The sequence below is a fragment of the Dolichospermum sp. DET69 genome (assembly GCA_017355425.1).
Classification (GTDB): domain Bacteria; phylum Cyanobacteriota; class Cyanobacteriia; order Cyanobacteriales; family Nostocaceae; genus Dolichospermum.
Window position 1 is genome coordinate 3,428,334 of the sequence record CP070233.1, and the last position, 57,671, is coordinate 3,486,004.

General features: G+C 36.8%; 48 protein-coding genes and 2 pseudogenes (1 of these 50 only partly in view). 20 read left to right on the plus strand and 30 right to left on the minus strand.

Going from position 1 to position 57,671, the window contains the following annotated elements; genetic code table 11:
- Together EZY12_15690 and EZY12_15695 are read right to left on the minus strand one after the other, a co-directional pair.
- Positions 1-156: the 5' end (the start) of a ferrochelatase gene (locus EZY12_15690; GenBank protein QSX66269.1), read on the minus strand. 966 nt of this gene lie to the left of the window's left edge; 156 of the gene's 1,122 nt are visible here — the first part of the coding sequence; its start codon is at positions 154-156; the stop codon falls past the left edge of the window.
- A 204-nt stretch (positions 157-360) separates the two neighbouring features.
- The gene (locus tag EZY12_15695) at positions 361-840 is read right to left on the minus strand and encodes a hypothetical protein (protein QSX66270.1); all 480 of its coding nucleotides are present in this window, start codon (positions 838-840) and stop codon (positions 361-363) included.
- A gap of 334 nt (positions 841-1,174) precedes the next feature.
- Here EZY12_15695 and EZY12_15700 point away from each other — a divergent pair, with 334 nt between their 5' ends.
- The 4 genes from EZY12_15700 (at position 1,175) to EZY12_15715 (ending at position 4,264) form a co-directional block, all read left to right on the plus strand.
- Positions 1,175-1,615, plus strand: coding sequence for a DUF2127 domain-containing protein (locus tag EZY12_15700; protein ID QSX66271.1), 441 nt, complete (start codon positions 1,175-1,177; stop codon positions 1,613-1,615).
- A gap of 83 nt (positions 1,616-1,698) precedes the next feature.
- Positions 1,699-2,583, plus strand: coding sequence for a YihY/virulence factor BrkB family protein (locus EZY12_15705; GenBank protein ID QSX66272.1), 885 nt, complete (start codon positions 1,699-1,701; stop codon positions 2,581-2,583).
- A 225-nt stretch (positions 2,584-2,808) separates the two neighbouring features.
- The gene (locus EZY12_15710; protein QSX66273.1) at positions 2,809-3,312 is read left to right on the plus strand and encodes a DUF4112 domain-containing protein; all 504 of its coding nucleotides are present in this window, start codon (positions 2,809-2,811) and stop codon (positions 3,310-3,312) included.
- A gap of 19 nt (positions 3,313-3,331) precedes the next feature.
- Positions 3,332-4,264, plus strand: coding sequence for an alpha/beta hydrolase (locus EZY12_15715; protein ID QSX66274.1), 933 nt, complete (start codon positions 3,332-3,334; stop codon positions 4,262-4,264).
- 1,146 nt (positions 4,265-5,410) lie between these two features.
- Here the strand turns inward: EZY12_15715 and EZY12_15720 are convergent.
- Together EZY12_15720 and EZY12_15725 are read right to left on the minus strand one after the other, a co-directional pair.
- Positions 5,411-5,968: a hypothetical protein gene (locus tag EZY12_15720; GenBank protein ID QSX66275.1), complete on the minus strand. Its 558-nt coding sequence runs from the start codon at positions 5,966-5,968 to the stop codon at positions 5,411-5,413.
- Positions 5,969-6,058: 90 nt separating this feature from the next.
- Entirely contained in the window at positions 6,059-7,120 is a 1,062-nt protein-coding gene (locus EZY12_15725) for a D-alanine--D-alanine ligase (GenBank protein ID QSX66276.1), read from the minus strand.
- Between the two features lie 405 nt (positions 7,121-7,525).
- Here EZY12_15725 and EZY12_15730 point away from each other — a divergent pair.
- Both EZY12_15730 and EZY12_15735 read left to right on the plus strand, forming a co-directional pair.
- Positions 7,526-7,817, plus strand: a pseudogene (locus tag EZY12_15730) (type II toxin-antitoxin system mRNA interferase toxin, RelE/StbE family).
- Positions 7,818-7,940: 123 nt separating this feature from the next.
- Positions 7,941-9,209, plus strand: a complete 1,269-nt coding sequence (locus EZY12_15735) for a 6-carboxytetrahydropterin synthase (protein ID QSX66277.1) — start codon at positions 7,941-7,943, stop codon at positions 9,207-9,209.
- A 191-nt stretch (positions 9,210-9,400) separates the two neighbouring features.
- On the opposite strand, the gene EZY12_15740 is transcribed toward EZY12_15735, so the two are convergent.
- The 6 genes from EZY12_15740 to EZY12_15765 form a co-directional block, all read right to left on the minus strand.
- Complete coding sequence (locus EZY12_15740) at positions 9,401-10,378, minus strand: PrsW family intramembrane metalloprotease (protein QSX66278.1); 978 nt, start codon at positions 10,376-10,378, stop codon at positions 9,401-9,403.
- Entirely contained in the window at positions 10,371-11,291 is a 921-nt protein-coding gene (locus tag EZY12_15745) for a class I SAM-dependent methyltransferase (GenBank protein ID QSX66279.1), read from the minus strand. The genes EZY12_15740 and EZY12_15745 overlap by 8 nt, the downstream gene beginning before the upstream one ends.
- Positions 11,292-11,402: 111 nt before the next feature.
- Positions 11,403-12,086: a Crp/Fnr family transcriptional regulator gene (locus EZY12_15750; protein QSX66280.1), complete on the minus strand. Its 684-nt coding sequence runs from the start codon at positions 12,084-12,086 to the stop codon at positions 11,403-11,405.
- 182 nt (positions 12,087-12,268) lie between these two features.
- Complete coding sequence (locus tag EZY12_15755) at positions 12,269-13,456, minus strand: HetZ-related protein 2 (protein QSX66281.1); 1,188 nt, start codon at positions 13,454-13,456, stop codon at positions 12,269-12,271.
- A gap of 1,004 nt (positions 13,457-14,460) precedes the next feature.
- Positions 14,461-14,811 carry a carbon dioxide-concentrating mechanism protein CcmK gene (locus EZY12_15760; protein QSX66282.1) on the minus strand — a complete coding sequence of 117 codons (351 nt, stop codon included), beginning with the start codon at positions 14,809-14,811 and terminating at the stop codon, positions 14,461-14,463.
- An 88-nt stretch (positions 14,812-14,899) separates the two neighbouring features.
- On the minus strand, positions 14,900-15,211 hold the full coding sequence (locus EZY12_15765; GenBank protein QSX66283.1) for a carbon dioxide-concentrating mechanism protein CcmK: 312 nt from the start codon (positions 15,209-15,211) through the stop codon (positions 14,900-14,902).
- 114 nt (positions 15,212-15,325) lie between these two features.
- Here EZY12_15765 and EZY12_15770 point away from each other — a divergent pair, with 114 nt between their 5' ends.
- On the plus strand, positions 15,326-16,213 hold the full coding sequence (locus EZY12_15770; protein QSX66284.1) for an alpha/beta hydrolase: 888 nt from the start codon (positions 15,326-15,328) through the stop codon (positions 16,211-16,213).
- A 55-nt stretch (positions 16,214-16,268) separates the two neighbouring features.
- On the opposite strand, the gene EZY12_15775 is transcribed toward EZY12_15770, so the two are convergent.
- A complete protein-coding gene (locus EZY12_15775) occupies positions 16,269-16,802 on the minus strand; it encodes a hypothetical protein (GenBank protein QSX66285.1) in 534 nt (177 codons plus the stop codon).
- 285 nt (positions 16,803-17,087) lie between these two features.
- On the opposite strand from EZY12_15775, the gene EZY12_15780 reads away from it, so the two are divergent.
- Positions 17,088-17,459: a zinc ribbon domain-containing protein gene (locus tag EZY12_15780; protein ID QSX66286.1), complete on the plus strand. Its 372-nt coding sequence runs from the start codon at positions 17,088-17,090 to the stop codon at positions 17,457-17,459.
- A gap of 43 nt (positions 17,460-17,502) precedes the next feature.
- Here the strand turns inward: EZY12_15780 and EZY12_15785 are convergent, their stop codons facing one another.
- Entirely contained in the window at positions 17,503-19,413 is a 1,911-nt protein-coding gene (locus tag EZY12_15785; protein QSX70691.1) for a HAMP domain-containing protein, read from the minus strand.
- 364 nt (positions 19,414-19,777) lie between these two features.
- Here EZY12_15785 and EZY12_15790 point away from each other — a divergent pair, with 364 nt between their 5' ends.
- Together EZY12_15790 and EZY12_15795 are read left to right on the plus strand one after the other, a co-directional pair.
- Positions 19,778-20,371, plus strand: a complete 594-nt coding sequence (locus EZY12_15790; protein ID QSX66287.1) for a cytochrome b/b6 domain-containing protein — start codon at positions 19,778-19,780, stop codon at positions 20,369-20,371.
- A gap of 24 nt (positions 20,372-20,395) precedes the next feature.
- Positions 20,396-21,103 carry a molybdopterin-dependent oxidoreductase gene (locus EZY12_15795; GenBank protein QSX66288.1) on the plus strand — a complete coding sequence of 236 codons (708 nt, stop codon included), beginning with the start codon at positions 20,396-20,398 and terminating at the stop codon, positions 21,101-21,103.
- Between the two features lie 190 nt (positions 21,104-21,293).
- Here EZY12_15795 and EZY12_15800 read toward each other — a convergent pair whose 3' ends face one another.
- The 10 genes from EZY12_15800 to EZY12_15845 form a co-directional block, all read right to left on the minus strand.
- Positions 21,294-22,544: a hypothetical protein gene (locus EZY12_15800; protein ID QSX66289.1), complete on the minus strand. Its 1,251-nt coding sequence runs from the start codon at positions 22,542-22,544 to the stop codon at positions 21,294-21,296.
- Positions 22,545-22,628: 84 nt separating this feature from the next.
- Positions 22,629-23,492, minus strand: coding sequence for a CemA family protein (locus EZY12_15805; GenBank protein QSX70692.1), 864 nt, complete (start codon positions 23,490-23,492; stop codon positions 22,629-22,631).
- A 59-nt stretch (positions 23,493-23,551) separates the two neighbouring features.
- Positions 23,552-25,270, minus strand: coding sequence for a ShlB/FhaC/HecB family hemolysin secretion/activation protein (locus EZY12_15810; protein QSX70693.1), 1,719 nt, complete (start codon positions 25,268-25,270; stop codon positions 23,552-23,554).
- Between the two features lie 129 nt (positions 25,271-25,399).
- Positions 25,400-27,940 carry a CHAT domain-containing protein gene (locus EZY12_15815; GenBank protein ID QSX66290.1) on the minus strand — a complete coding sequence of 847 codons (2,541 nt, stop codon included), beginning with the start codon at positions 27,938-27,940 and terminating at the stop codon, positions 25,400-25,402.
- A gap of 42 nt (positions 27,941-27,982) precedes the next feature.
- Positions 27,983-33,064 (minus strand): filamentous hemagglutinin N-terminal domain-containing protein, encoded by a 5,082-nt coding sequence (locus EZY12_15820; protein QSX70694.1) that lies wholly within the window; start codon positions 33,062-33,064, stop codon positions 27,983-27,985.
- Between the two features lie 159 nt (positions 33,065-33,223).
- Positions 33,224-36,589, minus strand: a complete 3,366-nt coding sequence (locus EZY12_15825; protein ID QSX70695.1) for a filamentous hemagglutinin N-terminal domain-containing protein — start codon at positions 36,587-36,589, stop codon at positions 33,224-33,226.
- A 162-nt stretch (positions 36,590-36,751) separates the two neighbouring features.
- Positions 36,752-41,899 (minus strand): filamentous hemagglutinin N-terminal domain-containing protein, encoded by a 5,148-nt coding sequence (locus tag EZY12_15830; protein QSX66291.1) that lies wholly within the window; start codon positions 41,897-41,899, stop codon positions 36,752-36,754.
- Positions 41,889-42,095 carry a hypothetical protein gene (locus EZY12_15835; protein QSX66292.1) on the minus strand — a complete coding sequence of 69 codons (207 nt, stop codon included), beginning with the start codon at positions 42,093-42,095 and terminating at the stop codon, positions 41,889-41,891. The genes EZY12_15830 and EZY12_15835 overlap by 11 nt, the downstream gene beginning before the upstream one ends.
- Positions 42,067-42,726, minus strand: coding sequence for a hypothetical protein (locus EZY12_15840; GenBank protein QSX66293.1), 660 nt, complete (start codon positions 42,724-42,726; stop codon positions 42,067-42,069). The genes EZY12_15835 and EZY12_15840 overlap by 29 nt, the downstream gene beginning before the upstream one ends.
- A gap of 182 nt (positions 42,727-42,908) precedes the next feature.
- Entirely contained in the window at positions 42,909-43,067 is a 159-nt protein-coding gene (locus EZY12_15845; GenBank protein ID QSX66294.1) for a hypothetical protein, read from the minus strand.
- A gap of 425 nt (positions 43,068-43,492) precedes the next feature.
- Between EZY12_15845 and EZY12_15850 the strand changes: the two genes are divergently transcribed.
- On the plus strand, positions 43,493-44,239 hold the full coding sequence (locus EZY12_15850; protein QSX66295.1) for a DUF561 domain-containing protein: 747 nt from the start codon (positions 43,493-43,495) through the stop codon (positions 44,237-44,239).
- 132 nt (positions 44,240-44,371) lie between these two features.
- Here EZY12_15850 and EZY12_15855 read toward each other — a convergent pair whose 3' ends face one another.
- Positions 44,372-45,520: a DegT/DnrJ/EryC1/StrS family aminotransferase gene (locus EZY12_15855; GenBank protein ID QSX66296.1), complete on the minus strand. Its 1,149-nt coding sequence runs from the start codon at positions 45,518-45,520 to the stop codon at positions 44,372-44,374.
- Between the two features lie 137 nt (positions 45,521-45,657).
- Here EZY12_15855 and fetB point away from each other — a divergent pair, with 137 nt between their 5' ends.
- The 3 genes and pseudogenes from fetB (at position 45,658) to EZY12_15870 (ending at position 46,996) form a co-directional block, all read left to right on the plus strand.
- Positions 45,658-46,434 carry an iron export ABC transporter permease subunit FetB gene (gene fetB / locus EZY12_15860; GenBank protein ID QSX66297.1) on the plus strand — a complete coding sequence of 259 codons (777 nt, stop codon included), beginning with the start codon at positions 45,658-45,660 and terminating at the stop codon, positions 46,432-46,434.
- Positions 46,435-46,604: 170 nt separating this feature from the next.
- The gene (locus EZY12_15865; protein QSX66298.1) at positions 46,605-46,829 is read left to right on the plus strand and encodes a DUF433 domain-containing protein; all 225 of its coding nucleotides are present in this window, start codon (positions 46,605-46,607) and stop codon (positions 46,827-46,829) included.
- Positions 46,830-46,837: 8 nt separating this feature from the next.
- Positions 46,838-46,996, plus strand: a pseudogene (locus EZY12_15870) (DUF5615 family PIN-like protein).
- A 208-nt stretch (positions 46,997-47,204) separates the two neighbouring features.
- Here EZY12_15870 and EZY12_15875 read toward each other — a convergent pair.
- The 3 genes from EZY12_15875 to EZY12_15885 all read right to left on the minus strand — a co-directional run bounded on the left by EZY12_15875 (position 47,205) and on the right by EZY12_15885 (position 48,136).
- On the minus strand, positions 47,205-47,498 hold the full coding sequence (locus EZY12_15875) for a PIN domain-containing protein (protein ID QSX66299.1): 294 nt from the start codon (positions 47,496-47,498) through the stop codon (positions 47,205-47,207).
- A complete protein-coding gene (locus tag EZY12_15880; protein ID QSX66300.1) occupies positions 47,495-47,755 on the minus strand; it encodes a hypothetical protein in 261 nt (86 codons plus the stop codon). The genes EZY12_15875 and EZY12_15880 overlap by 4 nt, the downstream gene beginning before the upstream one ends.
- Positions 47,756-47,902: 147 nt before the next feature.
- Positions 47,903-48,136 (minus strand): YgiT-type zinc finger protein, encoded by a 234-nt coding sequence (locus tag EZY12_15885; GenBank protein QSX66301.1) that lies wholly within the window; start codon positions 48,134-48,136, stop codon positions 47,903-47,905.
- A gap of 206 nt (positions 48,137-48,342) precedes the next feature.
- On the opposite strand from EZY12_15885, the gene EZY12_15890 reads away from it, so the two are divergent.
- Positions 48,343-48,564, plus strand: a complete 222-nt coding sequence (locus EZY12_15890; protein QSX66302.1) for a hypothetical protein — start codon at positions 48,343-48,345, stop codon at positions 48,562-48,564.
- A 40-nt stretch (positions 48,565-48,604) separates the two neighbouring features.
- On the opposite strand, the gene EZY12_15895 is transcribed toward EZY12_15890, so the two are convergent.
- Both EZY12_15895 and EZY12_15900 read right to left on the minus strand, forming a co-directional pair.
- Positions 48,605-48,895: a hypothetical protein gene (locus EZY12_15895; protein ID QSX66303.1), complete on the minus strand. Its 291-nt coding sequence runs from the start codon at positions 48,893-48,895 to the stop codon at positions 48,605-48,607.
- Positions 48,888-49,199, minus strand: coding sequence for a type II toxin-antitoxin system RelE/ParE family toxin (locus tag EZY12_15900; GenBank protein ID QSX70696.1), 312 nt, complete (start codon positions 49,197-49,199; stop codon positions 48,888-48,890). Before EZY12_15900 ends, EZY12_15895 begins: the two co-directional genes overlap by 8 nt.
- 108 nt (positions 49,200-49,307) lie before the next feature.
- Between EZY12_15900 and EZY12_15905 the strand changes: the two genes are divergently transcribed.
- Entirely contained in the window at positions 49,308-49,955 is a 648-nt protein-coding gene (locus tag EZY12_15905; GenBank protein ID QSX66304.1) for an IS607 family transposase, read from the plus strand.
- Positions 49,956-50,016: 61 nt separating this feature from the next.
- Entirely contained in the window at positions 50,017-51,135 is a 1,119-nt protein-coding gene (locus EZY12_15910) for a transposase (GenBank protein ID QSX66305.1), read from the plus strand.
- Positions 51,136-51,465: 330 nt separating this feature from the next.
- Here EZY12_15910 and aroA read toward each other — a convergent pair whose 3' ends face one another.
- Positions 51,466-52,815 (minus strand): 3-phosphoshikimate 1-carboxyvinyltransferase, encoded by a 1,350-nt coding sequence (aroA, locus tag EZY12_15915; GenBank protein QSX66306.1) that lies wholly within the window; start codon positions 52,813-52,815, stop codon positions 51,466-51,468.
- 300 nt (positions 52,816-53,115) lie between these two features.
- On the opposite strand from aroA, the gene EZY12_15920 reads away from it, so the two are divergent.
- A complete protein-coding gene (locus tag EZY12_15920; protein QSX70697.1) occupies positions 53,116-53,628 on the plus strand; it encodes a hypothetical protein in 513 nt (170 codons plus the stop codon).
- Between the two features lie 203 nt (positions 53,629-53,831).
- Here the strand turns inward: EZY12_15920 and EZY12_15925 are convergent, their stop codons facing one another.
- Positions 53,832-54,407, minus strand: coding sequence for a thioredoxin family protein (locus tag EZY12_15925; GenBank protein QSX66307.1), 576 nt, complete (start codon positions 54,405-54,407; stop codon positions 53,832-53,834).
- A gap of 214 nt (positions 54,408-54,621) precedes the next feature.
- Here EZY12_15925 and EZY12_15930 point away from each other — a divergent pair, with 214 nt between their 5' ends.
- Both EZY12_15930 and EZY12_15935 read left to right on the plus strand, forming a co-directional pair.
- Positions 54,622-56,253, plus strand: a complete 1,632-nt coding sequence (locus tag EZY12_15930; protein QSX66308.1) for a peptide ABC transporter substrate-binding protein — start codon at positions 54,622-54,624, stop codon at positions 56,251-56,253.
- Positions 56,254-56,433: 180 nt separating this feature from the next.
- The gene (locus tag EZY12_15935; protein QSX66309.1) at positions 56,434-57,459 is read left to right on the plus strand and encodes an ABC transporter permease; all 1,026 of its coding nucleotides are present in this window, start codon (positions 56,434-56,436) and stop codon (positions 57,457-57,459) included.
- Positions 57,460-57,671 lie beyond the last annotated feature (212 nt).

Genomic DNA, 57,671 nt, shown 5'->3' on the forward strand with positions numbered 1-57,671 from the left:
AGCCGTGAGTAAATTTAAAGCTTGTTCGTTATAGTTAGCAAAATCTTCGTAGCTTTCGACTTCGCCATAGCCCATAAGCAACACGGCTACACGGTCTTTACTGGGTAGATGTTCGTGACTATGGGTAGCGTGCAGTTTTTCGGGGGTTGCAACCACAATAAGTTCCTCAAGATAACCAAAACAGAGAGACAAGCCTAGACAATTGCTAGATTATCTCTTTTAATTTGTAGCATAATATCCTATCCAGGGGGATAGGATAAAAATAAAAATAAAAATCTACATCAATACTTGACACTCTCAGGGCTGAAATTAACTTTAAAAGGATATTTATCAAGTTAAATTTGCTACCGTTAATTAACTCTATGCGCCCTCTGCATCCTTACTCTCTGCCCTTGAACGTGCTAAACTATCAATAGCATCACCTAAAGCTGTAGTCAGACTCTTACGAGTTTGAGTGTGGTTTTCTTGTTCAAGTTTCAAAGCTTGTAATAGACAATCACGTTCTTGAATAACTTCTAATAATTGAGTTTGCAACTCTTCTATAGAATTAAATTGGGCAATTTGTTGCTGAATAACCGTAGTTTTATCAGTTCCTGTTTCAGCGTTGATACCTGAAAATTTTTGGACTTCAGCTTTTACAGATGCTATAATTTCCTGGTGTATTTTGGTATCTGCACGCCGTTGTTCTGCTTCAGTATTATAAAGTTGCCGCCATTTTTGCGAACTTGCCCAGGATTCATCTCGTTCACGCTGAAATTGTGTCATCTGTTGTGTCAGAGACTGGATTTCAGCTAACCACTTTTGTGTTAAATAGGCAGGTTGATCAAGATTTTCAGTCATTATTTTAGTTAAGTGTGGTTAATATAGCAATACCTGCGCCATTTTTTTGTAGGTTGGGTTAAACGAAGGGAAACCCAACTTATTTGTTGGGTTATGCCTTACAGCACACTGCGTGTTCGCGGAGCGTCTCGTAGAGATACGTACCTCAAACCAACCTACGCATCAAGGAATTTTTTGATTTGGCTAAGGTATTGATATAGGAATCTGGTTTGATGTTGTTTTTAATTTTACAAGTATAAAATATAGTATAAACTAAATTGTTAACGTAAACTAAAAAGAAGGAAATAATTTTCAATTCCTTATTGTTGTATTGACAAATAAGTATAATAAAAATATGAATAAACATCCTCCCGGTTTAGTAGCAATCGTGATCTATAAAGGTTTCGTTGCTTTACTACTTACAGCCACATCTATTGTTTTACTTTTAGCATTAAAAAAACATGATGCCCTTGTGACATTTTCTGACTCTTATGTATTGGAAGGTAAACTTACAATTATTGAATGGTTAATAGAAGAAATTATTAATATCAAACCACAAACATTAAAATTTAGTGGTATTGCTATGGCGATATATGCCATAGTAACTGCAATCGAAGCAGTGGGTTTATGGTATGAAAAAACCTGGGCAAAAATATTAGTGATCGGATTAGTTGGTATTAGTATCCCTCCCGAAATATTTGAACTAATTAAAGGTTTTACAACTTTGAAAGTTTTAGTTTTCATAGCTAATATAGCTGTATTATGGTACTTAATCAGACATTTATCTAAACATTAATTTAGTAAAAATACTATCAATACAGCCGTAATTTTAACCAGTTAGTAATGTAAGTTTTTATTAAAATTGGGGTACTGAAAATTATGCTTCAGCCTAGTTTTTTCCGCTTTTTTCGTCACCTGACATGGCGCACATTAAAAAAAACTTTTGCAAAGACAATCGAGACAAGATTGTTAGGACTAGCTGCTGAAATAGCCTTTAATGCTATGTTATCACTATTTCCGGCAATTCTAGCTTTGTTAACAGCAATTGGCTTATTTGCAGAATCTTTACGGAATACATTTATTCAACTAGCAACAGAACTGAGTAGAATTGTTCCTCAAGAAGCTTGGATATTAATCCGTGATTTTGCTACTCACGAAATTGCCAACTCTAAAAATAGTAGTTTATTTTCTCTGAGTTTTGTACTTACCCTTTGGGCAGCTTCTGGGGCAATTAGTACAGCCATGACAGCTTTAGATAGAATTCAGCAACTTCACCCTAAAAAAATGCGTTCTTTTTGGCACGCAAAATTGATATCTATAGGTTTAACTATCGGGACTATATTATTATTAGTTGTGGCTTCTTTTTTAGTATTCATAAGTGATTTACTCTTAGGAATTGTTGTAAAAGGCAATACTTATTTCCTATTTCTATTACATATTTGGCAATTTTTACGTTGGCCTTTAGCGTTGGGTACAGTTGCCACTGCTTTTGCTTTTGTCTATCGCTATGGACCGAGTAAATGGAAAGCAAATACACCAATTATCCCAGGGGCAATTTTAGCAGCAATTCTTTGGGCAATTGTTTCGGCGTTATTTCGTCTTTACGTTAGTAATTTCGGTAATTATAATAAAGTCTATGGTGCAGTAGGGGCTGTGATTGTTTTAATGTTATGGTTATGGATGAGTTCTTTTGTTCTTCTCCTGGGACAGCAATTAAATGTAACTGTCGGTGAAGACATGAAGAATTTAGAATTTAGAATTTAGAATTTAGAATTTAGAATTTAGAATTAGTTATCACATTTTTAACTCTAGTCCATCTAGTACAATACGGCGTAAGTTAATGAACACATTCCGAATCTGTGAAAAGCTTATGCTGTATTTATTCTAAATTCTAAATTTTGAAAAAGCGTTACTAGCTACAAATTTACCAAATAGATATAAATAAAACAATATACAAGTTGAACATTCAAAAATCGGAACCTATTAACAATGACTAATTCTCCTGAAAAAATTGCTATTACACCTGATGGTTATGCACCTCGATTAAAGCGTCTACGTCAATTTAGTGGAGTATTAGATAATATAATTACCATTCCTGGAACACAAGTAGGCATTGGTTTAGATCCAATTATCGGATTATTGCCCATAGGTGGTGATGCTTTAGGACTAATCTTTTCATTTTATATTATCATTGAAGCTGCACAACTAGGCGTATCTACAGCCACATTAGGACGTATGGTAATGAATGTGATTGTTGATTCCTTAGTTGGGGCTATTCCCATGTTAGGAGATTTGTTTGATTTTGCCTGGAAAGCTAATAATTATAATATTATTTTATTGGAAGAAGCTTTAAAATCTCCGCACCAAAATAAAAAAGCAGATAAATCATTTATTCTGGTTTTTAGTATTGGTTTATTTTTGCTGGCTATTGTCTTAGTATCCATACCTGTGATATTAATAAGAACATTATGGCAAATCTTCACTGGTAGTTAAATTATTTATTTGTAAAATCATGAAAGATTGGTGGCAAGATCATTTTCCTCAAGGACGGCAAAATCTGGTTATTCCTGATTCTCAAGGCTATCCAATTCAAATAGCTTATGGTGAAAAAGGCAAAGGTAAACCGCTATTTTTATTACATGGTTTAGGCAGTTGGAGTTATAATTGGCGGCATAGTATCGAACCATTATCACAACATTTTCGGGTAATTTGTTGTGATTTCAAAGGTTTTGGTTTTTCAGAAAAACCTGTATCTCGTCGAGAAGAAAATGGACATCAAATTATTGAATTAAAACGCATTATTCAAGCTTTATGTAATGAACCACCGATAATTGTTGCCGAATCTATAGGTGCATTAATTTCTCTGGGATTAGCTGGTGAAAATCCTGATTTAATTGGATGTTTAGTAGTAATTAATGCCCCTATTTTTACAGAAACCTTACCTCATTGGTCTATGGGTTTACTTGCCCAAACACCAATAGAGATTATCCATGCAATTGATGATTTACGTCTTGCATATTGGTTTGCACCTTTAGTTAGGGAAATTATGGGAACAGAAAGACGTAAGGTATTATATGATCCTTCATTGTTAACGGAGGAAGATATTTACTGGATTACTTATCCGTTTATTCAAATTCCTGGAACTTTGGTAAAAGTTGCCGAAGATTTACAAATTGCTGCTAAAGAAATTGAGAATTTGCGAACAAATCAGCCAAGTATGCTGAGAAATATTCAAAAAAATCTCAAAAATATTGAATGTCCAACTTTGGTATTATGGGGTGATCAAGATAATTGGTTTCCTGCTAGTCATGGGGAAAAATTACATCAACATCTTCCCAATTCTCGCTTACAAATTTTACAGAATTGCTATCATGACGCTTCAACAGGTTCTGCTGATGTGGTGAATGCAGCTATTTTAGAGTTTTTAAAAGATACTAATTACTAATTCCCAAACATAAAAAGAATTGTCAGTTGGGTTATTAGCGTTACGAAGCAATGGAACGAAACCAAACACAACCTCAGAAATGTTGGGTTTTGCAAAGCCTCAACCCAACCTACGCGGGTTGAGGTTTTTGGTACTAACTGAACTGTATTGATTGATAATTACCAATTACCATACAGCACTTCCTGCTGTTATGAGGTACATCATAGCCCCTTCTCGAAGAGCCTACGGTGTACACACAGGTCTTACCTGTCTTTGTTTCGGCCTATTTCGCCCCCTAAATCCCCCAATGCTGGGGGACTTTGAAAATTCTTGTTCCCCCAATTTTGGGGGGTAGGGGGCGATTCAATCACTTGTGTGTACACGGTAGCCTCACTTGCGGGGAGCTACGGTGTACACACAAGTCTTCTAGAGTTGCCCCACAACGTTTAGATCCCCCCAACCCCCCTTAAAAAGGGGGGCTAAATTCTTCAAAGTCCCCCTTTTTAAGGGGGATTTAGGGGGATCGGATCACGTTTAGCATCCTGTCTAGAGATGTGTGTACACCGTAGCTTAAAAAGGGGGGCTAAATTCTTCAAAGTCCCCCTTTTTAAGGGGGATTTAGGGGGATCGGATCACGTTTAGCATCCTGTCTAGAGATGTGTGTACACCATAGCCCCTTTAGAAGGGGAGGGTTAGGGTGGGGTAATTTGAGAAGTAATGCTGTCTTCCCTGAGAGTGTCAATCCATCAAGAACTGCTGTAAATAAAAAGAGAATGGGAGAAGGCATACCAAAAGCCTAAAATCTCCCACTCTACATTTACTGCTGTAGCGTTTGGGAATATATATAAATACTGCTAGTTATTTTGGGGGTTCATTTAACAAAAACAGTATTTATATGCGGTTAATATTCCCTTCGCAGCAAATGTCAAACCTAATTATTGTTATTATTTTTGACTAAATAAATCAGCAATCAATTATTTGTAAATCATTGTTATTTATGCTCGAAAATTATTAGCACAAACTATAGTGTTCCATTAAAGAATCAATATTTAGTAGACCCTAAAAATCACATCCTTAAAGTTGTTTATCTTGAATCAATGTAACTTAGGTAATTAAAACTTGGTTGCCAAGTTGGCATTTTTTTGAAACTCTTGTATCTTCAAGTTTTCAGGGAAATTGTGAATCTTGTTGTTGCGAACTGTGTTTACATAAGTTCCGCAAGTTGCCAACAGATGATGTATTGGTATTGAGCGGATAGATTTTCTCAGGTGGTAAAATTATGAGCAAATTTTTTCTGTCAGCCGGTGAGGATGGAAAATTTGTGGATTTATAACGTTTCTGGGAAGACAATTTTTGACTGTTGCGAGCGCGTTGACTGGTTTTTGTGCTTTCTCTTGAATTTTGCAGTAGGTAGAAAATTACAAACGAACCTGTAGAACAGCAGAAGATTACCGCCATTATTAACCACAGAGGTAGAGGATTACTAGTATCGGAAAATGTAGAAATAGTTGATTGTACAGGGATAAATGGGGTTTCTTCTGGTTCTTTCTGTGGTACATAGCCAGTATAAATCAGTTGGTTATAGGCAAGAATTGTAACTCCTATAGGCGTTAGAAACAAACCCAAAAACCATATCCCACGGTAATTTCTCAATAGACTTACTAGAAATTTTCTAGTATTTTGATTTTTTTTTAACTCTTTTTCATTATCCATCACGTTAATCATATCAATCACGCAAATCATAGTTATGGCAAGAGGAAAAATCCATATTTTTCCCCTTTTAACTTAATCCATTATATCCTCTCCCTAATCCCCTTAATTCACTGGAGAATGTCTTTCAATTGCTAGTTGAATTAAATGATCTACTAATTGAGCAAAGGGTATCCCAGTATTAGCCCAGAGTTGAGGATACATACTTGTAGAGGTAAACCCTGGTAAGGTATTAATTTCATTGATGAAAATTTCTCCCGTAGCTTCGACATAGAAAAAGTCTACTCTAGATAACCCAGCCGCATCAACAGCCGCAAAAGCTTGTAAAGCCATGTCTTGAATTTGCCGTGCTACCACATCTGGTAGGTTGGCAGGAATAAATAAATCGGCTTTTCCTGGGGTATATTTAGTTTCATAATCGTAAAAATCACTATCAAAAGTAATTTCACCAATAACGGAAGCTTTGGGGTTGTCGTTACCTAAAACTGCACATTCCACTTCTCTAGCTACAACTCCAGCTTCGACAATAATTCGTCTGTCATGAGTAGCTGCGTTATCTAAAGCTGCTTCTAATTCTGGACGCGATCTCACTTTGGTAATTCCCACCGATGAACCTAGATTAGCAGGTTTGACAAAACAGGGATAGCCCAATGTGGCTTCAATTTCATCACATAGTTGAGGAAATACACAAGCATTTGACCAAACTTGCGCCCTCGTCACAGCTATATATTTTACTTGAGGTAATCCCACTTGGGCAAAGGCCATTTTCATGGCAATTTTATCCATTCCCACAGATGAACCCAATACCCCAGATCCAACAAAGGGAACTTGCATTAAAGTTAGTAAACCTTGAATTGTGCCATCTTCTCCATTGGGTCCGTGAAGAATGGGAAACCAAAGATCAACTTTTGCTGTTTCTGTGGGAAATTGCCATAAATTAGGGGTTGTGGTGACGGGTTCTTGGGAAACACTAGATGTTAAAACTTGTTGCGCAACTTCTCCTGCTTGCCAAACACCATCTTTTTGAATATAGAAAGGTAAAACTTCGTATTTATCAGCATTATCTTCTAAACTGAGGGCATTAGCGATCGCCCGCGCAGAAATTATTGAAACTTCGTGTTCTCCAGAACGCCCACCAAACAGCAAACCCACCCGTAGCTTTGTCATTATCTTCTCTATCTCCACAGATTCGCAATTTCCATTATCACCACAGAAAGGGAATAGGCAGCAGAGTAGAGAGGGAATTTTTGTCAATACCTTAGCCAAATCAAAAAAATCATTGATTCCTAGTAGTCTGTCAAATAAATTTTGACGGATAAGAAACGAACCACGTATCTCTGACGAGACCGGAGGGATATAGGCACGAAGGACACGAAGGAAGAAGGAAGAAGGAAGAATCAAAATGGCAACGAATGAACCCGTCAATTAGTTCTTGACAGACTACTAGGTTGGGTTGTGGAACGTGAACGTTGGCGAAGCAATGGGACGAAACCCAACAAATACGTCGGGTTTCTCTTCGCTCAACCCGACCTACACAAAAATGGCTAAGGTATTGACAAAAAAAGGTAATTTCTGTTGACAAACTTAAACAAAAATATTAATTATCCAGTCGTAATATTGATGCACAGGAGTTTTTGGAATCTGCTTCTGGTGCTTTACAAAAAAATTCGATAAATGTTTTGAACGTTTAAAAATTGATGCTCATAAGTATTTTAATATAAAATCCCTCAAAGGTGAGTTATTAAGTTGTTATTATTGTCGCGTAGGTAACTATAGAGTTATTTACGAAATTAATGATCATTTAAAACTGGTAACAATTATTTTGATTGCCCAGAGGAGTAAAGTTTATAAGACCTCGCGGTAAGCGTAAAACTCAGCGGCTTTAGCCCTGAGAGTGTCAAGAGTAGATTGTGACATTGTAACAAATTGGTTTATGCTGTAAACAGTGAAACGTTAAGAAACATTAAATTCTCTTCCCAGTATACTTATGCAATGTATTGTTAATCGCCGCGACCAGTTTTCAGCAGTTAGTCGGTATTGGTTCCCAGAACTGAGTGAAAGCGAGAATTTAGAGAAATTTGGACTTTACTCGAAATTTCCCGGACACGGACACAACTATGTTTTATTCATCTCCATGATTGGGGAATTAGATGAATATGGTATGGTGCTGAACTTGTCTGATGTGAAACACGTTATTAAAGGGGAAATTACCGGACAACTAGATTTCTCCTATCTCAATGATGTCTGGACAGAATTTCAAGAAACTCTCCCCACCACGGAAAATATCGCGCGGGTGATTTGGCAACGTTTAGCACCCCATTTACCCTTGGTTCGCGTCCAGTTATTTGAACACCCTCAACTGTGGGCAGATTATCAGGGGGAAGGAAAACAAGCTGATTTAACTATTAGAACTCATTTTAGTGCTGCTCACCGTCTTGCGCCTAATCTCAGTGTTGACAAGTATGGTAGATGTACGCAAACACACGGACATAACTATCATTTAGAAGTGACTGTATCAGGAGAAATAAACTCACGCACTGGTATGGTTGTGGATGTCGCTGCTTTAAATCGAGTGATAGAAGATTATGTGGTGAAAATATTTGATCACTCTTGTGTAAATGAAGATATTCCTTATTTTGCCGATATTGTACCAACCACAGAAAATATTGTCCGTTACATTAATCATCTCCTAGAATCACCTATTGATGACTTAGGGGTGAAACTATCCAATGTTAAGTTGTTTGAAAGTCATCAACTCTGGGCAGACTATACTAGCAATGGGATGGAATCCTATCTCAATATTAGCACTCACTTTAGCGCGGCTCACAGATTAGCTCACCCTGATTTGAGTTTGGAAAAAAATACGGAAATTTATGGTAAATGCGCTCGTGTAAATGGCCATGGACATAATTATCAACTAGAAGTAACTGTGAAGGGCGAAATTGATGCCGCTTCGGGAATGATTATTGATTTAGGGGCTTTAAATCAGGTAATTACAGATTATGTACTTGAGCCATTTGATCACACTTTTCTCAATAAAGATGTTGCTTTCTTTGGTAGGGTTGTACCAACAGCGGAAAATATTGCTCTTTATATTAGTAATACATTGCGATCGCCTATTCAAGAATTAGGAGCAACACTTTATAAAGTTAAACTCGTTGAAAGTCCTAATAACGCTTGTGAAATCTACACTACTGATTCTGAATCAACATCTGTTAATGCAGAAGTAATTCAACCAGTATTAGCAAGAGTTTAAAATCCTTCCTTCATGACGTAGGGTGCGTTACGCTGGCGCTAACGCACCCTTGATAGAGCCTAGGGTGCGTTACGGCTATGGCTAACACACCCTACAAATACTATAAATACTTAAAGGTTTCAAAATTCACATACTATTACTATATGTATATCTTCTTGTTTAGTGACTAGACATATAAAGGACTAATCAATTTATGATCTAAAAGAATACCGACGACGAGCTAAATTGCGTAAATAGCGATAAATTAACCAAGCAAAAATTCCTAACCAGAAATTTAGCAATATTTTCTCTAGTATAAACCAGAAAATTGTCCGCTCAAACAAAAGTTCCCACCGCAAAGGACTAATTTTTCTAGCGAGAATCAATAACCCAAATGCGGCATTTCCACCCAATAACAGCATTAATAACACTAATCCCCTTTGCCAAGTCCGAGCTAAGGATGTGTAGCCAGAAATTAACAGTAAAGGACGTTTTCTCTGGAGTTTTCGCAGAAGTTGTTCCAACCGCCAAAATAGCCATAATAGTAAGGGGAAAAAACAGTAAGTAAGTAAATATATGGGCTGAGAAAATCTCCCAGACATAGATAAAATATTGACTAAAGCATGGAAAAAAACTGAATTTAACCAAGCTGTGAAAATCAAATTCCGAGATCGATTGGATCTTCTACTAGCAGAAATATAAATGGCTAAAGCGTATCCCCAAGGGGCAGAAAACATAGCATGAACTGGCGTACCAATGCTACGTTCTAGAATTGAAGATGTGCCATGAAATAGATAAATCCAAGTTTCTTCCGCAGTAAACCCTAAAGCTACAGCTATGGTAAATAAAAAAACAGTTGTAGCTCGCAAATAATAATGACGTTGTAGATAGTAAATGGGGACAATAACTGCTACTAATTTACAACCTTCTTCAATGGGAGCGATCGCTAATATCTGTCGAAAAACGACACCAAAAAAATGACGCTGTATCTGTTGCCAGTCTAAAACCCAGTTAGCGACAGTTTCCATGCGCCATTCCAGTCCAAGAGCCACAAAACCAGATATAGCCCCAATAATGAATAAAACTAGTAGACTTAACAGAGGTGGAGCAGTAGGAGTTCTGCGGTAGTAAAACCACAACAACAGCAGCGGGGGAATAACTGCCCATAGGACTAAAGATAAATTAGCCACTTACCTGAGCTATAACTGTCCGGTGACGCGGACTATTGCTAGTAATAGTAGGAGTTTGGAAACCTGCCCCAATCAGGGCCTGTTCGATATCCAAACTGAAATATTCATCTAAATAAGGTTCGGTGCTTTTGAGCAGCGTGAATACATAGGTTGGCATTTTTTTATAAATTTCCGATTTGGGATTCATGTCCATAATTGCTAAGTGGCCACCGGGACGCAAGATACGTCTAGCTTCAGCAAAAATTTGATGAGCTGCTGACTGGGGTAATTCATGACACATCAGAAAAATCGAAACCAAATCAAATGTTGCATCTGCTAGGCCTGTAGATTCAGCTTGGGCATGAACCCAGTTGATATTTGCTTGACGTTCTTGGCTGCGATAGTTAGCTACGGCTAAGAAGTAAGGAGATAAGTCTAAACCTGTAATTTGGGCTTGGGGGTACACTTCCTGGAGGGCAAAGGTACTCATACCCACACTACACCCTAAATCTATAATATCTTGTGGCTGCTCAAAAATAGAATTTTTCAGGATATCGTGAAAGCTTTGGCGGAGTTTAGCATCTCCTTGGCTTTCAGTTTCCTGCCAAATTTTAGCATGGACAGCACGAGCCGCAGATTCTACTTCACAAGCCGCTTGCCAACTAAGATTTCCGGTTTCGTAGGCGTGGAATGAAGTAACGTAGTAATCTGGATAGTTGAGGTCAGGATTTTGGACTTGAGCGAAATCGCTAGACCAATCACGAGCCTGGAGTTTCTCTGCTTCCTTTGTCCAAAACACACCAATTTCTTCAGCCCGTTTAATCATCATTTGTCTAGCTTGATGTTTAGCAAAATTGGCTAAGGGTTTAATAGCCAAAATACCATTGACAAAGCGGGAAGCTAAATCAGTCTCAGTCTTGATAGTAGTAGTCATAAATCAATTTTCTTGTGGACACTCTTTTTAACTTATGACATTTTTACGGGATTTGAGTTGATATCTGGTTTAATTTAGCATTTTTTTCAATGTTTCTACTCTGTCAAAAGATTAGAGTTTGGTCGCTAAAACCACGAGTTGTTTATAGTTAATTAGATCAATGGTGTTGTTAGCAGTATCAATGTTAATCCATCCTTTTTCGGAGAGTTTTTCCATGATTTTAGTGGTTTCTTCCCAGGTGATTTCTGTCACTTCTGCCAAATCTTTCCGGGAAATATGAAAAATTTGCTTGCCTTGCTCTGATTCTTGACCATAACTATCGGCTAAACTAACTAGAGTATGGGCGAGTTTAACCGCAGGTGGTGACAAACGCATTTGTAACCGGAGGTTAATTTGCCGGACTCGTCGAACCATCATTTGTAACATCCGATGATGTAACTGTGGATCTTTAAACAAGATTTGAATAAAACGCTCTCGAGAAACACTGAGTAATTTTACTTCTGAAAGAGAAATAACGTCTGTTGACCGTGGAGATTCATCTAAAACGGCCATTTCTCCAAAGAAATCACCAGCGCCTAGAATTGCTATGGCAATAGATTCATCCCCTTTGTTCCATCGGACTTTTACCCAACCAGAAACAATCAAGTAAACTGCATTACCCCAAGCATCTTCCATTAAAACAACCCGTTCCGAGGGGTAATCATGTTCAGTTGCTATGTTGAATAGCCATTCTATAGTTTGTGGACTGGCTGTACTTAGCAATGGAAAGGTATCACTAACAATATCTATTTTCATGGATATACGTATGAAATGATTGCAAGTAGGGAACAGGTGACAATTAAACAATGACAATTATCAATGACCCATTACCAGCCTAAACTAGATCACTAGCAATTTGGGGGAATTCCAAGTTTTTACTGATATAAAGCTATTTTTATACTTTGTATTGTGGGTGTGAGAAAAAAATATTGTTACAGTTAATTCTCAATTCTCAGAGTTTGGGCTGCAAGATAAACTTTTGTCCATTCACCTAGAACTTGATGGGTTTTGAGTTGTAGCTGTTGGGCGATCGCTTCTATGGAGTTACCGGCTTTGCGGAGGTTGAGGATTTGTTGTCCTAAAGGGGTGATTTTTTCTGGAAGTTCCTGCCACTTGGTTTCTGTTAGTCCTAGATTATGTTCTTCTAAGGAGGTGGATAGCCAGTTATCAATTAGTTCTGATTGGCCTTTGATGGCAAAGACTCGCACGGCATGATAACTGAGTTTTTCCCGCAGACGATATACTTCTTTGATAGGTTTGTTGAGTTGTTTGGCAATTTCTTCTTGGGATTTGCCTTGGAGATATAAGCGCAACCAATCTACTGCTAGTTGTCCAATATTTTCTAATAAATATTTTTCAAATTCTTGCTGTACGCGTTGACGGTTAGCTTGTTGTTCTTCTAGCTGTTGGGTTTCTTGATATTTAGCGATCGCTTGATTATCAACTAAGTTAATCGGACTATCGTTATTTTCTGCCAGAATTTCTTCAGAAACAAGTCTAACTAATTCACTGCTAGGTACTTGTGTTAAACCTCCTCGCTGAATTCGCCGCAGGTAGTTAACAAAGCGGTACATTAATATTGGTTGATTACGAACTGGGCGTAAACAATATTCTTCGACGCTGGCAAATAACAACGTATCCCGCAATCTTTTGTCCGTTGTCAATGCGGCAATCTGCTTCATTTGTTGTTGAATATAGGAATCACTTTGGAGTAGTTCTTGGAGGACTTCTTGGAGGACATCAATTACACTCCGTTGGCGATCGCGGCTGAGAGATATCCAAGTCTGAATTTTATTTCTAATAGCAACAACACTAGCCAACCGGCTAATAAGTTGACGATAAGCCCTTTCTCTGCCCATACTTAAATAGCGTTTATGCAGAATTCGCCAGCGATATTCCATTGCTTGTTCAGCAATTGCGAGTTCTTTCGGGTTAAGTAAATCAAATCGTTCTAAATCTACGCCCAAAAGCCAGGTAACAATACTTTGTCTAGTAGCCTGACTTTGTTCTGGACATTCTGTGGTTAGTCGCTGTTGCCAATATTCAGCTAAATTTGCCCCATATTCTGTCATAGCGATATTGCGCTCCTCGAAACTCTGTTGTAAAGTTGGCATCACAATCGCCATTTTTATTAATATATGGAACTGGTCATTTATCTAGGATAAATATCTTTTCCTGACAAAAAGAATCATTATTTAAGACGTAGTTTTCTATTGATAAGTTGCCAATTTTCGGGAAATTGTCTGAAAATCTGAATTAATTGATAAATTTGGCAACTATAAGAGGATGTTTTAAAAGTCCCTGATGATGTATCAAATATTTATTACCCCCCCTTAATCCCCCTGACAAGTGTAGGTTTTTTACATTGTTTTGAGGATAAGACTTGGTGGACAAGGTAGACAAGGTGACAAGGGAGGAAAACCGCACAAATGAATGTATAATTAGTAACAAAACAATCCATGAATTGAGTATTTTGTGGATAAAATCCTCCTTGTCTACTATCCTTCCTTGTCTTCCCGGTCTTGCCTTTACAGAGAATATTAAAAACCTACACCTGTCAGCCTTAATCCCCCCGATGTATTGGGGGGAAACAAGAAAATCTAGTCCCCTCCCCAACACATCGGGGAGGGTTAGGGTGGGGTATAACTGTGATAAAAATTACAGAATAATACTTTTAAAACAACCTCTAAGACTAATATATAAATTCCTGACTTTAATTTCTACAAATCAAAAACCTGACATAATTAGCTTTAAGCCTACTTTGAATGGTAAATATTTATTGTCGTTTATCTGTACTTCAATATTAAATTTAGTGATTTACTAGAATAGAACAACTCCTAATTGATTCGTTATTTCAGATAATACTATAAATCAATACAGTGCAGTTAAGAATTTTTTCTTCCCTGGTGCGTCCTCTGCGTCTAGAGCGTTATGCCTACGGCTCCCGTAAGGGATAGGTTAAAAAAAATGAATTTCACAAAGAATTTGAAACTTAACTGAACCGTATTGGATCAGAAGGATACCATGACGGAGATCACTAAACCTCAGTTAACTTCCAGTTGTAATATCCGTGATCAGAATTTAGGAGACAGTAGCCCAGGAATAAATTCTTACCAATCACTAATTGAAATTAACCTCTATTAGAGGGAGCAATAATGGGATTTTCTACCGAGTCTCGATACTGTTGAACGTCTGCTGTGTAAGCAATTGGCAAGACAGCTTCTACGTTTTCATGAGGACGCGCAATAATTACCCAAGATTCGAGAGTACCACCGTGAACCTTTTCCACAGCGTCTATACCGGCAGCCATAGCGGCTTTGACTTCGGAAACGTCACCACGAATATTGACTGTAAAGCGGGCGCTACCAACTCGGATATAACCAACGAGGGTAACTCGACCGGCTTTTACCATTGCGTCTGCTGCTGCGAGGACAGCGGGAAAACCCTTGGTTTCTAATGATCCAACAGCCTGTAGTGACATTTTTAATCTCCTGTTATGAATATAAAGTTATAGGTTGCTACAAATTATGTTTATGAAGGGATGCTTCAATTTTTGATAGCGAACTTACTTAGAAAATACGGAAAGGTTCAGATTTGGAGGTGAAGTGAATAGGTAAGATGGTTTCCACATTTTCCGGAGGATTGGGAATAATGTAGTGGGTAATAACCTCACCACCATAAACTTCTTCACCAGCAGCAATTCCAGCGGCTACGGCTGTTTGCACTTCGGCAACGTGGCCTCTGACAGCAACTATCATGCGGCCACTTTCTGCGATACCGTAATAAACAATCGTGACCCCAGCAGCTTTAACCATTGCGTCTGCTGATGCTAAAACCGCGGGAAAACCTAATGTTTCAATTGCGCCAACTGCCATTGGCATGGCTTTAATCTCCTACGTTAGGGATAAGTGATTCTTATTTTACAAGAAAATGGGCAATTTTCTTTTTTAATGAGTATTGCTTGAGATGATCCGCTGTGATGTAAACTGAGAGTTATGTTTCCAAGTTTTCTTCCTACCGCAGTTGGGCAATTAACAGAACCAACATCCATCGCTTTGGCTCAACATATCCAACGTCAGGCGATTCCTACTTCTTTAAGCAATGAACCCATTAATACCACTTATATCCATCAAGGTCAGGGTGGGACACCGATTTTATTAATTCATGGTTTTGATAGTTCGATACTTGAATATCGGCGACTTTTGCCGTTACTTGCGGAAAAAAATGCAGTTTGGGCAGTAGATTTACTGGGTTTTGGCTTTACAGATAGATTACCGGGAATTGCTTACAGTGCGGAAGCGATTAAAACCCATCTTTACTCTTTTTGGCAAAGCCTAATTAATCAGCCCGTGATTTTGGTGGGTGCGTCCATGGGTGGGGCTGCGGCTATAGATTTTACCCTCACTTATCCAGACGCGGTAAAACAATTAGTATTAATGGATAGCGCCGGGTTAAAGGGAAATTCGCCGTTAGCTAAATATATTTTTCCACCTTTGGATTATTGGGCGACGGAATTTTTGCGAAATCCCAAGGTGCGCGATCGCATTTGTCGAACCGCATATAAAAACCCTAATCTAATTAATGATGATGCTTTGTGCTGCGGAGAATTACACCTGCAAATGCCTAATTGGACTCAAGCTTTAATTGCTTTTACCAAAAGTGGCGGTTATGGTGCTTTTAAATTCCCGCAACTTGCCACAATTAAACAACCAACATTAATTTTATGGGGCGATAGTGATAGAATTTTAGGAACTGGGGATGCTCCAAAATTTGCCAAAGCTATTGAGCAGAGTAAGCTAATTTGGATTAAAGATTGTGGTCATATTCCCCATTTGGAACAATCATTACCTGTCGCCCGACATATATTGGGATTTTGTAATTAATCGAGCAAAAAGATTCCCAACTTCTTAAATAAATTGGGGATATAAATTATTGAATTCAATCATATAACCAAGTATTAGCTGAAAAATCCTCACTATCTTGATTGGGCTTTTCCTGAAGTCGTTCAATTGATCTATGGGATTTTTTATATTGAATGGATTTGGCAATTTGACTAGCTTGTTCACTAGGTTGGTGACTAGATTGTTCACTAGGTTGTTTTAAAACTTTGATTTGTTCTAGTAACTGCGAGTTAGAATCTGCTAGTTGTAAAGCTGTTTGTTTTGTTTGAGAAAGTTCTTTTGTTAAACGTTCTGCTAATACTTCCTTTTCAGAAACAGCTATTTGTAAATCACTAATTTGCTTAATCAGAGTAGATTCTTTTTGTTTTAATCTAGAAACTGTTTGTTGTAGTTCTTTAATACTAGCTTCTAGTTCTAAATGATTATCAATTGGAACTATAGCAGTATCAGTGGTTTGTATTGGTGTTTCCAATACTGCTTCAGCAGTAATTTCAATTACAGGTTCACCTTGCAGAGGTATAAATTTTGTGTTTTCTTCCTGTATTAAGTTAGAGAGATTTTTTTTAGGCATTATATTATGAACTCCAATTACGTCGTCATTATTCAAGTATACGTCGTCAAGTAACAACAAAATATCAGATATTTTATTATTTTAGGTATTGTAGGGTGTGTTAGAACGAAGTTCGTAACGCACCATGATCAAATGCACCACCATTAATAATTTGGTGCGTTACGCTGTCGCTAACACACCCTACGTATTTTTTCTACAAAAATTTAGCGCAACCTCACATAGAATTGGCAGGAGGACAGATAATAGATAAAATCAAGATGTTTCCTTACTTATTCTTTTCCAATTTTGGCTACTATATCTTGTCCTCGTTGCCAGCAAATTATTGATAATCAAGCAATTACTTGTCCTCAATGTCGGCTATCGCTGAAAGCTTACGGACATCCTGGTATTCCCCTGTACCGCGCTCCAGAAAATGAGCATTTATGTGACAGTTGTACTTATCACTTTGATCATACCTGTAATTTTCCTCAATATCCCTATGCTCAAAACTGTACTCTCTATCAAAATATGGAAGAAAGTAAATTAAAACTGCAAAAGCAAAATTCTCATCATAGCCTGAGTGCAAGGTTTAATAGTTGGATAAAACGCCATCAAACTTTGTTATTAATACTAGCTTTATTATTAGTTTGTTTATTAATAACTTTGTTTACCTCCTAAAATAACATGGAAATTTTAATTCTAAATTCTAAATTCTAAATTCTTAATTCCTTGATGAAACTTCTTCCTCAAATACTTCTAAATCAAACCAAAAAGTAGTACCAACACTAACTTCACTCACCAAATTAACTTGACTATGATGTCTGTCAATAATGTTTCTGACAATTGATAAACCTAAACCTGTTCCTTCGAGAGTATGAACTCTGTTTTCTACCCGAAAGAAGCGGTCAAAAATTGCCTGTTGATCCTCTGGTGCTATACCAATTCCTGTATCACTAATTTCAATTCTAACTTTACCAGCATGATGATGAGAATTAGAATTAGCATCTAGTTGATAAGCACGGATAACTACCTTACCACCTGCTAGAGTAAATTTTAGAGAATTACCAATTAAATTACCAAAAACTTGCAGCAATAAATCATAATTTCCTAGGACTAAAGGTAAATCAGGAGTCATTTCCTGGAAGAGTTCAATACCTTTGTCTCTAGCATTAAGCTGGTAGGTACGTAACGTCTGTTCCAGTGCTTGTGGTAAATCTACTTTATCAAAACTGTAATTACGACCTGATTCAAGTTTGGATAAATCTAAAACATCATTAACTAAGCGAGTAAGTCTATCAGTTTCATTATTAACTGTTTGCAAAAATTCCTGGCGTTCATCAATACCTAAATCTTCGCCATAATCATGTAAAGTTTCAATATAGGTTTTGATGTTAAATAGAGGTGTTCTTAATTCATGAGAAATATTGCTGATAAATTGGCTTTTTGCTTCATTTAATTCTACTTCGCGGCTAATATCTTGAACGGTGATAGCTATACCTTTAATACTTTCCCTTTGCAGGTTAAGAACTGTGGTTAAAACAATGCGAATTGTGCGTTGAACGGGTTGTTTTAATAAGATACGAAATTCGGCACTTTCACATTCACCTGCTGCCATTTCATACAAAGTCCGGGATATTTCCATTTGGACAGTATGGGGTAGGTGATGCAGGATATTGCTACCAACAACATCCAGACTTTCCCAACTAAAAATCCTTCTGGCTGCGGGATTGACTAATATTACTTGCATATTATTATCAATCAAGACTGCACCATCAGCAATCGTGGAAACTAAAGTTTCTAATTTAGATTTTTCGGCAGTTAATTCTTCAATATTTTGCTCTTCATAACGCTCTAGTCGTTCTGCCATTTCATTAAAGCCGAAAATTAACTCTCCTAGTTCACCACCTAAGGGGATATCTATCCGTTGTTTGAAATTTCCAGTCGCAATTTGTTTAACACCAACTAGCAATTCTTTGATAGGTTTAGTAATAGTTAAAGCGTTAATTACTCCTGCCAAAATCACCATGACCCAAATTGTGATAAAAACCGCAATAGTAACATCACGGGTGAAATTAGTGGATATAACCGCGGTTTGGTTAGGATTTATGCCGACTGCTAACACACCTAAGTATTTTTTATCTACTATCAGAGGCACAAATACATCCGTAACTGCACCATCGGGGGTGTTATGTTGCCTAACCATTAACTGATCTTGATTACCAGCGTAATCTTCTGGTAGTTGGATATGTCGCTTAATGGTGAGGGAGTTTTCCACTTCTGGTTCCCAAAAAGGAATACCAAAAAAGATTTGTCCAGTCTCATCAGCGTATAGCATATAACGCACGCTAGAAGTAGCACTGTAGAAACGTTGGGAAAATTGGGCAACTTCAGTCAGATTGTTATCAGCAATTAAGGGAGCCACATTAGCCGCCAGCAGTAATCCTAGATCCCGACCAAAGCGGGTATCATTGAGACTTGCATCTTGCTGAATTGTGTTGACAGCCCAGAACGTCAAACCACTCATTACCAGGGAAACCATCAAGGTAGCGACGGCTAAAAGTTTAGTCTGAAGGGTGAATTCTGACCACCAATTGGCGATGCTTTCCGCCAGGGAAGCTATCGCTTTTGACACACTAGAGACGAATTCATCTCGGAAATTTATGAAAATAGCCAGCATCTTAAAATATAGGTGTTAGTAAGTAGTTAGACAAAATTAACTTCATGAGTGAAGTCAGGCAACAGGGAACACAAAGACAATGTGGTAATTAATTTTGTCCGATTATCGCTTCTTTCTTAATTTAACTATGTTTTTGGATTAATCGTGAAAACTCAGTTGAAACGGAGGTTATGTGATGTGACTATTACAATGTAAAATAGGTAATAATCTTAAATCCAACAACAGGAATGTTTTGACTTTCCTAGTTAAACCAACATTCTAACTCAGTAAATTATTTCCAAAGTACTTATAACCAGACTAAATTCTTTCTATTCTATTTATGACTAATCCTGAAATACCCCGCAAACTACCCAGTCAAGCAATCGCTGCCAAAATTTTTCACACTGGCAATATCATTAGTTTATTTATTATGATCACCAGTGGGTTGCAAATTTACAATGCTAACCCTGTCTTTGGTGGGCGTGGAGGATTACCTATTTTTCCCCTTTTTACTTTAGGTGGTTGGTTGGCTGGAGGTAGAGATTGGCATTTTGCAGCTATGTGGCTATTTTCTATCAATCTGTTCTGCTATGGAATTTATATTTTTGTTACCCAACGCTGGAAAAAGAGATTTGTTGGTGTGAATGATATCAAGGCATTACAAAAAAGTCAGAATAGCCAACGTTTAAACTATGCTTGGCATCGAATTATTTATACAGCAATCATTCCTATTTTATTATTAGCAATATTTACAGGCATAGGAATGTACAAACCTGCTCAATTTTCTTGGATAGTGGATATTTTTGGCAGTTGGCAAGCATTAAGAATTGTTCACTTTGCCTCTGTACCAATGGTGGTAATATTTGTCTGGCTGCACTGGAAATTGGGGCAGAATGTCGGCGGAGATGCTCTTACAAAATCTATGTTTTTATAAAAATATCAAAATTGAGGAATTAACATGAATAATCATGAACTTAACCGCAGAAAGTTTTTACAAATTTCTGGTTTATCGAGTATGAGTTTATTACTGGGTGGTTGTGGTACACCCATATTTGCCGATGTTGTAGGAACAGTTTCTGAACCTCTAAATCAGAAATTTGAAGAATTAATATTTCAGCCTCAAAAGCCAGTTCCAGAATTTTTACCTCATCAAATTGAACCAAATAATTTAATAGTTAATAGCTTTCAATCTACACCAATTATTGATCTAGAAAAATATCGTTTAATTGTAGACGGTGAGGTCAATAATCCTCTTAGCCTCAGTATGGCAGATATTCAAGCTTTACCGCTTACTTCCATGATTATTCGTCATGTTTGTGTAGAAGGCTGGGCAGCAATTGTGCAATGGGGTGGCATTCGTCTGAGGGAAATTATCGCCCTTTCTCAACCTAAATCTCAGGTAAAATATGCCTATTTTAAATCAGCAGATGGTTATGATGAAAGTTGGGATATAGCTTCAGTTTTACACCCACAAACTTTATTAGCATATCAAAAAAATGGTGCAGCTTTGCCTGTGGAAAATGGTGCGCCTTTGCGGTTAGCTTCACCAATTAAACTTGGTTATAAACAAAGTAAATGGGTAACACGAGTCACCCTCACCAATGAGTTATCAATTTCTAAAGGTTATTGGGAAGATAGGGGTTATGAATGGTTTGCAGGACTTTAAATTAAAGCATAAGGTAGGGGAATCAGAAGCAAAGCCCACCCTACATTTCCCTATTCCCTATTCCCTATTCCCTATTCCCTATTCCCTATTCCCTATTCCCTATTCCCTATTCCCTATTCCCTATTCCCTATTCCCTATTCCCTATTCCCTATTCCCTATTCCCTATTCCCTATTCCCTATTCCCTATTCCCTATTTCTTAACTAAAATATAGGCATTTGTATATTCAGGTAATTTTTGAATATATTGCTGAAAATCTTTTTCACTAGCAAAAGTTCCTGCTAAGAAATCAAGTTGATAAAGGTTAGGTAAAAATGCTCCACCTGTATCAGCAATTACGCCCATTTTTAATCGTTTCTGTCCACTTTGATTATCTTCAATAACAATTATTCTCCCTAACCCAATATTCAGAATATCTCCCGCAAATGTGACTCCTGGTTTTATGGATATTTTGGCATCTATTTTATATCCATAGCCTTTAATTGCATCAACTTCTTTAAAATACCAATAACGCTTTTGTGCAGTTGCATTTAAGCCCCGAATATAGGACATTCCATTATTTCTATCTACGTTTAAAAACTCTTTAGTTCCATCAGTAAAATTAACTAAAACAGTTCCCTGCATTAGTGCGGCTTCTAAACCATTGCGAGTTAAATAAGCAATAGGTTTAACTTTACCAAATTCTTTACCTCCAGGTTCATAAATACCTGATAAAACATCTTGTTTAGTATAGTTAGTGTAAAATTTATCTTGCTTTACTTCTTCGTTAATAGCATAGATTGGTATATTATATTTAGAAGTTTTTTGTCGAGAACCGGGATGAATAAAAGCTGCATATTTGGTAATTCTTAATTGTTTTTGTTGAGAATTTTCTGGGTTATGGGCAGACCATTTAATTACGCGAAAATTGGCGTTAATAAAATTTGGATCTTGTAATCGAGTTATTCGATTATTAGAAATGTCTTCTTCTAAGACAACAATCATGAAATCTAATGTTTTCAGAATATCTTTAACAGTAACTCCTTGAGTTACCAAGATGCCTGTGCGTTGAATATCGGGATCTTCTTGAGAATATTTTTGAAAATATTTTCTCGTATTTGTGAGTACGGTTAATAAATCAACTTGATTAAAATTTATGGGATTATTTGGTAATTTTCCTACTTTTAATACCTGATGAGAATTAATACTATATTGATATTTTTTCCATTCATTGATAACTGAATAAAATATGGATTTTTGATTATTTTTTATATTTACATCAGATGGTTTTTCTGTAGGTAAATCATAAGATAATTCTTTGATTGGAGAATTTACTATTTGGGACAATGATAAATTTTTAACAATTTGTTGCTGTTGAATTGGCTGTTTATTCATGAAACTTACTACTAATAAACTAGTAATAAATGCTGTGATTTTGAATTTTTGATTAAGTAGGATACGCATAGTTCATGAAGACAAACAACGATTATGCTTCATTTTAGCATTCTCAGAAGTATTGACAATGGACAATATGCCCAATTAAAGCGATTAATCATCCATTTCTTTTAAGGTGGCTAATGCTGAAGGTGATAAACGACTAAGATAGCGGAATATCCAATATTTAACTATAGTGTCTAAAATTACAGGAAATGTCGCAATAAACATAAATATATAATTTCTACTCGCTGGTAAACCTAAGTGTTCTGCAAATCCTTCCAGGATTACTTCCCACCCATGCGGTGAGTGAAAGCCCACAAATACATCTGTACATAAGATAATTAAAAAAGCTTTAGCACTATCGCTTAAACTATAAACAGTTTGATCTAGGAAGTGTTGAAAAGAAATAATATCTTTTGCATTAAAAACAATTACCAATGCAAAGGCAATGAATGCTATAATATCAGCAAATATATTACTAATAGCGTTGGCACTTTTAGCTTGAAATTCTGCTGCTAGTTCTATGGCTTTCTTTTTAATCTTCGATTCTACATTTTCTTGGGAAATTTCGGCTTCTGAATCTAGTAAACTTTTAAACTTTAATTTGGCTGTAAATATTTTTAATTCGTGAAAGGCTTTTGCTTCCATGTCCTCATTTAGAAAAATTTGGTTAGAGTTCCCATTTCTAATACTTTCTACTATGGGCAGGATCAATATCTGCTTAGATAGTTGATGAGTTAGGAGGGGAATAATAATTAGCAATAATAAGAATTTGACAGCAATAGTTGTCCGCTGTCTGGATAGTTGATATTTCTTGATAAATTCTTGATCTGCATTTGGAGATATATCACTCAGAATTTTTTTGAATGTACTACCAATTGATCTGGGAAATATGCCAGTTTTTAAGAATGTAAATGGTTGCGAAGAGGTATATTTATTAGATGATTGTGATGATTTTTTCACGGTAGGATAAATCTTTCTAGTTTGAGTCTAAGGTTAGATGTAGCCATGATCATTATCAACAACTATAACAATTAAAAAGGTTTATATTCAACTGTGAAATAAATACCATTTTCTTGTAATGTATTTCCAGTCCTATCTAACTTAACTAAGGGAATACCCCAATCAATTCTAGCGTTAAAGTTGTTACCAACTAAAAAGCGTAAACCTAACCCAACGGATGATAAAGTTTTTTTGAGAATTTTAGCTTCAGAATCAGAGTGATTCCAAATTGTACCAAAATCGAAAAAGGGAGATAATTGGATTGTGGTTTTTAGTTTGGGTATTTTCAGGATTGAGGTACGCATTTCTGCGGATGCAAATAAGCCATTATCAGCTAATAGTTGATCTTGACGATAACCTCTAACACTCTGTTGTCCTCCAATACTTAATTGTTCAAGAGGGACTAGAGGACGGTCAGCTAGTTGTAAATCAGAGCGTAATAATAAAGTTGTATCTGGTGTTAATAGGCGTAAATATTGGCTTTGTCCCCGCCAAGTTATAAACTGACTATCAGGTGCTTTATCATTAATTGTAGAATTTAAAGCATTAATTCCAAAGTTAAATTGTGACCGCAGAGCAAATACCTGTTGGGTATTTCTTTGAGTATATTCCTGGAAAAAACGGAGAGCAGAAATTCTCGTTTCTCCTTGTTGATTTGCACCAATAGATAAAGGAAAAGGGATATTTAACAGCGAAGTTTGTGATTCTTGTCGAGAAGCTGTTAAACCTACACTAAATTCTGCGTTGGGGGTTTGTTTTAGGGGTTGACGATAGGTGATTTGATAGTTGCGTGATTCTGATTGGATATCTAAGGTGTTAAAGGGCTTTTCAATAATATTACTATTAGTTAGACTATAATTTAAGCTAATAGTCCCATTATAGGGGTTGATGGGAAGTGAATAACTTAAATCATCGAGGGAGTTACTACCATCGGTATTGATATAGCCTACATGAAAGCGATCGCCAAATCCTAAAAGATTATTGTGACTGATTTGCAATTGACGACGGACACTACCAACACTAGGGGATCTTTGATTATCAATACTTAGTTGAGTCGAGAAAGCTTGAGCCTCTCGCACCTTAATTTCTAAGGTACTTACTCCCGGACGAGAACCTGCTGCTAATTCTGCTGATAAATTAGCAATTAAAGGGTCAAGTTGCAGCATTTGTAAGGACTCAAGCAAGCGATTTTGATTTAAAGGAGCTTTCGTTGCTAGTCCTAATCTACTGCGGAGATAACCAGCTTTTAATCTTTGTAAACCAGTGATCTTAATTGACTCAACTTCACCTTCAATCACTTCTATTTTTACTACCCCATTTTTTAATTCTTGGGGAGGTATAAATGCTCCAGATGTGATATATCCAGATTTTACATATAGTTGACTAATAGCGTCTTGAGCTTTCATTAATTCAGCAAAAGAGATAGGACGTTTAGTAAAAGGTTCTAAAGTTTTAGCTAATTCTATTTGACTAAAAACAGTGCTACCAATAACTTCAAATTCTGTAACTGTAATTGTTCCTGGAATTTGTTCTAATGATGGTTGAAGAATTGCAGGAATTTGTCCTGGTGTTGGGAATAGGTCTTCTAAAGGGGGTAATGGTTGGGGTTCTGGTAGAGGTTGGGGAATTGGTAATACTGTTGGATCTTTAGGTGTAACAGGTTGTGTAATTACTTGCGCGTTGACTGGTAATAATAGATTTGGGAAAAAAATTACCAAATCAATAAACAGAAATAACCGGTTAAATATGATTTTGTAGGAACTTTTGAATTTACTTTTCACTTTTTTAACACACCTTAATTTTGTAATAATAAACAGGGAAATACTAACGTAAAAACTAATTTTACTATCCTTTTTCAAGTATTATGAATTTCTAACAAATTACAGCCAATTACCTATGAGTACAAAAGCTGACCAAAAATAGGGATGTTTAAATTCATCTTGCTTTAAAACAGATAATTGAGCGCGACGCAGAGCTTCAGATTTTGTAATTTTACCATTACTTAATTCTTGATACAATTTAGTCATGAGTAAAGAGGTTGCTTGATCATCAACAGACCACAGACTAGCAATTGTACTTCGCGCTCCTGCTCTCACGGCTATTCCTGCTAAACCTAAAGTAGCTCTTTTGTCTCCACTTGCAGTTTGACAAGCACTTAAAACTAATAATTCAATTGGACGAATTTGCTTGTTATCAGAACGGAGTATATTCGTGAGTTGATCAATATTTAATTGATTATCCCAAGTTAAAATAAAATTATCTTCTGCTTTAGAGCTAAATTGACCATGAGTTGCTAAATGAACTATTTGAGCAGGATATTGTTTAATGTTGTTTTCTAGACTTGAATTTGTAAAAGACTCATTTTTCAAGAAATTTCCTAGGGGAAATTTAGATTTGATTTGTGCTAATTCTGATACTACATTAGGAAGGGCATCAAATTTTTGACGAGATTCACTTATTCCTCCTGCCAATAATTGCACTTGTTCTCGTAATAAAGGTTTAATATCTACAAGTTGCAAGCTAGGAGCAAGAGCAATACTATATTTTTCAATTAAATATTGTTTACCATCATAAAGAGCCGCTAAGGGAATATTTCTGAATACACCATCAGAAATAAAGACTAAATTTTTAATCTTGCTATATTTTAATTTTGCATCTAATTCTTGGTTGATTAACCAAGTATAAATTTCTTGAGATAATCTTAATCTTCTGGTGTTTGAACCTCTCGCATTAGTTAATTCACGTTTTAAGTCTTTAATACTGTTCTCTACATTTACTTGAGATATAGGTTGTGAATACTGTTGTAGAGGTTGATTAGGTAAAGCTACAATTAGTTCTAGTCTATCTTTTAAGATCAGAGTATAGAAAACAGCAGTGCTAGGATCATTAATTTCATCTATTTCTACAGATTTACTATTTAAACAAGCATTACGGAAGAAATTATCTAATTCTGCTAGTTGTAAATCTTCAATTACTTGTCTAGCTTCTTTAAGTTCTGCTTGACTTGAGTTTTCATGTAATAATAATCCTGCTAATTCTCGATAAACTGGTTCAACATCTTCTCGAAAAGAAAATTGCAAATCTGAACTAATAGCAACTAAATCGGTTCTGATGCTTTTTAAAGTTTGCACAGTTTGTTTATAGGCAGATATTGCATCTTTTTGTGTTCCTGTTGCTGCTAATATTCTGCCTAGTTGCCATTGCCATTTATAACTAATATCAGGTGCTTTAATTCTTTGAGCAATTAAAACAGCTTTTTCCGTCAATTTTTGCGCTTCTGGATAGCGTTGATTTTTTTCATAGACATTACCTAACACTCCTAAGCTATAACTTTCAGCACGATTATCTGCTAATTTTTGGGCTAAATTTAATGCTGTTGCTAATTCTTGAACAATTAAATTTTGATAAGTTTTTGCTATTTTTTCATCTTTGAGAATAGTTTTAGCGAAGGTAATCCGAGCATAAACTGCACTGCGACTAGCAGGTAATTTAGTTAAAATATCTTGTATTTTGGGAATTAATCCTTGAACTTCTGATATTTTTTGACTAAACAACAACAAATCAATTTGATTCAAATAGGCTTGAATAAGTAAATCAGAAGAGGGTGATTTTTCAATAGCTTGTTGATAATAATTCAAGGATTGCTCAAACTTTAATTGTAACCGCTGAGTTTTACCTAAACTGATTAAAATTTCAGTAACAGTAGCATCAGATGATAACTTTTCGGCAATAGTTAACCCTTGATTTAAGACAGTTATAGATTCATCTAATTTTCTCACTCCTCTTAAAATATCACCTAAAGTTAAGAGTGCTTTAGCTTTGAGTAAAGTATCCGGTTGCTTATCTAAGGTTATTTGAGTTGCGGTTAGATTTTTAATAGCTTGATTATATAAACCCAAACCTTGTAATGATTGAGCTTCATTAATTTTAGTTCTAATTAATCCAATGCTATCTCCTGATTTTTCATAAATATTAATTACCTGTTTCCAAGTATCTAAAGAAGCTTGAGAATCACCAATAGATAATTGAATTTGTCCTTGCACTTCTAAGGTTTTCGCAAATAGTTCTTGACGCTTTTTATTATCTGCTATTTTAGGTAAATATTTGATACTTTCTGCTACAGCTTGTTTAGCTTCTTGAGGATTCCCCATTCTTTGATAAACTAAACCTAAATTTCGCCAAGCTATGATTTGTCCAGTCAAATTATCTTGTTTTTGATAGTTATTAATAGCATCTTTTAAAATAGTAATAGCTGGTGGGAATTCTCCATTTTCGTATAATTTTTGAGCTTGATTTTCCCAAGATAGAGAATTTTCAGAAATTATGGAAATATTACTAACATTTGCTAAAACAGAAGAAGAACTGAAAACACAGCTTAATGATAATAAACTTAAAACCAAGAAATTGCGATTGAACATCATTATATCTTTCTTCCTTTGCGCCTTTGTGTGAGATAATCTTGATTATTTACAATCAGGTAGATTGTTTTTATCAGCTTGTAAAGTCACTTTTTCAGGATCAGCAGTGAGAACTACTTTACCATCTGGAGTAACCATCCAACCTTGTGCTTGTTGGATTTGTGGATGATGATTTATATTTTTTTGAGTAACTTTAACTGGAGAAGTAGAAACTTGTGTAAGGTTTGGTGAAATGTTTTCCCATTCGACAAAAGCCGGAGAATTGCTAATTAACTCATGGGTATCAGCAGGTAAACCTCCCTTACCAGTAATGATGAAAGAACTGCCCCCAGCAATTTTATCATCTTTGATAGCACAAACATCTTTATTTAAACTTTCGGCATCTACTAAACTTGTTGGTAAATTAGTTAAACCAGAGGTAGGATCTACTCCAGGAGTGGTAATTTCCACATTACCACTCACACCAAATTCAGAAGATGCGGTAATATCACTTAATGCAGTTTCTTGGGGACGATATTGTAAACCAAATAGTTGATTAGTTGTAATATTAATATTTCCTCCCTTACCTAGATAAGCATTAGCCGTAATATCATTATTTTCATAGGGTACAGCTACAATAAATGGGGAATTAATATTAATGTTTCCGCCATTTCCTCCAGATTGATCTGTGCCGGCTGTAGCTGTAATATTGCTATGATGACGCATGAATAATAAATCTTTTATTTGTAGAGTAATTCCTCCTCCCTGACTACTTGCAGTTGCAGCATTAATAAAAGCTTTATTATCTAACGTTAAAGTACCTGCTTGAACAGAAATATCTCCACCTTTACCGCTTCCTTGACTATTTACTCCTATCCCTGCACCGTTTTTAATAATAAATAGTTGGGGATCTATATCAATACTACCACTATCACCTGTAGAACCTTTTTCGGTACTAGCAAATAATCCGGTATTTGTGCCGTCTAAAGTAATTTTATCTTTTACCTTCACAATGATATTACCACCTTTACCACTACCAGAAGTAGACGCTGATATTTTTACACCATCACTCAAATTTAAGTTTTGGGAGGTAATTAAAATGTTACCCGCATCACCACTTCCTTTACTTTCAACAGCTAATTTTCCCTGTCCTGAAATGTTAATATTTTCTGGTGCGGTAATTTGTAAATCACCTCCTTTACCACTGGCAGATGTGGAAGCGGAAAGGATGGAATTGGGGAACATGGTAATATCTAAATCAGGCTGATTTTGATAAGGATTGAGTTTTAAAGTACCTGCGGGCGCTTGTCCTTGGGTTTCGGCGAAAACTCCCACAACCCCGGCTAGGTTGATTTTAGAGGCGTTTAAGGTAATGCTACCACCATAATCTTGATTAGTAGCTGTTTCTGTGGTTGTGGCGGTAATTCTAGCGGTTTCTGATAGGGTGAAATTGGGACTATTAATAATAATATCTCCGGCTTTTCCAGTATTATTGGTTTCTACTGAAATAATGGGAGCAAAATTCTGGACACCCTCTCCAATATTGACAGAATTAAGAGCATTAATTGTTACTGTACCGCCATTTCCACTTCCATTAGTAAACGCAAAAATGTTGCCCCCATTAGTAAGATTTAAGGTTGAGGTGTTGACTAAAATATCTCCGGCATTGCCACTACTAGAGGTATTAGTTTTAATGGTAGAATTATTAGTAATATTAAGGGTATTGGCGGTAATCTTCACAGTCCCTGCATCCCCTTGACCGAAGGTATTAGCTCTCAACTCAGAACCACCCAGCAGTTCTAGGGATTTGGTGGAAATATCCACACCTCCTGCTTTTCCTACTGCTCCTGTTTGCACTTGACTACCAGCAGAACTATTACCATCAAACTTGACAGCATCAGTAGCGGTAATCTTCACAGTCCCTGCATCCCCTTGACCAAAGGTACTAGCATCAAGAAAAGAACCACCCAGCAGTTCTAGGGATTTGGTGGAAATACCCACACCTCCTGCTTTTCCTACTGCTCCTGCTGCCACTTGACTACCAGCAGAACTATTACCATCAAACTTGACAGAATCAGTAGCAGTAATCTTCACAGTCCCTGCATCCCCTTGACCAAAGGTACTAGCAGTAAGAAAAGAACCACCCAGCAGTTCTAGGGATTTGGTGGAAATATCCACACCTCCTGCTTTTCCTACTGCTCCTGCTCTCACTTGACTACCAGCACTACTTCCACCATCAAACTTGACAGCATCAGTAGCAGTAATCTTCACAGTCCCTGCATCCCCTTGACCGAAGGTACTAGCAGCAAGAAAAGAACCACCCAGCAGTTCTAGGGTTTTGGTGGAAATATCCACACCTCCTGCTTTTCCTACTGCTCCTGTTCCCACTTGACTAGTAGCATAACTTCGACCATCAAACTTGACAGAATCAGTAGCAGTAATCTTCACAGTCCCTGCATCCCCTTGACCGAAGGTACTAGCAGTAAGAAGAGAACCACCCAGCAGTTCTAGGGATTTGGTGGAAATATCCACACCTCCTGCTTTTCCTACTGCTCCTGTTCCCACTTGACTACCAGCACTACTTCGACCATCAAACTTGACAGAATCAGTAGCAGTAATCTTCACAGTCCCTGCATCCCCTTGACCGAAGGTACTAGCAGTAAGAAGAGAACCACCCAGCAGTTCTAGGGATTTGGTGGAAATATCCACACCTCCTGCTTTTCCTACTGCTCCTGTTCCCACTTGACTTTCAGCATAACTTCCACCATCAAACTTGACAGAATCAGTAGCGGTAATCTTCACAGTCCCTGCATCCCCTTGACCAAAGGTACTAGCATCAATATCAGAACCACCCAGCAGTTCTAGGGATTTGGTGGAAATACCCACACCTCCAGCGTTTCCGACTGCTCCTTCTTCCACTCGACTTTCAGCATAACTTCCATCATCAAACTTGACAGAATCAGTAGCAGTAATCTTCACAGTCCCTGCATCCCCTTGACCAAAGGTACTAGCATCAATATCAGAACCACCCAGCAGTTCTAGGGATTTGGTGGAAATACCCACACCTCCAGCGTTTCCGACTGCTCCTTCTTCCACTCGACTTTCAGCATAACTTCCATCATCAAACTTGACAGAATCAGTAGCAGTAATCTTCACAGTCCCTGCATCCCCTTGACCTAAGGTACTAGCATCAAGAAAAGAACCACCCAGCAGTTCTAGGGTTTTGGTGGAAATACCCACACCTCCAGCGTTTCCGACTGCTCCTTCTTCCACTCGACTTTCAGCATAACTTCTATCATCAAACTTGACAGAATCAGTAGCAGTAATCTTCACAGTCCCTGCATCCCCTTGACCGAAGGTACTAGCAGTAAGAAGAGAACCACCCAGCAGTTCTAGGGATTTGGTGGAAATATCCACACCTCCTGCTTTTCCTACTGCTCCTGTTTGCACTTGACTACCAGCAGAACTATTACCATCAAACTTGACAGAATCAGTAGCGGTAATCTTCACAGTCCCTGCATCCCCTTGACCAAAGGTACTAGCAGTAAGAAAAGAACCACCCAGCAGTTCTAGGGATTTGGTGGAAATATCCACACCTCCTGCTTTTCCTACTGCTCCTGCTCTCACTTGACTACCAGCACTACTTCGACCATCAAACTTGACAGCATCAGTAGCAGTAATCTTCACAGTCCCTGCATCCCCTTGACCGAAGGTACTAGCAGCAAGAAAAGAACCACCCAGCAGTTCTAGGGATTTGGTGGAAATATCCACACCTCCTGCTTTTCCTACTGCTCCTGTTCCCACTTGACTAGTAGCATAACTTCGACCATCAAACTTGACAGAATCAGTAGCAGTAATCTTCACAGTCCCTGCATCCCCTTGACCGAAGGTACTAGCAGTAAGAAGAGAACCACCCAGCAGTTCTAGGGATTTGGTGGAAATATCCACACCTCCTGCTTTTCCTACTGCTCCTGCTCTCACTTGACTACCAGCACTACTTCCACCATCAAACTTGACAGCATCAGTAGCAGTAATCTTCACAGTCCCTGCATCCCCTTGACCAAAGGTACTAGCATCAATATCAGAACCACCCAGCAGTTCTAGGGATTTGGTGGAAATATCCACACCTCCTGCTTTTCCTACTGCTCCTGTTCCCACTCGACTTTCAGCATAACTTCGACCATCAAACTTGACAGAATCAGTAGCGGTAATCTTCACAGTCCCTGCATCCCCTTGACCGAAGGTACTAGCAGGAAGAAAAGAACCACCCAGCAGTTCTATGGATTTGGTGGAAATATCCACACCTCCTGCTTTTCCTACTGCTCCTTTTTGCACTTGACTTTCAGCATAACTTCGACCATCAAACTTGACAGAATCAGTAGCGGTAATCTTCATAGTACCTGCATCCCCTTGACCGTAGGTACTAGCAGAAAGTATAGAAGCATTGGTGAGATATAAAGATCCAGTCGTGATATTAATATCTCCTCCCTGACCTGTTCCATAGTTATCAGTGTTGATATTACCTCCATCAATTGAAATTGTATGATTAGCTTTGAGGTTTAAATTTCCTCCTGCTTGTATCTGACCAGATAAATTAAGATTATCTGCATTAAATGTTAAATTTTGACCAACTGTTAAATTACCTTCACTCTTAATTTCAGCTTGCTGATTTCTCAAAGCATTTCTAAATAACGCCTCCGGTTGTATATTCAATAAATGACTTGTAGCTGGTGCTGTGGCACTAAATAAACCATTTTCACCTAATTTAATACTATCGGCTGTTGTGGCTGTAAATGAACCACGAATATCTAAACTCGCACCATTGCCAAAAAATATCCCATTAGGATTAATTAAAAATAAATTTGCTGTTCCTTCTACTCCTAATGTCCCCAAAATGTTAGAAACATTTCCCCCAGTCACACGAGTTAATATATTTTCAATTCCTGTAGGATTAGCAAAATAAACACTTTTCCCAGCATCAACATTAAATTCTTGAAAACTGTGAAATAAATTTGTACCTCTAGTTGCACCACCATTAATGATGTCTTTAAGTGCGCCATGATTGATAGTAGAACTTTCTGCACCTAATGTATTATCAGGAGTGATCTGTGCAATAGCATTTTTACTTATATTTATTACTAATCCCATGAACAAAGTAGTACATCCTAAGAGATAAGATAATAGGCGTTGTTTAGATTTTACTGGTTTAGATACTTTCACCTGATGCACATATAAGTAAACTTACTGTGTATTGTACATCTTTTAGCAAAAAAAGTCTAGTCCGTCCTTGCGGACAGTTAACAATTATTATTTACAATTAGGCAGATTATTTTTGTCAGTTTGTAGAGTTATTTTTTGAGTATCAGCAGTGAGAAGAATTTTACCATCTGCAGTAATAATCCAACCTTGTGCTTGTTGAATTTGTTGATGATAATTAATATTTTTTTGAATTACTTTAACTGGAGATAAATTTGCTTGTGTAATTACATCTGAATTATTTTCCCACTCCACAAAAGCGGGAGAATTGCTAATTAACTCATGGGTATCCGCAGGTAAACCACCTTTACCAGCAATGATAAAAGAACTACCACCAGCTATTTTATCATCTTTTATCGCACAAACATCTTTCTTGAGACTTTCTATATCTACTAAACTTGTTGATAAATTAGTTAAACCAGAAGTAGGATCTACTCCTGGAGTGGTAATTTCGACATTGCCACTCACACCAAATTCAGAAGATGCGGTAATATCACTTAATAAAGTTTCCTGGGGACGATATTGTAAACCAAATAGTTGATTAGTTGTAATATTAATATTGCCTCCCTTACCTAGATAAGCATTGGCTATAATATCATTATTTTCAGATGGTACAGCTACAATAAATGGGGCATTAATTTTAATATTCCCGCCATTTCCTCCAGCTTGATCTGTGCCGGCGGTAGCTGTAATATTGCTATTATGACGCATTAACAATAAATCTTTTATTTGTAGAGTAATTTCTCCTCCTTGACTCCTAGCAGTAGCAGCATTAATAAAGGCTTGATTATCTAAAGTCAGAGTACCAGCTTCTATAGAAATATTCCCACCTTTACCGCTTCCTTGACTATTTACTCCTATCCCCGCACCGTTTTTAATGATTAATATTTCGGGGTCAATATCAATACTCCCACTATCACCTGTTGAACCTATTTGAGTATTGGCAAATAGTCCGGTATTTGTGCCGTCTAAGGTGATATTATCTCTTGCTTTCACAGTCATATTTCCTGCTTTGCCATTACTACCTTTGGCAGCAGTGCTGATGATTTGTCCTCCGGTTTCTATATTTAGATTATTAACATTAATCCCAATTTCACCACCATTGTTACTACTGCGTGTTAACACACTTAAAAATCCTCCATCTGACAGATGTAAAACACCTTGAGGATTACCTTGATTAATCATAATAGTTCCACCATTGCCACTATTAAAACTTTCACTGGAAGAAAGTAAACCACTATTAATTCCAAATGTATTCACTCCAGAAATATCAATGAAATTGGCATTATTAATAAAAATGTTTCCTGCTGTACCTGTTCCCTTAGTTTGAGCTTCTATTCTTGCACCGTCTCTAATAGTTAAATTAGGAGTATCAAGAGTTATATTACCTGCATTTCCTATGGAATTATTTTCTGCTAAAGCAAAGATACTACTTGAACTCTTTCCGTCAAATGATGTGCCAATTACATCTATTGAATCTATAGCCTCGATCTTAATATTTCCGCCAACGCCTTTATCAATAGTTCCCGCAAGTATCTTTGATCCATTCTTAATACTAAGTTGATTTGTGGTGATATTTAAACTGCCTGCATTACCAGTTCCCAGGGTATTGACAGCTATAATTGATCCGTCTTGGAGGGAAATCTGCTTTGCTTTAGTGGTGAGATTACCTGCATTACCTGAACTGAGAGTGAGAGTACCTAAACCACCGGCACCTATTAATTTAATTTGATCAGCATTTATTTCTAAATTACCAGAATTACCTGCATCGGAAAATTTAGAAAATTGAGCATAGATATTGCTGATAATGCTAGTAGGAGTAATTCCTTGTGAATTGAGAAAAAATTTGGTGGAAGCATCTAATTGATTAAATTGATTATTGACTTCTAAAGGAATTAAGGTAGGGTAAAAATCAGGAAGAAATTTAGGTGCGAGAGAACTAGTAGCAACTCCTGCTCCATCCCGTGTTGTTAATAGTTTGGTATTGATTGTTAATGTTCCTGCTTGCCCAGTTGCCTGGGTACCTGTGGTTATTCCAGCAAAAATATCAAAAAATGATTGCAATGTTTCCAGTCCTTGAAAATAAGTTGCTCTTGGGTTATTACCAATAATTTCAATAGATTCTGAGGCATTAATAATGATATTGCCTCCTTTACCTCGCTTAAAATCATCATTAGTTAGTTGAAAGTTACTAACTTTAGATTTGATAATATATCGGATATCAGCATGAGATGAAGAAGTAATTCCTGTTTGAAATATAGGATTATCCCTATCATCTTGAATTAGAAGTTTATTTGTTGTCAAGTAGATATTCCCAGCATCTCCCAACCCGTCTGTAGAAGATTCTAATACACCACCATTGGTTAGATTAACTTCTTTCGCATTAACAATTAAATCACCGCCACTACCAAGACCATAAGGTCGCGCTCCGAAACGAGCGTTAGCACCATATATATTCAGAACATCTGTTTCAATTATTAAATTTCCACCTTCTCCTAAACCATCTATATTCACTAATATTATACCATGATTATTTGCGTTAATTAATGGAGATTTTAGGTAGATATCACCTCCTGTTGAGGAGTTACCATTACAAAAGTTTACTTGACTACAGAGATTAGTACCACTGTTAACTAATCCTTCTATTGAAATAGAATTACCGCTAATTAGTTTAATATTTCCCCCACTGCTATTTACGCTTTTAGAAGTAATTTCTCCAACTCTAATATCTGTTGCTGTATCTAGTGATATATCTCCTGCTGATCCTGTAGAAGAGGAAGTATTAAGTATGCCATTTGTTGTATTAATTCCTCCATTCATACTATTCAAGGTAATTTTAGAAGCTGTAATGCTGGATGTAGTAATATCTCCAAAAGCATTAAATGTTAAATCTTTACCTATTATTAAATTACCTTCATTCTTAATTAATCCTGGTTGATTTCTCAAAGCATTAGTAAATAATGCCCCTGGTTGGACAGAAAGTAAATTACTATTTTGAGGATTAGTAGCACTAAATAAACCATTTTCACCTAATTTAATACTATCGGCTGTTGTGGCTGTAAATGAACCACGAATATCTAAACTCGCACCATTGCCAAAAAATATCCCATTAGGATTAATTAAAAATAAATTTGCTGTTCCTTCTACTCCTAATGTCCCCAAAATGTTAGAAACATTTCCCCCAGTCACACGAGTTAATATATTTTCAATTCCTGTAGGATTAGCAAAATAAACACTTTTCCCAGCATCAACATTAAATTCTTGAAAACTGTGAAATAAATTTGTACCTCTAGTTGCACCACCATTAATGATGTCTTTAAGTGCGCCATGATTGATAGTAGAACTTTCTGCACCTAATGTATTATCAGGAGTGATCTGTGCAATAGCATTTTTACTTATATTTATTACTAATCCCATGAACAAAGTAGTACATCCTAAGAGATAAGATAATAGGCGTTGTTTAGATTTTACTGGTTTAGATACTTTCACCTGATGCACATATAAGTAAACTTACTGTGTATTGTACATCTTTTAGCAAAAAAAGTCTAGTCCGTCCTTGCGGACAGTTAACAATTATTATTATTTACAATTAGGCAGATTATTTTTGTCAGTTTGTAGAGTTATTTTTTGAGTATCAGCAGTGAGAAGAATTTTACCATCTGAAGTAATAATCCAACCTTGTGCTTGTTGAATTTGTTGATGATAATTAATATTTTTTTGAATTACTTTAACTGGAGATAAATTTGCTTGTGTAATTACATCTGAATTATTTTCCCACTCCACAAAAGCGGGAGAATTGCTAATTAACTCATGGGTATCCGCAGGTAAACCACCTTTACCAGCAATGATAAAAGAACTACCACCAGCTATTCTATCATCTTTTATCGCACAAACATCTTTCTTGAGACTTTCTATATCTACTAAACTTGTTGATAAATTAGTTAAACCAGAAGTAGGATCTACTCCTGGAGTGGTAATTTCGACATTGCCACTCACACCAAATTCAGAAGATGCGGTAATATCACTTAATAAAGTTTCCTGGGGACGATATTGTAAACCAAAGATTTGATTAGTGTTGATATTAATATTGCCACCATTACCTTGATAAGCATTAGCGGTAATATTATTATTTTCATTAGATACAGCTACAATAAATGGGGCATTAATATTAATATTTCCGCCATTTCCCCCGGCTTTATCTGTTCCTGCTGTGGCGGTAATATTGCTATTATGACGCATGAATAATAAATCTTTTATTTGTAGAGTAATTTCTCCCCCTTGACTACTAGCAGTAGCAGCATTAATAAAAGCATTATTATCTAAAATCAGAGTACCAGCTTCTATAGAAATATCCCCACCTTGTCTGCTTCCTAGACTATTTACTCCTATGCCTGCACCGTTTCTAATAATGAATATTTCAGGGTCAATATTAATATTTCCACTCTTACCTGTTGACCCTTTCTCAGTATTAGCAAATAGTCCAGTATTTGTGCCATCCAAAGTGATATGATCTTTCACTTCTAGGTTAATATTACCAGCTTGGGCATTTCCAGCAGTGGTACTTAAAAATTGTGCGCCTTTGGTAGCTGTAAAGGTATTTGCTTTCAGGTTAATACTACCACCTTGACCACTGTTAATAGTAGAAGCTGAGATTTTCACACCATCGGTAATATTAAGATTTTTAGTAATAATTTCAATATTGCCAGCATTACCTGTTCCTCCACTTTCAACGGCTAATTTTCCCTGTCCTGTGATGTTAATATTTTCAGGTGATTTGATAATTAAGTCACCACCTTTACCACTGGCGGTAGTGGAAGCGGAAATGGTAGAGTTGGGGAAGAGGGTAATATCTAAATCAGATTGGTTTTGGTAAGGATTGAGTTGTAATGTACCTGCGGGTGCTTGTCCTTGGGTTTCAGCAAAAATGCCCACAACACCTGCTAAGTTCATTTTTGAGGCATTTAAGGTGATGCTACCACCACCTTCTGTATTGGTGGCGGTTTTAGTGACTGTGGCGGTGATACGGGCGGTATCAGATAGGGTTAAGATAGGAGTATTGATGAAGATATCTCCAGCTTTCCCCGCACCACTGCTTTCAACAGATAAGATAGGAGAAGAATTTTGAACACCAATGCCGAGATTAACAGCTTTATCTGAGTTAATAATAATATTTCCACTATTACCTTCACTAGAAGTAAAAGCGAATATTTTTGATCCATTGATAATATTAATAAAATCAGCATTTAGAGTAACTCCACCTGCTTTACCTCTTCCTGTAGTAGAGGCAGAAATTTCTGTATTTTGAATGTTAAAGTTATGGGTATTAATATTAATATTTCCTGCATCACCTTTATTTTCAGTTTCAACTGTTAATTTTCCTAGTCCATTAATATTAATCGCCTCTGGCGCGGTAATTTGCAATTCTCCACCTTTACCTGTGTCAGAAGTGGATGCAGAAATAATAGAATTATCAGCTAAGGTTATGTTTAAGATGGATTTATTGATATCAGGTTGTAGGGTAATAGTTCCCGCAGCAACTATACCTTGGGTTTTTGCCAGAATACTGCTGGTATTGGCAAGGTTGAGGTGAGAAGTATTAACTATAATATTTCCACCTTGTTCACCAGTAGCTGTATTTGCAGCGGTAGCAGAAATTAGGGATGCTTCTATCAATTTAAGATTATCTGTAGTAATCGTAATATCTCCAGATTTGCCTGAACTACTAGTTTCTACAGTGAGGCTGCTATTGTTAGCAAGATTGACTAACTGGGGCGCATTGATAATAATATTACCTGCATCACCTTCACCAAAGGTAGTAGCAGAAAGGTAAGAGTTATTAAGGATTTCCAGAGATTTGGTAGTAACAGAAATACCTCCGGCATTTCCTTTGGCTGATGATGTTACTTGACTGGCTGCATAAGTGTTATTATCTAGTGTTGCTCTATCATTAGCAGTAATTGTGATCGCCCCTGCATTACCTGTTCCCAAGGTACTAGCATCGAGAAGACCACTATTAGTTAGCTCAAAGATACCAGCATTAATTTCTATGCCTCCAGAATTACCTTCAGAACCGCCAAAAACTTGACTGAAGGCTGAACTTCGAGAACCAAATAATTCAGATTTCCCATCAAAAACGACTTTATTAGTAGCAGTAATTTTAATTTTACCTGCATCTCCTTTTCCCAAGGTAGTAGCACTTATTTGTGCGCCATTTGTTAATGCCACATTTGCACCACTAAGCTCAAATCCCCCTGAATTACCTACTGCGCCCTTTTCTACTTGACTAAAGGCTGAACTAAGAAAAGCATCTTTAGATTCACCATCAAACAGGATTTGATCACGAGCAGTAATTTTAATTTTACCTGCATCTCCTTTTCCAAAGGTACTAGCATCGAGAAGACCACTATTAGTTAGCTCAAAGATACCAGCATTAATTTCTATGCCTCCAGAATTACCTTCAGCACCGCCAAAAACTTGACTGAAGGCTGAACTTCGAGAACCAAATAATTTAGATTTCCCATCAAAAACGACTTTATTAGTAGCAGTAATTTTAATTTTACCTGCATCTCCTTTTCCCAAGGTAGTAGCACTTATTTGTGCGCCATTTGTTAATGCCACATTTGCACCACTAAGCTCAAATCCCCCTGAATTACCTACTGCGCCCTTTTCTACTTGACTAAAGGCTGAACTAAGAAAAGCATATTTAGATTCACCATCAAACAGGATTTGATCACGAGCAGTAATTTTAATTTTACCTGCATTTCCTGTTCCTAATGTATTGGCAGTCAATTGTGCGCCATTGCTTACTTTTACGTTTTCTGCATTAATCTCAATTCCTCCAGAGTTTCCTACTGCTCCATCTAACACTTGGCTAGTTAAAAAACTGAGGGAAGCAGAGGGAGATTCACCATCAATCAATACTTGATCACGGACAGTAATTTGGATTTTACCTGCATTTCCTTGAGCTAGAGTAGCCGCACTTAATTGTCCACCATTTGTTACTTCTACACTACCTGCTTTAATTTCAATACCACCAGAATTACCTATTGCTCCCTTTTGTACTTGGCTAAAAACTGCACTGATATTTCCATAGAGAGATTGTCCATCAAATAATACTTTATCATTGGCAGTAATTTGGATTTTACCCGCATCTCCTTTAGCTAGAGTAGTAGCACTTAATTGTCCACCATTTGTTACTTCTACACTACCTGCTTTAATTTCAATACCTCCAGAATTGCCTTCTGCTCCATTTTGAACTTGACTAAATGCAGAACTAAGAAATCCATAAGCAGACATTCCATTGAACTGTACCTTATCATTGGCAGTGATTTGGATTTTGCCGGCATTCCCTCTAGCTAGGGTATTGGCACTCAGTTGTCCACCATTTGTAATATCTACGCTACCTGCTTTAATCTCAATGCCTCCAGAATTACCTACAGCATTTTTTCCTACCATGCTGAATGCAGAACTGATGCAACCATTATCACATCCCCAAAGAGATTGACCATCAAAAACTACTTTATCAGTAGTTATAATGGAAATTTTCCCAGCATTACCTGTACCATAGGTACTGGTGTTCAGTTGTCCACCATTAGTTACTTCAAGGGTTTTAGCATTAATCTTAATATCTCCAGAATTGCCTATTGCTTCTGCTTCTACTAGGTTAAATGCTCCACTGGGGTTCCCTTTACCTGAGATGCCATCAACAACTACCTTATCAGTAGCATTTATTTTAATATCTCCGGCTTGGTTTTCGGGTGTTCCCTGTCCTGTGGCTATTCCAGCTTGTAGCTTACTTCCACCTACAATGTTGACATTACGGGCATTGATAGCGATACTGCCGTTATTTTCACCAAGTACATTAACGACTGATTGATTGCTTAAATATACGTCGGCTCGTTCAACATGATCAGGAAAAGTTAGAGATGTGAGCTTTTGTAGTCCTTCTGAGGTTTGGATATTGAGATTTACTATACCTTCACCTGTTAGTCCACCTAATTCAATCCTACCTCCAGATGTTTGTAGAGTACCACCATCTAGGGTAATGTTACCTCCTACTAATGCTAGGGTATTGCCAGGATTGACTTGAAGATTAAAAGAATTGTTAGCTATGTTTGCGGGATTGTTTCCCAATCCTAAACCTATGGGTGCAGTGATGGTTAATAATGGTGGTGCTTGGGGGTTTGTGGTGCTGAATTTTAAGCCATTTTCAAATAGGATGTTATGGGCGGTTGTTGCCAAAAATGAACCACCTAAATCTAAATGGGCATTTTGTCCAAAGATAATGCCATTGGGATTCATCAGGAAGAGGTTAGCATTACCTAAGACACCGAGAGTTCCGAAAATATTAGAAGCGTTACTTCCTGTGACTCTGGTTAAGATATTTTGTATTCCTGTAGGATTGGTAAAATATGCTGCTTGTCCTGCTCCAATATTGAATTGTGTAAAACTGTGGAAGAGATTGACTCCGCGAGTTGCTCCCCCGTTAATTTGGTCACTGGAAATGCCTTTAATTATCTGATTAGGAGTAATGACGGAACTTTCTGTGCCTAGAGTATTATCTGGAGTTATTTGTGCTTGTGCTGAGTTGAAGAAAGTCAAACTAAACCAGGTCAAGCTGCTTGTTAAAAGTCCAGTGAATAAATAAGTTAATCTTAATTTATTAATGTTATTTAATTTGGTATTTATAAATCTCTTACACAATTGTTCAGGTTTATTAATTATCATCTATAAAATCTCCGAAAATAATCAAATTAATTAAATGTGGATATTGATCAAAGTTATTCCATCCTTGAGTTGGTAAAAACTCATAGGTAGCTGCCATTGTTGCCCCAAAAGTACCATTAGTTTGACCAAGAGCAGTATAGACAGCATCTGTGCTGAAACCGACAATATCAGCACAGCAATACCGAGGCGATCGCACTTAAATTATTAGCATTTGCCGTAATAAACTCTTGTGATAGATAAATCTTATCTGTAGCGATCGCAAAAGCCCCATTTGCACCATTAATTTCAGATGCACGACGAATTTCAATGGGAGGAAATTCAGAAAAATTACGTTTAGACCAGGCAGTTTTGAAAGCACTGACATTAGCACCATCACCAAAGGCGATCGCTATTTTATTGTTAAACAGAGGATCATCACTAAATTGATCTAGTAAATCAAAAACTAGACGTAGTGATTTATCCACAATTTTTTGGATTGATTTTTGAGAATTGATAAGATTGCTAAACATTACAACACCTCTAGTATTTTTTTTAGGAAAGAACCCAAATAGTTGCATCATCATCAATGTTATTGTCACGAAGTTTTCACCATGATGAGCAGAAGAAGATAATGCCCCTGATTGGACAGAAAGTAAATTACTACTTCTAGCAGCACGACCATTAATGATGTCTTCAAGTGCGATATGATTGATAGTATCACTTTCCGAACTTAATGTACTATTAGGAATGATTTTTGCAATAACGCTTTGACTTATATCTACTATTACTCCCAGTGATAAGGTAGTAAATCCTAAGAGATAAGATAATAGTTGTTGTTGAGGTTGCATCGCTTCAGAAACTTTAATTTCCTAAATATACGTATAATTACTGAAAATTTTCCGTCTTTTAGCAAAAAAATCTAGTATTGAGCAGGAAAGTTGCGTAAACACACGGAAACAGCAAGTTGCTAAAAACCTGTAAATAACCTATTCATTACGTATTGGTTAAATTTATATTTCGTTACCTATACTCAAAATTGCTGACTTCTTTGATTGTAAGCCAACCAAGATTTCCCCGCCGGATTATCAGTATCTCTCGATATCCAGGTACTGCTAGAACCATTTCCCCGATACAAAGCAGCTATAAAGAAAGTTCCGCTTACCATTGTGGGTGTGATGGGTAAATTCACAAACCCACTACTTCCAGTTAAATTAGTGGCTAATTCCAGGATTTTTTCATTACTATCAGGGGCATTATTCCCGTTTAAATCTTTATAAAGATAGTTAGTTGTGCCATAAAAACTGGCCTGCTTTTTTATAAATTCGGTCTATAACTCAAACATATAGGTTTCCCACCCATAAAACTATTGTCATAATTACCGTTTTTTTGAAGATGGCTTTTCAGTAAAAACCCTACTATCTATAGATCTATCAGCCATATCTCTATGTAAAATTATGCCTAATATCTTCGTATTACTGAGATTTATGCAGATTCACCAGCAAGCAAATTGAGGAGATTAGTTGAGTGAAGCGGACTGAGTTTTTTTTCAAAATCAAATATTGCTATATTTAGTGTAAAAATATTTCTACTGAAAGAAGCTGCAAAAGAAAAATTATGACTATGTCTCCTAACCTCAAACGTGCATTCGCTCATCCTGTGCTTAAGGTAATTAGCGGTTTGAATAACTTTAATGCTGCTAATGTGGCTGCGATTGTCAAAGCGGCTGATTTAGGTGGTGCTACTTTTGTGGATATTGCTGCTGATGTGGATTTGGTGAAATTGGCGAAAAGCTTGACCAATTTACCTATTTGTGTATCTGCGGTTGAACCAGAAAAGTTTGTAACTGCTGTGGCTGCTGGTGCTGATTTAATTGAAATTGGTAATTTCGATTCTTTTTATGCCCAAGGACGCAGATTTGAAGCGGCGGAAGTTTTGGAACTAACTCGCCAAACCCGCGCTTTGTTGCCAGAAATTACCCTGTCTGTGACTGTTCCCCATATTCTTACCTTAGACCAACAGGTACAACTGGCTGAAGATTTGGTGAAAGCTGGCGCTGATATTATTCAAACTGAAGGTGGTACTAGCAGTAATCCTATTCACCCCGGTACTTTGGGTTTAATTGAAAAAGCTGCTCCAACTTTAGCCGCAGCTTATGAAATTGCCCGTGCGGTCTCTGTGCCTGTACTGTGTGCTTCTGGTATGTCTAATGTGACTGCACCAATGGCGATCGCATCTGGTGCGGCTGGTATTGGTGTCGGTTCAGCTATTAACCAACTCAATAGTGAAATCGCCATGATTGCTGCTGTGCGTAGTTTAGTGGAAGCTTTAGCTACTGCGAATACTGTGGTATATAGTAAGTAGATTAACTCCGGCGATTAGAAATCGCGGCTACACAAACAAAGTCTGCCTCCGCAGACTAATGAATAACTAAGACTTTGAAACCCACGCAGGTGGGTTTTGCCTGTGTAGACGCGGTTTCCAACCGCCAAGGTTTTAAGACAAACAATTTTTTAAGGCATCAATGACTTTATCTTGTTGTTCTTGCTCTAATTCAGGGAACATGGGTAAAGATAAAACTTCATGACAAGCTTGCTCTGCTACTGGGAATTCTCCTGATTGATAACCTGAATTTTTATACACTGGCTGCAAATGTAAAGGTAAGGGATAGTAAATCATGGAATTAACACCCTGTTCCTGCATTTGATTTTTTACCCAATCTCGATATTTACCACTTGCACCATTACGTCTTTCTCCAGACACCCGAATAGTATATTGATTCCAGACACCAATTCCTCCGGGAAATTCTTGAGGAGCAACAATACCAGAAAGTGAACTGAGATGTTGGTAATAATAATCAGCGATTTGCTTGCGTCTGTTGTTCCAAAAATCGAGATAGCGCAGTTTAATTTGTAAAATTACCGCTTGAATGGCATCTAACCGACTATTGATACCAATTTCTTCATGAATATATCTTACTTTACTCCCATGTTCCCGTAAAACTCGTAATTGAGTAGCGATCTCTGGATCATTTGTGGTCATTGCTCCACCATCACCACAACCACCGAGATTTTTGGTAGGGTAGAAACTAAAGCAACCAATATGCCCAATACTACCAACTTTTTTATCCTCCCAACTGGCACCAGTAGCTTGAGCGCAATCTTCAATTACTGCTAAATTATGAGATCTGGCAATTTCCATTAATCCTGTCATCTCCACAGGGATGCCAAACAGATGTACTGGCATAATCGCTTTAGTTTTTGATGTAATTGCTGCTGCTACTTTTTCTACATCTAAATTAAATGTAGTGGCATCAATATCTACAAATACTGGAATTGCCCCGACAGCACTAATAACTTCTGTCGTCGCAAAAAAAGTAAATGGTGTGGTAATAACCTCATCACCTGCACCAATTCCTAAAGCGCGTAATGCTAAAAATAGGGCATCAGTGCCTGAGTTACAAGCTACACATTCACTTACGCCATGATAAGCTGCAAACTGTTGTTCAAAATCTGTAACTGCTGGACCACCAATATAACGCCCAGAAGCCAGAACATCTAAAACAGCGGTACTTACCTCAGCCTGAATGGTGGCATATTGTTCTTTAATATCAAAGGCTGGAATCGAATTTACACTTTTAACCATGAGTTTTTATTTTATTTGTCAGTTGTCAGTTGTCAGTTGTCAGTTGTCAGGATAAAGAAGGAAGAATTAAAAATATTTCCCTGTTCCCTATTCCCTGTAATACGTAAAGTTTTTAATCGTTAAGAGGTAGACAAACTATGCCAGAGCTAATCAAATTGGATATGGTAGATTTGGCTTTCGCTATTGGCTTAATGGCTATTGCCATTGGTTTATCGGCTTGGGAGCAATTAGGACTAGAATTAAATTTAAGCGTAGCTACTGGTAGGACTATCCTCCAACTGCTGGTATTAGGATATATTTTTGACTTCATTTTTGCTGTTAATAATATTTTGGCAGTAGTGGGGATTCTAGCAATAATTCTGACAATTACCGCAATTATTACTCGCAATCGGATCAGTCAAAAAATTCCCCACGTTTTACCCTTAGTCTGGGTAGCAATTTTTCTCAGTACGTCCTTAACGTTGCTTTATACTAATTTTTTAATTATTCAACCAGATAGATGGTATGAACCGCGTTATATCATTCCTTTAGCTGGTATATTGCTGGGTAATGCGATGAATGCGGCAGCAGTAGCCGGAGAACGTCTGGTTACTAGTATCAACCAATTTCCCACGGAAATAGAAACCCATTTAAGTTTAGGCGCGACGGTGGAACAGGCTATCAAATCTTACCGCAAAGAAGCAATTCGCGCCGCATTGATGCCCACTTTGAACCAAATGATCTTAATTGGTATGGTAACAATACCAACCTTCACCAATGGACAGTTATTAGCTGGTGTCACACCTCTAGAGGCTGTATCCTACGAGATTTTAATTATTTTTATGGTGGCTGTCACCAACTTGTTAACAACCATTTTAATTACTAAAGGCTTATGTCGGCAGTTTTTTAATTCAGCCATGCAGTTGGTTAGGTAATAAGTAATTGTCTGAATCAGGATGTCCACCGATTAAAGGATGAACAGGATAAATACAGGGATTTTATCACTAGATTGTAGGTTGGGTTGAGGTAACGAAACCCAACACCTATATCAAGTTTTTATAAAATAAGGTATAATTAATTCAGTTTGATGATAAAATCTCACATCATGAATAACCCAGTATTAGAGAGAATAACAATTAACCATGATATTTGTCATGGTAAACCCTGTATTCGCGGATTACGCTATCCTGTGGAAATGATCTTGGAACTTTTGAGTTCGGGAATGACTATTGATGATATTTTAGAAGATTATGATGATTTAGAATATGAAGATATTTTAGCAGTTCTTACCTTTGCTACTCGACTCACTCAAGTTAAAAGTATTCTGTAATTAGTTTCATGAAATTCTTAATTGATGCTCAATTACCAATGAGAATTGCCAATTTATTGAAAAACTTAGGTTATGATGTTATACATACCAAAAATCTTTCTTTACAAAATGCAACTCCAGATTCAGAAATTAACAAATTATCAATTCTAGAACAGAGAATTGTTATTAACGTAAGTTGCTAATTAGAGAAACTGTCTGAATCAGGATGTCCAGGATTTAAGGATTAACAGGATTAAAACTGGGATTTTATTACCAATTACCAATTACCAATTACCAGCCTCAACTAGATAACTAGCAAATTGGGTGATTAATATCCTAATACTTTTTAAATAAAGTAAATTACCTTCATATAAATTGATTAATTTTAACCAGCAATTAATAAATCATTATAACCGGAGTACCAATATTTGCTAACTGCGCCCGAATTTCACCTGCATTTAAAGCTGAAATATCATCTAAAGGTAAAGAAATAAATACTTCTAAAAATCGCTTTACTTTTGCCCAAACTTGATCAGGATTATCACTTCTCATTGCTCCATAAAATAACTCTAACTTGACAACTGAACAAACAGCAATATCTTCTAAATCAATATTTTCTAATTTTCGGCGAATAATCAAATCTTCATTAAGATATTTAATACATACATTTGTATCTAACAAATATTTCATGATAATTTAAACTCTTCTAAATCATCAAAAACACCTTCTGAATCTATAGTTAAAGGAGTATCTTTTAAAGATTCTGATGTTTCTTCAAAAAAATTAGCAGGCCAACCTTTTCCTTTTGGTTTATTTTCCTGTTGAAAATCATCACTAGGTTTTAAAATAATAGTAATAGTTAAATCAGCATTAACCATATTTACAGGAATATCTAAATGTAATATTCCATCTTGACCAACATGAGAATTTAAAGTTATTGTTTCCATAACATTTAATTACATGGAGTGATTTTTACTAAGATATATCTAATTGTACATCAGATATTTAAAATTGCGAAATTGAACATACTAGTTATAGATGATATCGAAAGAAACTGTTCTAAACCTGACAATCTGACTCATTCAAGTTATCATTTAAGCAGAAAAAGCAAAAACATCAATCTCAATTTTTCTCTGAGATTTTTGATTACTATTCAACATTAAACGAATATTTTCAGCAGTTTCACTACTAAAGGTTATTTCTCCACAACGAGAACAAACCTTAGCTGGAATACCCTCAACTAAAATTAGTTTACCTTCGACTTCAAAAGTTTCATTAACTAATTCTTCAGGAAATTTATCTGAACCGCAATTATGACAGCTTAACATTATAACCTCTTTTGAGAATAATTGATCCATTCTGTTTGATTAGGCTCATATAAAGTAATAATAGTTAACATATCAGATTCTCGTCTTGATACCTGTAAATGTAAAGGACAATTTTTATCTTATTTGATAATTTTTGATAATTTTCGCTAAACTAAACAAAAATAGTTGTACAATTATAATAGTATTATTATTATAATAAAAAAAATATGCAACAACTAATCATTCAAATTGCTGATAAAGAAAAAGCACGAATGCTATTAAAACTTATTTCTGCTTTAGATTTTGTTAACTCTGTAGAAGTAATAGAAGATAACACAAATATATCTAATGATGAGCAAGATTTTTTTTCCTTGGCAGGAATCTGGGAAAATAGAAATATTACTACTGAGTCCATTCGTCAAGAAGCATGGAGACAAGAAATGAAATGATTTTATGTGATACAAATATTCTCATAAAATTTTATAAAATTCATATTACCATTAAACCTACTTTTAATCCTAAAGACTCTAGCAATATTCGTAAAAGATTAAATTCAATTTCACCTGTTTCTTGAAGTTTTTCTACAAATTTCATGAGAATTTTTTGAACATCTTTAGACAATAAATTTACCCCTCCTCTTGCTTCAATTACATTAAAGAAGGCTTTTTTAATCATCATTGGATTACCTTCTTCTAGCACAACTTCAAGATAAACTGCTGCTTCAGAAGGATCTTTTAAAGATTCAATTAATTCAGTATGATAACTAATACTTTTAGGCATTGTCTTGACTCCTGTAATCTTGCCAATAATCTTGAGCTTGACGAATATCTTTATTTTGTCTGCTTTTATCACCACCCCATAGCAATAAAATGATCACATCACTCTCTTGTCCAAAATAAATTCGATAACCAGGACCATAATCAATACGCAGTTCATATACTCCTTCACCAACAAACTTACAATCTCCTAAATTTCCCTCTTCTACTCGGTCTAATCTTGCTCTAATTTTAGCTCTAGCTCTAGCATCTTTCAAGGAATTTCGCCATTCTAAGAAAGGAGTAGTTCCTTCTAAAGTTGTGTAAATCCTAATTTCTTTAGGGGTTTTAAACTGTTCGGCAATTTCTACCCATAACTAGCCATATTTTACGGAACGTCCATATAATTAACTTAGTCAAGCAACGGAGTTAATTATATGGAAAACCAAGAAGTGACTATTTCAATAGGTGATGCGGCTAAAGAGCTTGGTGTATCAGTAAAAACTGTTCGTAGATGGGCTGATGCTGGTAAATTGCAATTTGAACGCAGTCCATCAGGGCATAGAAGATTTTTTCTTACAGATATTAAACGAATTACACCGCGAGATTTTAATCAGTTAGAAAACCGCATAACTATCAATTATGCCCGCGTTTCTAGCCATGACCAAAAAGAGGATTTATCTAGGCAGATAAAGGTTTTAGAAGCTTTTAGCGGAAGTAATGGTTGGCAGTTTGAGACTATATCTGACTTAGGTAGTGGTTTAAATTACAATAAAAAAGGTCTTCAAAAACTACTGAAACGGATTATGCAAGGTGATGTAGGTAGATTAGTCCTGACTCATAAGGATAGACTTCTCAGGTTTGGTTCTGAGATTGTATTTGCAATGTGCGAAGAATTTGAAACTGAAGTTGTCATTATCAATAAATCAATCGAAGAAACCACTTTTGAACAAGAATTAGTAACAGACATGATTGAACTCATTACTGTTTTTTCAGCAAGACTGTATGGTTCGCGAAGTCACAAGAACAAAAAACTACTGGACAACGTGTCCAAAGTTGTCCAAGAATCTATCCAAAAAAGTTGACAGTGGGTAGATGTGGGTATATACTAGAGAAGTATCAATAAACATTGTCAGGTCGAAAACAATGCTTCTGTGTTTCAAAACTGCGTTAATTCCAAATAACGGACAGGTTACAGCTTTTCGTAAAGCATCTGGAGTAGCTAGACACGCCTATAACTGGGCAAATGCTCAAATCAAGGATATTTTAGCTGTTCAAAAAGAAGGCGAAAAACTTAAATTACCCTCAGCAATAGACTTGCATAAGCGATTAATTGCTGAGGTAAAATCTGAGCATATTTGGTATTACGAAGTTAATAAAAATGTTCCTCAGAAGGCGTTAGCTGATTTACGCCAGGCTTGGGATAGGTGTTTTTCCAAAACATCAAAACAACCACGATTCAAGAAAAAAGGACAACACGATTCTTTCTATTTAGAATCAGGAACTAAGGCGAAACCAGCGATTAAAAATGATGGTAAAAGAATTAAATTACCGTCAATTGGCTGGGTACGTTTAGCAGAACCTTTACCGATTACAGTAACTCATAATTGCGTGATTTCTAGACAGGCTGATAAATGGTTTATTTCTGTTAAATACGAAGTTGAAAAACCTCCTATACTTGCAGACAGACCGACCATTGGCGTTGACATCGGTATCAAAGAATTAGCAGTTTGCAGTAATGGTGAAGTATTCGAGAATCCTAAAGCCTACCGCCGCATGAGTAAACGCATGAAACGTTTACAGCGTAGTGTGAGCAGGAAAATTAAAGGCTCTAATAACCGTAAAAAAGCTGTGAGAAAATTAGCTAAATTACACGCCAAAGTTTCTAATATTCGCAAGGACTCTATTCACAAATTAACCTACTATCTAGCTAAAAACCACAGCATAATTAAGATAGAGGATTTGCACGTTAAGGCATTTTTGAAGAACCACAAATTAGCAGGTGCAATTGCAGATTGTGGGATGTATGAATTTAAAAGGCAATTAGAGTACAAAACTGAGAAGTTTGGCAGTGAATTAATCCTTGTAGATAGATTCTTTCCTAGTTCGCAAATATGCTCTAACTGCGGTAATCATCGTCATAAAATGCCATTAAAAAGCCGCGTTTATGTTTGTCCTGATTGTGGACATACAGAGGATCGTGACCTCAACGCAGCTAAGAATATTGACCGATGGTTTGTGGATATTTTTATCCCTGTAGCGTAGCGGTTCTTTTTAGGAACTACGGTCAGAAACGGTAAGTTCTACCGAGATTGTCTGTGGAGCGGGCAAACCTCTTAGAAGTCATTCTAAGACCGCGATGAAGCAGGAAATAAACACTAAGATTATCGCTGTCCAGATGTGTCTAGACTTTGGTAATTTTGGGTAAGTTTTATAGAACGGTTGCCTCCATCATATCTATATGCAAAAAAGAGTTTAGAGAACGAAAGCCAACAATTTTATCAAATTTTAAGGAAACGATGATTAACGTACTTACCTGAGCAAAATTTATTGAATACTTTGGAAATAAAAATCCCTTTACCCTGTCCCTAAAAACTATTGGCAAATTTCCCGTAATGTGTTTGTAAAGTTGGGATAAGAAATAGCTGCGGCTTCAGCGCGATAAATGGTAGTTGTACCAGTAGAATTAAGGGCGGCGATCGCTAAACTCATGGCAATGCGATGATCTGTATGGCTATCTACTTCCGCACCGACTAGGGGAGTACCACCGATAATTTCCATCCCGTCAGGTAATTCGGTGATTTTTGCCCCCATTTTATTGAGTTGTTGCGCCATCACGGTAATGCGATCGCTCTCTTTGACTCTTAACTCTTCCGCATCCCGAATAATTGTTGTCCCTTGGGCAAAAGCCGCCGCAACTGCCAAAATGGGAATTTCATCAATTAATCTGGGAATAATATCACCGGCAATGGTACAGCTTTTTAAACCACCGGAACGGACACGAATATCAGCCACAGGTTCTCCCGCAACTTCCCGCTGATTTTCTAGTTGAATATTTGCCCCCATCATTGCCAAAGCTTCTAAAATTCCGGTGCGGGTAGGATTAACACCGACATTTTCCACTACCAAATCTGAACCAGGAACGATCGCCCCTGCGACTAACCAAAAAGCGGCTGAACTGATATCACCAGGGACAATTACAGTTTGTCCGTAGAGTTTCGCCCCACCAGTAATAGTTACACTATTCGTATCTGTATCTATACTTAATTCCGCCCCATAAGCCCTTAACATTCGTTCACTATGATCCCGTGATAAAGCGGGTTCGGTGACGGTAGTTTTGCCTGCGGTGTTTAAACCGGCAAGAAGGATACAGGATTTAACTTGAGCCGAAGCGATAGGAGAATGATAATGAATAGCTTGCAGGGCTTGTCCTTGAATAGCTAGAGGTGCTAAAGTATTACCTTTGCGTCCCCAAATTTGCGCTCCCATTTGTTGCAAAGGTTTGACAACACGGGACATAGGACGCGATCGCAAAGAACTATCCCCAGTCACCGTGAAAAACCGCCCTGGATGGGATGCTAACAACCCCAACATCAACCTCATCGTTGTGCCAGAATTACCAGCGTCTAAGACATCTATAGGTTCTTGGAAATTGCCCAAACCGATGCCTTTGACCTTGACCAATTCTGTATTTAATTCCGAAATTTCCGCACCTAACGCCCGAAAACAAGCCGCGGTGCTGCGGGGATCTTCGCCTAAAAGTAGTCCTTGAATCTGAGTTTCACCTTCAGCGATCGCACCCAACATCAAAGCACGATGGGAAATAGATTTATCTCCAGGGACTCGGATACATCCCTGTAAAGACAATCCAGCAAGAGGGCGCTGAATAATTAAGTGATCAGAAGAGTTTGCTTGAGTTTGTAAAGTAATAACAACAGACGGCATTAGGATATAATAGCTTTTGAATAAATATAGAAGCTAAACAAAACAGCGATTCGATTGATTGTCACTATTAACTTCCAATTTAGTATCTTAACGCTTTTTGGTAACTATACTATTTTTTGAGGTAGAGAACAGGTGACAGGTAATACCATATTGAATTGTCTAGCACGTAGGGTGTGTTAGCGTCAGCGTAACGCACCCTACAAATACTATTGCCATATCATATCAAATTGTCCAAATTAAAATTAGCACTTTAGCAAATTGCTGAAATTTTATTTTTCATTTTTAATCCCTGATACTGTCATGCTAACTCACCACCGCAAACCTATAAGTTTATCAATGATTTCCACTGACTTACCAATTTGGTCTGTGGTTAATACTGCCGGAACTTTGATCCAAAAAGATGTAGATAAATTTCATTTACTATTAACTGCACCACCTCTAATTAGTTGTGAAGTCGGAAGTTATTTAAATCCAGAAGAGACAATTTCCCCAACTAACAACAATTTTGCTCCTCCTAGCAGTCCCAGAATTTTATGGTTGGAAATTTCACCTCGTCGGGTAATTATGACAATGCAAGGTAGTGACCAAGTTAGTTACCGTCACTTTTGGGAGTTAGGAGTATATGGCATTAGTCGTTTTTGGTTGCCAAATGAATCTTTACAACCTCATCAACCCATCCGGTTGCGTAATTTTACCAAAAGCTTTACTATCAGTGGAAATCCTCTTCCACAGCATTTACGTTTAGAGTATGAACTGTGGACAGGAAAAGTCCAATTAGGACGTTATATTCTCAATTTGGAGATTCAGCATTGACAGTTAACAGTTGACAGTTGACAGTTGACAGTTGACAGTTGACAGTTGACAGTTGTCAGTTGTTAGTTGTCAGTTGTTAGTTGTTAGTTGTTAGTTGTTAGTTGTTAGTTGTCAGTTGTCAGTTGTCAGTTGACTAATAACTAATAACTAATAACTAATAACTAATGACTAATGACTAATGACTAATGACTAATGACTAATGACTAATAACTCGGTTCGTTACCTGGTTTCCATTTGATATTGCAACCAATACTTGGCTTTTGTTCAATTGTCAGAGGTTGATTATTTAGGACTGCGGTAATAGCTGCTCTTAAATCTTTACCTGTTACAGGTTGATGATTGCTAGGACGACTATCATCTAATTGTCCACGATAAACCAGTTTTTGTTCCCTATCAAATAAAAAGAAATCCGGTGTACAAGCTGCTGTATAAGCTTTTGCTATTTCTTGGGTTTCGTCGTAACAGAAAGTAAAATCAAACCCCAATTCTATAACCATTTCTTTTAATGATTCTGGGGCATCGTTGGGGTAATTTTTAGCATCATTAGCACTAATGGCAATAATCCCTAAATCACTGCTGCTGTAATCTTGGTCTAATTTTGCTAATTCTTGTTGAATATGCTTAACAAATGGGCAATGACGGCAAATAAACATGATTAATAATGCTTTCTTGTCGGTAAAATTATCAAGAGAAATTATTTTTCTAGATACTACTTCTGGTAGATGAAAATCTGGAGCTTTAGTGCCTAAAGGCAACATTGTAGAAGCTGTTAAAACCATAATTTATTTAATGTTTTAATTGGGATTTTACCTAATCATAGGATAGTCTATTTTGATATAAATTTAGATACGTAAATTACTTAAACTTTCGGTATACTATGAATCTCGTAGTTAATTTATAATAAAGATATAGAATGATAAGCATACATATAGTATAATTATCCATTGCTAATTGAAAAAGATTTTGATAATGATAACTTGGTGTTCCTTGCTAATGAAACGGTGGGGTAGGATGACGAAGTTCCTATCTTTATTTTGTTTGTGTCTATTATTTATTGTTAGTTGTACTCCTAAACAACAAACAAATACACCTGCTCCCAGTTCTGTAACTACTACTGCGGGTGATGGTCGAATTACTATAGGAACTACAGGAAAACCAAGAACTCTTGATCCTGCTGATGCGTATGAATTATCATCCTTGGGTTTAATATTTAATATGAGCGATCGCTTGTATACTTACGAACCAGGAAGTACAGAAATTAAACCACAATTAGCGACAGAATTACCTAAAGTTAGTGCTGATGGTTTAACCTATACTATTCCTACTCGCAAAGGAGTATTATTTCATGATCAAACTCCCTTCAATGCTAAAGCAATGGAGTTTAGTATTCAGCGTTTTATCGAAAATAAAGGTAAACCATCTTTCTTACTTTCTGATACCGTAGCTTCAGTTAAAGCGACAGGAGAGGATGAATTAACAATTAAACTGAAAAAACCCTTTGCAGCTTTTCCTTCATTGTTAGCATTTTCTGGAGTATGTGCAGTTTCACCAACAGCTTATGAAATTGGGGCTGGAAAATTTAAACCCAATATCTTTGTAGGAACTGGTGCTTATAAATTAGCTAAATATGGAACAGATTCCTTAAGATTTGATGTATTTGATAAATATTGGGGAACAAAGCCCGAAAATAAAGGTGTGAATGTCCAAATTCAAACCAGTCCAGTCAATTTATTTAACGCTTTTAAAACTGGTGCGGTAGATGTGGCTTATCTATCTTTGCAACCAGACCAAATTCGCAGTTTAGAAGCCAGTGCTAAAAAAGGAGATTGGCAAGCAATTACCGCCCAAGGTAGTGTAGTTAGTTACATGGTGTTAAATCGCAATCAAAAACCTTTAGATAAAGTAGAAGTGAGAAGTGCGATCGCATCATTAATTGATCGTAAATTATTAAATGATCGCGTATTGTATTCCCAAGCTGATCCTCTTTACAGCATGATTCCCACAACCTTCAATGTTTCCCAACCATTATTTAAAGATAAATATGGTGATGGTAACTTTGAACTGGCTAAAAAATCCTTAGTTTCGGCTGGTTTTTCCAAAGAAAATCCCGCTAAAGTGCAAATTTGGTATCCCGCAAGTTCACCCACTCGTAGTTTAGCAGCACAAACCCTAAAATCCCTTGCTGATACTAAAATGGATGGGATGTTGCAATTGGAAGTTAAAACCGTAGAAGGTGCTACATTCTTTAAAGAAATTTCCAAGGGTTTATATCCAGCCGCTTTACTTGATTGGTATCCAGACTTTTTAGATCCAGATAACTACGTGCAGCCATTTTTAGCTTGTGAAAAAGGTTCAGTTGCTACAGGTTGCCAAGAAGGAGGCAGTCAAACTCAGGGTTCTTTCTATTATAGTGAAGCTATGAATAAACTCATAGATCAACAACGCAAAGAACAAAATCCCGAAGCCCGGAAAAAAATATTTGCAGACATTCAAGCCCAAGTTTTAACTGATGTTCCTTACATACCTTTATGGCAAAATAAAGATTATGTATTTGCCCAAAAAGGCGTAGCTAATGTTAAACTTGATCCTACCCAAAACCTGATTTACAAAACAATTAAAAAATAGTTATTAGTCAGTAGGGGCGCAGGGCCTGCGCCCAGTCATTAGTCAGTAGGGGCGCAGGGCCTGCGCCCAGTCATTAGTCAGTAGTAAAATATTAACCTTTACCCTGATTCCTCCTTCTTCCTTCTTCGTGACTCGGTGACTCCTTCTTACTTCTTCCTTCTTCCTGACTCCTATTAAAATATGTCCCGTTCAAAAGCATTACAGTATTATATTGTTTCCCGGTTGCTATTTGCGCCATTGCAACTATTAACTATTATCACAATTGTTTTTCTTTTACTCAGAGCCACTCCAGGAGATCCCGCAGATGCAATTCTGGGAGGAAGAGCGCCAGAAAGTGCCAAAGAAGAATTAAGAAAACAGCTTGGTTTAGATTTACCTATTTGGTTACAATATCTCAATTATTTAGGTAATTTACTTCACTTTGACTTAGGAACTTCCTTAACTAGTCGAGGGCAAAATGTAGGCGAAATAATTGGTCAATATTTTCCAGCTACCGTAGAATTAGCATTTGCGAGTATGGCTGTGGCGTTGATTGTCGGCGTTTTAGTCGGGACTATTTCCGCTTCTCGTCCGGGAACTGCTTTTGATATTGGAGGGCGTTTATTCGGGATTATTACCTATGCACTACCGATGTTTTGGGCGGGTATGTTATTACAATTAATTTTTTCAGTTCAATTGGGTTGGTTTCCCAATTCTAATCGTTTTCCTCCCAATCTTCCCGCACCTACAAATATTACTGGTTTATATACAATTGATAGTTTATTAAGTGGTAATTTAAGTCAGTTTTTAATATCTTTACATCATTTAGCTTTACCAAGTTTAACTTTGGGAATTTTGTTAAGTGGCATTTTTGAACGGATTGTCAGAGTTAATTTAAAACAAACATTAAAAGCTGATTATGTAGAAGCCGCTAGAGCAAGGGGAATTTCTGAAAATAAGATTTTGGTTTCCCATGCTTTGAAAAATGCCTTAATTCCGGTAATCACGGTATTAGGATTAACATTTGCTTCCTTGTTAGGTGGAGCGATTTTAACAGAAGTCACATTTTCCTGGCCTGGTTTAGCAAATCGCCTATATCAAGCTATTTCTGACCGTGATTATCCCACAGTACAAGGGGTATTAGTATTTTTTGGGGCAATTGTTGTGACTGCAAGTATTTTAATTGATATTCTCAATGCTTATGTAGATCCGAGAATTAGATATTAAAGCTTAGTAGGTTGGGTTGACGCTCATGTTACCCAATATGATTTTTTTGTCTGAATCAGGATTTACAGGATTTTAAGATTTACAGGATTTTGTATTCATATAAAAACTATTAATCCTGTTCATCCTTTAATCGGTGGGTATCTTGATTCAGACGTAGACATAGTTGAAAACAATTAGATAAGTTTATTGAACATAGATCCCCGACTTCTTCA

What these genes read in the sequence shown, in the direction of transcription:
- EZY12_15695 (QSX66270.1), bottom strand. Translation starts at nt 840, where the DNA reads ATGACTGAAAATCTTGATCAACCTGCCTATTTAACACAAAAGTGGTTA.
- EZY12_15700 (QSX66271.1), top strand. Translation starts at nt 1,175, where the DNA reads ATGAATAAACATCCTCCCGGTTTAGTAGCAATCGTGATCTATAAAGGT.
- EZY12_15705 (QSX66272.1), top strand. Translation starts at nt 1,699, where the DNA reads ATGCTTCAGCCTAGTTTTTTCCGCTTTTTTCGTCACCTGACATGGCGC.
- EZY12_15710 (QSX66273.1), top strand. Translation starts at nt 2,809, where the DNA reads ATGACTAATTCTCCTGAAAAAATTGCTATTACACCTGATGGTTATGCA.
- EZY12_15715 (QSX66274.1), top strand. Translation starts at nt 3,332, where the DNA reads ATGAAAGATTGGTGGCAAGATCATTTTCCTCAAGGACGGCAAAATCTG.
- EZY12_15720 (QSX66275.1), bottom strand. Translation starts at nt 5,968, where the DNA reads ATGATTAACGTGATGGATAATGAAAAAGAGTTAAAAAAAAATCAAAAT.
- EZY12_15725 (QSX66276.1), bottom strand. Translation starts at nt 7,120, where the DNA reads ATGACAAAGCTACGGGTGGGTTTGCTGTTTGGTGGGCGTTCTGGAGAA.
- EZY12_15735 (QSX66277.1), top strand. Translation starts at nt 7,941, where the DNA reads ATGCAATGTATTGTTAATCGCCGCGACCAGTTTTCAGCAGTTAGTCGG.
- EZY12_15745 (QSX66279.1), bottom strand. Translation starts at nt 11,291, where the DNA reads ATGACTACTACTATCAAGACTGAGACTGATTTAGCTTCCCGCTTTGTC.
- EZY12_15750 (QSX66280.1), bottom strand. Translation starts at nt 12,086, where the DNA reads ATGAAAATAGATATTGTTAGTGATACCTTTCCATTGCTAAGTACAGCC.
- EZY12_15755 (QSX66281.1), bottom strand. Translation starts at nt 13,456, where the DNA reads ATGGCGATTGTGATGCCAACTTTACAACAGAGTTTCGAGGAGCGCAAT.
- EZY12_15760 (QSX66282.1), bottom strand. Translation starts at nt 14,811, where the DNA reads ATGTCACTACAGGCTGTTGGATCATTAGAAACCAAGGGTTTTCCCGCT.
- EZY12_15765 (QSX66283.1), bottom strand. Translation starts at nt 15,211, where the DNA reads ATGCCAATGGCAGTTGGCGCAATTGAAACATTAGGTTTTCCCGCGGTT.
- EZY12_15770 (QSX66284.1), top strand. Translation starts at nt 15,326, where the DNA reads ATGTTTCCAAGTTTTCTTCCTACCGCAGTTGGGCAATTAACAGAACCA.
- EZY12_15775 (QSX66285.1), bottom strand. Translation starts at nt 16,802, where the DNA reads ATGCCTAAAAAAAATCTCTCTAACTTAATACAGGAAGAAAACACAAAA.
- EZY12_15790 (QSX66287.1), top strand. Translation starts at nt 19,778, where the DNA reads ATGACTAATCCTGAAATACCCCGCAAACTACCCAGTCAAGCAATCGCT.
- EZY12_15795 (QSX66288.1), top strand. Translation starts at nt 20,396, where the DNA reads ATGAATAATCATGAACTTAACCGCAGAAAGTTTTTACAAATTTCTGGT.
- EZY12_15800 (QSX66289.1), bottom strand. Translation starts at nt 22,544, where the DNA reads ATGCGTATCCTACTTAATCAAAAATTCAAAATCACAGCATTTATTACT.
- EZY12_15815 (QSX66290.1), bottom strand. Translation starts at nt 27,940, where the DNA reads ATGATGTTCAATCGCAATTTCTTGGTTTTAAGTTTATTATCATTAAGC.
- EZY12_15820 (QSX70694.1), bottom strand. Translation starts at nt 33,064, where the DNA reads ATGGGATTAGTAATAAATATAAGTAAAAATGCTATTGCACAGATCACT.
- EZY12_15825 (QSX70695.1), bottom strand. Translation starts at nt 36,589, where the DNA reads ATGGGATTAGTAATAAATATAAGTAAAAATGCTATTGCACAGATCACT.
- EZY12_15830 (QSX66291.1), bottom strand. Translation starts at nt 41,899, where the DNA reads ATGATAATTAATAAACCTGAACAATTGTGTAAGAGATTTATAAATACC.
- EZY12_15840 (QSX66293.1), bottom strand. Translation starts at nt 42,726, where the DNA reads ATGCAACCTCAACAACAACTATTATCTTATCTCTTAGGATTTACTACC.
- EZY12_15850 (QSX66295.1), top strand. Translation starts at nt 43,493, where the DNA reads ATGACTATGTCTCCTAACCTCAAACGTGCATTCGCTCATCCTGTGCTT.
- EZY12_15855 (QSX66296.1), bottom strand. Translation starts at nt 45,520, where the DNA reads ATGGTTAAAAGTGTAAATTCGATTCCAGCCTTTGATATTAAAGAACAA.
- fetB (QSX66297.1), top strand. Translation starts at nt 45,658, where the DNA reads ATGCCAGAGCTAATCAAATTGGATATGGTAGATTTGGCTTTCGCTATT.
- EZY12_15865 (QSX66298.1), top strand. Translation starts at nt 46,605, where the DNA reads ATGAATAACCCAGTATTAGAGAGAATAACAATTAACCATGATATTTGT.
- EZY12_15875 (QSX66299.1), bottom strand. Translation starts at nt 47,498, where the DNA reads ATGAAATATTTGTTAGATACAAATGTATGTATTAAATATCTTAATGAA.
- EZY12_15880 (QSX66300.1), bottom strand. Translation starts at nt 47,755, where the DNA reads ATGGAAACAATAACTTTAAATTCTCATGTTGGTCAAGATGGAATATTA.
- EZY12_15885 (QSX66301.1), bottom strand. Translation starts at nt 48,136, where the DNA reads ATGTTAAGCTGTCATAATTGCGGTTCAGATAAATTTCCTGAAGAATTA.
- EZY12_15890 (QSX66302.1), top strand. Translation starts at nt 48,343, where the DNA reads ATGCAACAACTAATCATTCAAATTGCTGATAAAGAAAAAGCACGAATG.
- EZY12_15895 (QSX66303.1), bottom strand. Translation starts at nt 48,895, where the DNA reads ATGCCTAAAAGTATTAGTTATCATACTGAATTAATTGAATCTTTAAAA.
- EZY12_15905 (QSX66304.1), top strand. Translation starts at nt 49,308, where the DNA reads ATGGAAAACCAAGAAGTGACTATTTCAATAGGTGATGCGGCTAAAGAG.
- EZY12_15910 (QSX66305.1), top strand. Translation starts at nt 50,017, where the DNA reads ATGCTTCTGTGTTTCAAAACTGCGTTAATTCCAAATAACGGACAGGTT.
- aroA (QSX66306.1), bottom strand. Translation starts at nt 52,815, where the DNA reads ATGCCGTCTGTTGTTATTACTTTACAAACTCAAGCAAACTCTTCTGAT.
- EZY12_15920 (QSX70697.1), top strand. Translation starts at nt 53,116, where the DNA reads ATGCTAACTCACCACCGCAAACCTATAAGTTTATCAATGATTTCCACT.
- EZY12_15925 (QSX66307.1), bottom strand. Translation starts at nt 54,407, where the DNA reads ATGGTTTTAACAGCTTCTACAATGTTGCCTTTAGGCACTAAAGCTCCA.
- EZY12_15930 (QSX66308.1), top strand. Translation starts at nt 54,622, where the DNA reads ATGAAACGGTGGGGTAGGATGACGAAGTTCCTATCTTTATTTTGTTTG.
- EZY12_15935 (QSX66309.1), top strand. Translation starts at nt 56,434, where the DNA reads ATGTCCCGTTCAAAAGCATTACAGTATTATATTGTTTCCCGGTTGCTA.